Source organism: Glacieibacterium arshaanense (assembly GCF_004681125.1).
Lineage (GTDB): Bacteria > Pseudomonadota > Alphaproteobacteria > Sphingomonadales > Sphingomonadaceae > Polymorphobacter_A > Polymorphobacter_A arshaanense.
Genome location: NZ_SIHO01000004.1, coordinates 1 through 55,329 on the forward strand (window position 1 = coordinate 1; position 55,329 = coordinate 55,329).

60 protein-coding genes, 1 tRNA gene and 2 pseudogenes (1 of these 63 only partly in view) are annotated in these 55,329 nt (G+C 64.8%); 30 read left to right on the forward strand and 33 right to left on the reverse strand.

The window, feature by feature from the left end; translation table 11 throughout:
• Positions 1-116: 116 nt before the first annotated feature.
• From EUV02_RS14585 to EUV02_RS14610, 7 genes and pseudogenes are all read right to left on the reverse strand, one after another.
• Positions 117-1,355, reverse strand: a complete 1,239-nt coding sequence (locus tag EUV02_RS14585) for a tyrosine-type recombinase/integrase (protein ID WP_166430647.1) — start codon at positions 1,353-1,355, stop codon at positions 117-119.
• 24 nt (positions 1,356-1,379) lie between these two features.
• Positions 1,380-1,541, reverse strand: a pseudogene (locus tag EUV02_RS16140) (DUF6538 domain-containing protein); the annotation flags it as partial.
• A gap of 179 nt (positions 1,542-1,720) precedes the next feature.
• A tRNA-Phe gene (locus EUV02_RS14590) sits at positions 1,721-1,795 on the reverse strand.
• A gap of 33 nt (positions 1,796-1,828) precedes the next feature.
• Positions 1,829-2,023, reverse strand: a complete 195-nt coding sequence (locus EUV02_RS14595; RefSeq protein ID WP_135247047.1) for a DNA gyrase inhibitor YacG — start codon at positions 2,021-2,023, stop codon at positions 1,829-1,831.
• The gene (locus EUV02_RS14600) at positions 2,001-3,014 is read right to left on the reverse strand and encodes a ribonuclease E/G (RefSeq protein ID WP_135247048.1); all 1,014 of its coding nucleotides are present in this window, start codon (positions 3,012-3,014) and stop codon (positions 2,001-2,003) included. Before EUV02_RS14600 ends, EUV02_RS14595 begins: the two co-directional genes overlap by 23 nt.
• Entirely contained in the window at positions 3,007-3,585 is a 579-nt protein-coding gene (locus EUV02_RS14605; protein WP_135247049.1) for a Maf family protein, read from the reverse strand. The genes EUV02_RS14600 and EUV02_RS14605 overlap by 8 nt, the downstream gene beginning before the upstream one ends.
• Positions 3,582-4,631: a DUF2332 domain-containing protein gene (locus EUV02_RS14610; RefSeq protein WP_243445929.1), complete on the reverse strand. Its 1,050-nt coding sequence runs from the start codon at positions 4,629-4,631 to the stop codon at positions 3,582-3,584. The genes EUV02_RS14605 and EUV02_RS14610 overlap by 4 nt, the downstream gene beginning before the upstream one ends.
• 83 nt (positions 4,632-4,714) lie before the next feature.
• On the opposite strand from EUV02_RS14610, the gene hisG reads away from it, so the two are divergent.
• From hisG to EUV02_RS14630, 4 genes are all read left to right on the forward strand, one after another.
• On the forward strand, positions 4,715-5,374 hold the full coding sequence (hisG, locus tag EUV02_RS14615; protein WP_135247050.1) for an ATP phosphoribosyltransferase: 660 nt from the start codon (positions 4,715-4,717) through the stop codon (positions 5,372-5,374).
• Positions 5,361-6,644: a histidinol dehydrogenase gene (gene hisD, locus EUV02_RS14620; protein ID WP_135247051.1), complete on the forward strand. Its 1,284-nt coding sequence runs from the start codon at positions 5,361-5,363 to the stop codon at positions 6,642-6,644. The genes hisG and hisD overlap by 14 nt, the downstream gene beginning before the upstream one ends.
• Before the next feature lie 137 nt (positions 6,645-6,781).
• The gene (locus EUV02_RS14625) at positions 6,782-8,434 is read left to right on the forward strand and encodes a thiamine pyrophosphate-binding protein (RefSeq protein WP_135247052.1); all 1,653 of its coding nucleotides are present in this window, start codon (positions 6,782-6,784) and stop codon (positions 8,432-8,434) included.
• Positions 8,435-8,522: 88 nt separating this feature from the next.
• Complete coding sequence (locus EUV02_RS14630; RefSeq protein ID WP_135247053.1) at positions 8,523-9,158, forward strand: TonB family protein; 636 nt, start codon at positions 8,523-8,525, stop codon at positions 9,156-9,158.
• 32 nt (positions 9,159-9,190) lie between these two features.
• On the opposite strand, the gene EUV02_RS14635 is transcribed toward EUV02_RS14630, so the two are convergent.
• On the reverse strand, positions 9,191-11,368 hold the full coding sequence (locus EUV02_RS14635; protein ID WP_135247203.1) for a primosomal protein N': 2,178 nt from the start codon (positions 11,366-11,368) through the stop codon (positions 9,191-9,193).
• A gap of 129 nt (positions 11,369-11,497) precedes the next feature.
• Between EUV02_RS14635 and fsa the strand changes: the two genes are divergently transcribed.
• The 7 genes from fsa to EUV02_RS14670 all read left to right on the forward strand — a co-directional run bounded on the left by fsa (position 11,498) and on the right by EUV02_RS14670 (position 17,803).
• The gene (gene fsa, locus EUV02_RS14640; protein ID WP_135247054.1) at positions 11,498-12,151 is read left to right on the forward strand and encodes a fructose-6-phosphate aldolase; all 654 of its coding nucleotides are present in this window, start codon (positions 11,498-11,500) and stop codon (positions 12,149-12,151) included.
• Complete coding sequence (locus EUV02_RS14645; RefSeq protein ID WP_243445930.1) at positions 12,148-13,059, forward strand: tyrosine recombinase XerC; 912 nt, start codon at positions 12,148-12,150, stop codon at positions 13,057-13,059. Before fsa ends, EUV02_RS14645 begins: the two co-directional genes overlap by 4 nt.
• Before the next feature lie 252 nt (positions 13,060-13,311).
• Positions 13,312-14,196, forward strand: coding sequence for a PEPxxWA-CTERM sorting domain-containing protein (locus tag EUV02_RS15975; protein ID WP_243445931.1), 885 nt, complete (start codon positions 13,312-13,314; stop codon positions 14,194-14,196).
• A 143-nt stretch (positions 14,197-14,339) separates the two neighbouring features.
• Positions 14,340-14,960, forward strand: a complete 621-nt coding sequence (locus EUV02_RS14655) for a LolA family protein (RefSeq protein ID WP_135247056.1) — start codon at positions 14,340-14,342, stop codon at positions 14,958-14,960.
• A gap of 445 nt (positions 14,961-15,405) precedes the next feature.
• Entirely contained in the window at positions 15,406-16,200 is a 795-nt protein-coding gene (locus EUV02_RS14660) for an exodeoxyribonuclease III (RefSeq protein ID WP_207790209.1), read from the forward strand.
• A complete protein-coding gene (gene ribA / locus EUV02_RS14665; RefSeq protein WP_135247057.1) occupies positions 16,197-17,303 on the forward strand; it encodes a GTP cyclohydrolase II in 1,107 nt (368 codons plus the stop codon). The genes EUV02_RS14660 and ribA overlap by 4 nt, the downstream gene beginning before the upstream one ends.
• Positions 17,300-17,803 carry a L,D-transpeptidase family protein gene (locus EUV02_RS14670; protein ID WP_135247058.1) on the forward strand — a complete coding sequence of 168 codons (504 nt, stop codon included), beginning with the start codon at positions 17,300-17,302 and terminating at the stop codon, positions 17,801-17,803. The genes ribA and EUV02_RS14670 overlap by 4 nt, the downstream gene beginning before the upstream one ends.
• 76 nt (positions 17,804-17,879) lie before the next feature.
• Here EUV02_RS14670 and EUV02_RS14675 read toward each other — a convergent pair whose 3' ends face one another.
• The 7 genes from EUV02_RS14675 to argH form a co-directional block, all read right to left on the reverse strand.
• Entirely contained in the window at positions 17,880-18,206 is a 327-nt protein-coding gene (locus EUV02_RS14675; protein ID WP_135247059.1) for a hypothetical protein, read from the reverse strand.
• Positions 18,207-18,270: 64 nt separating this feature from the next.
• Positions 18,271-19,038, reverse strand: a complete 768-nt coding sequence (locus EUV02_RS14680) for a precorrin-2 dehydrogenase/sirohydrochlorin ferrochelatase family protein (protein ID WP_135247060.1) — start codon at positions 19,036-19,038, stop codon at positions 18,271-18,273.
• A gap of 47 nt (positions 19,039-19,085) precedes the next feature.
• Positions 19,086-19,652: a PEPxxWA-CTERM sorting domain-containing protein gene (locus tag EUV02_RS15980; protein WP_243445932.1), complete on the reverse strand. Its 567-nt coding sequence runs from the start codon at positions 19,650-19,652 to the stop codon at positions 19,086-19,088.
• Positions 19,653-19,720: 68 nt separating this feature from the next.
• On the reverse strand, positions 19,721-20,596 hold the full coding sequence (locus tag EUV02_RS14690; RefSeq protein WP_207790210.1) for a UTP--glucose-1-phosphate uridylyltransferase: 876 nt from the start codon (positions 20,594-20,596) through the stop codon (positions 19,721-19,723).
• A gap of 3 nt (positions 20,597-20,599) precedes the next feature.
• Positions 20,600-21,889: a diaminopimelate decarboxylase gene (lysA, locus tag EUV02_RS14695; protein WP_135247061.1), complete on the reverse strand. Its 1,290-nt coding sequence runs from the start codon at positions 21,887-21,889 to the stop codon at positions 20,600-20,602.
• Between the two features lie 2 nt (positions 21,890-21,891).
• Positions 21,892-22,128, reverse strand: a complete 237-nt coding sequence (locus EUV02_RS14700; protein WP_135247062.1) for a lipoprotein — start codon at positions 22,126-22,128, stop codon at positions 21,892-21,894.
• Positions 22,125-23,486, reverse strand: coding sequence for an argininosuccinate lyase (argH, locus tag EUV02_RS14705; RefSeq protein WP_135247063.1), 1,362 nt, complete (start codon positions 23,484-23,486; stop codon positions 22,125-22,127). Before argH ends, EUV02_RS14700 begins: the two co-directional genes overlap by 4 nt.
• A 16-nt stretch (positions 23,487-23,502) precedes the next feature.
• Here argH and EUV02_RS14710 point away from each other — a divergent pair, with 16 nt between their 5' ends.
• Positions 23,503-24,063, forward strand: a complete 561-nt coding sequence (locus tag EUV02_RS14710; RefSeq protein WP_166430648.1) for a TlpA family protein disulfide reductase — start codon at positions 23,503-23,505, stop codon at positions 24,061-24,063.
• 13 nt (positions 24,064-24,076) lie between these two features.
• Here EUV02_RS14710 and EUV02_RS14715 read toward each other — a convergent pair whose 3' ends face one another.
• Genes EUV02_RS14715 through EUV02_RS14725 form a run of 3 tightly spaced genes read right to left on the reverse strand, consistent with a single transcriptional unit; the run spans position 24,077 to position 25,881 of the window.
• A complete protein-coding gene (locus EUV02_RS14715; protein WP_135247065.1) occupies positions 24,077-24,823 on the reverse strand; it encodes a M48 family metallopeptidase in 747 nt (248 codons plus the stop codon).
• A 4-nt stretch (positions 24,824-24,827) separates the two neighbouring features.
• Entirely contained in the window at positions 24,828-25,274 is a 447-nt protein-coding gene (locus EUV02_RS14720; RefSeq protein ID WP_135247066.1) for a YcgN family cysteine cluster protein, read from the reverse strand.
• Positions 25,264-25,881, reverse strand: a complete 618-nt coding sequence (locus EUV02_RS14725) for an SCO family protein (protein ID WP_135247067.1) — start codon at positions 25,879-25,881, stop codon at positions 25,264-25,266. The genes EUV02_RS14720 and EUV02_RS14725 overlap by 11 nt, the downstream gene beginning before the upstream one ends.
• Positions 25,882-25,954: 73 nt before the next feature.
• Here EUV02_RS14725 and EUV02_RS14730 point away from each other — a divergent pair, with 73 nt between their 5' ends.
• The 4 genes from EUV02_RS14730 (at position 25,955) to EUV02_RS14745 (ending at position 29,172) form a co-directional block, all read left to right on the forward strand.
• The gene (locus EUV02_RS14730) at positions 25,955-26,557 is read left to right on the forward strand and encodes an ankyrin repeat domain-containing protein (protein WP_135247068.1); all 603 of its coding nucleotides are present in this window, start codon (positions 25,955-25,957) and stop codon (positions 26,555-26,557) included.
• Between the two features lie 61 nt (positions 26,558-26,618).
• Positions 26,619-27,908 (forward strand): ActS/PrrB/RegB family redox-sensitive histidine kinase, encoded by a 1,290-nt coding sequence (locus EUV02_RS14735; RefSeq protein ID WP_135247069.1) that lies wholly within the window; start codon positions 26,619-26,621, stop codon positions 27,906-27,908.
• Between the two features lie 32 nt (positions 27,909-27,940).
• Entirely contained in the window at positions 27,941-28,516 is a 576-nt protein-coding gene (locus tag EUV02_RS14740; protein ID WP_243445933.1) for an ActR/PrrA/RegA family redox response regulator transcription factor, read from the forward strand.
• A 2-nt stretch (positions 28,517-28,518) separates the two neighbouring features.
• On the forward strand, positions 28,519-29,172 hold the full coding sequence (locus tag EUV02_RS14745; protein WP_166430649.1) for an extensin-like domain-containing protein: 654 nt from the start codon (positions 28,519-28,521) through the stop codon (positions 29,170-29,172).
• A gap of 114 nt (positions 29,173-29,286) precedes the next feature.
• Here EUV02_RS14745 and EUV02_RS14750 read toward each other — a convergent pair whose 3' ends face one another.
• The 11 genes from EUV02_RS14750 to EUV02_RS14800 all read right to left on the reverse strand — a co-directional run bounded on the left by EUV02_RS14750 (position 29,287) and on the right by EUV02_RS14800 (position 36,420).
• On the reverse strand, positions 29,287-29,742 hold the full coding sequence (locus EUV02_RS14750) for an MmcB family DNA repair protein (RefSeq protein WP_135247072.1): 456 nt from the start codon (positions 29,740-29,742) through the stop codon (positions 29,287-29,289).
• A 137-nt stretch (positions 29,743-29,879) separates the two neighbouring features.
• Positions 29,880-30,569: a cell wall hydrolase gene (locus tag EUV02_RS14755; RefSeq protein WP_135247073.1), complete on the reverse strand. Its 690-nt coding sequence runs from the start codon at positions 30,567-30,569 to the stop codon at positions 29,880-29,882.
• 187 nt (positions 30,570-30,756) lie between these two features.
• The gene (locus EUV02_RS14760; protein WP_135247074.1) at positions 30,757-31,080 is read right to left on the reverse strand and encodes a DUF1491 family protein; all 324 of its coding nucleotides are present in this window, start codon (positions 31,078-31,080) and stop codon (positions 30,757-30,759) included.
• A gap of 21 nt (positions 31,081-31,101) precedes the next feature.
• Positions 31,102-31,569: a PTS sugar transporter subunit IIA gene (locus tag EUV02_RS14765; protein WP_135247075.1), complete on the reverse strand. Its 468-nt coding sequence runs from the start codon at positions 31,567-31,569 to the stop codon at positions 31,102-31,104.
• 28 nt (positions 31,570-31,597) lie between these two features.
• Complete coding sequence (gene hpf, locus EUV02_RS14770) at positions 31,598-32,188, reverse strand: ribosome hibernation-promoting factor, HPF/YfiA family (protein ID WP_135247076.1); 591 nt, start codon at positions 32,186-32,188, stop codon at positions 31,598-31,600.
• 113 nt (positions 32,189-32,301) lie between these two features.
• Entirely contained in the window at positions 32,302-32,967 is a 666-nt protein-coding gene (gene dnaQ, locus EUV02_RS14775; protein ID WP_135247077.1) for a DNA polymerase III subunit epsilon, read from the reverse strand.
• Positions 32,968-32,990: 23 nt separating this feature from the next.
• Entirely contained in the window at positions 32,991-33,596 is a 606-nt protein-coding gene (gene coaE / locus EUV02_RS14780; RefSeq protein WP_135247078.1) for a dephospho-CoA kinase, read from the reverse strand.
• On the reverse strand, positions 33,593-34,000 hold the full coding sequence (locus EUV02_RS14785) for a DUF5360 family protein (protein ID WP_135247079.1): 408 nt from the start codon (positions 33,998-34,000) through the stop codon (positions 33,593-33,595). The genes coaE and EUV02_RS14785 overlap by 4 nt, the downstream gene beginning before the upstream one ends.
• On the reverse strand, positions 33,997-34,803 hold the full coding sequence (gene aroE, locus EUV02_RS14790; RefSeq protein WP_135247080.1) for a shikimate dehydrogenase: 807 nt from the start codon (positions 34,801-34,803) through the stop codon (positions 33,997-33,999). Before aroE ends, EUV02_RS14785 begins: the two co-directional genes overlap by 4 nt.
• A 145-nt stretch (positions 34,804-34,948) precedes the next feature.
• Positions 34,949-35,548 carry a Maf family protein gene (locus tag EUV02_RS14795; RefSeq protein WP_135247207.1) on the reverse strand — a complete coding sequence of 200 codons (600 nt, stop codon included), beginning with the start codon at positions 35,546-35,548 and terminating at the stop codon, positions 34,949-34,951.
• 29 nt (positions 35,549-35,577) lie between these two features.
• A complete protein-coding gene (locus tag EUV02_RS14800; protein WP_243445935.1) occupies positions 35,578-36,420 on the reverse strand; it encodes a pyruvate, water dikinase regulatory protein in 843 nt (280 codons plus the stop codon).
• A gap of 356 nt (positions 36,421-36,776) precedes the next feature.
• On the opposite strand from EUV02_RS14800, the gene hemE reads away from it, so the two are divergent.
• The 7 genes and pseudogenes from hemE to EUV02_RS14835 all read left to right on the forward strand — a co-directional run bounded on the left by hemE (position 36,777) and on the right by EUV02_RS14835 (position 45,565).
• On the forward strand, positions 36,777-37,808 hold the full coding sequence (gene hemE / locus EUV02_RS14805; RefSeq protein WP_135247082.1) for a uroporphyrinogen decarboxylase: 1,032 nt from the start codon (positions 36,777-36,779) through the stop codon (positions 37,806-37,808).
• Between the two features lie 51 nt (positions 37,809-37,859).
• Positions 37,860-38,300, forward strand: a complete 441-nt coding sequence (locus tag EUV02_RS14810) for a CopD family protein (protein WP_135247083.1) — start codon at positions 37,860-37,862, stop codon at positions 38,298-38,300.
• Positions 38,301-39,471: 1,171 nt separating this feature from the next.
• Positions 39,472-39,564 (forward strand): annotated as a pseudogene (locus tag EUV02_RS16145) (PEPxxWA-CTERM sorting domain-containing protein); the annotation flags it as partial.
• Between the two features lie 204 nt (positions 39,565-39,768).
• Positions 39,769-41,025, forward strand: coding sequence for a transcription termination factor Rho (gene rho / locus EUV02_RS14820; protein WP_135247084.1), 1,257 nt, complete (start codon positions 39,769-39,771; stop codon positions 41,023-41,025).
• 309 nt (positions 41,026-41,334) lie between these two features.
• Complete coding sequence (locus EUV02_RS14825; RefSeq protein ID WP_135247085.1) at positions 41,335-42,744, forward strand: M20/M25/M40 family metallo-hydrolase; 1,410 nt, start codon at positions 41,335-41,337, stop codon at positions 42,742-42,744.
• A 20-nt stretch (positions 42,745-42,764) separates the two neighbouring features.
• The gene (locus tag EUV02_RS14830; RefSeq protein ID WP_135247086.1) at positions 42,765-44,174 is read left to right on the forward strand and encodes a M20/M25/M40 family metallo-hydrolase; all 1,410 of its coding nucleotides are present in this window, start codon (positions 42,765-42,767) and stop codon (positions 44,172-44,174) included.
• Complete coding sequence (locus EUV02_RS14835; protein ID WP_135247087.1) at positions 44,171-45,565, forward strand: M20/M25/M40 family metallo-hydrolase; 1,395 nt, start codon at positions 44,171-44,173, stop codon at positions 45,563-45,565. Before EUV02_RS14830 ends, EUV02_RS14835 begins: the two co-directional genes overlap by 4 nt.
• A 13-nt stretch (positions 45,566-45,578) precedes the next feature.
• Here EUV02_RS14835 and EUV02_RS14840 read toward each other — a convergent pair whose 3' ends face one another.
• The gene (locus tag EUV02_RS14840) at positions 45,579-47,042 is read right to left on the reverse strand and encodes a phosphotransferase (RefSeq protein ID WP_166430650.1); all 1,464 of its coding nucleotides are present in this window, start codon (positions 47,040-47,042) and stop codon (positions 45,579-45,581) included.
• 175 nt (positions 47,043-47,217) lie between these two features.
• Here EUV02_RS14840 and EUV02_RS14845 point away from each other — a divergent pair, with 175 nt between their 5' ends.
• Positions 47,218-47,877 carry a YjbE family putative metal transport protein gene (locus tag EUV02_RS14845; protein WP_135247089.1) on the forward strand — a complete coding sequence of 220 codons (660 nt, stop codon included), beginning with the start codon at positions 47,218-47,220 and terminating at the stop codon, positions 47,875-47,877.
• Between the two features lie 88 nt (positions 47,878-47,965).
• Here EUV02_RS14845 and EUV02_RS14850 read toward each other — a convergent pair whose 3' ends face one another.
• Genes EUV02_RS14850 through EUV02_RS14860 form a run of 3 tightly spaced genes read right to left on the reverse strand, consistent with a single transcriptional unit; the run spans position 47,966 to position 50,117 of the window.
• Positions 47,966-48,940: a quinone oxidoreductase family protein gene (locus tag EUV02_RS14850; RefSeq protein WP_135247090.1), complete on the reverse strand. Its 975-nt coding sequence runs from the start codon at positions 48,938-48,940 to the stop codon at positions 47,966-47,968.
• Between the two features lie 2 nt (positions 48,941-48,942).
• Complete coding sequence (locus EUV02_RS14855; protein WP_135247091.1) at positions 48,943-49,437, reverse strand: GNAT family N-acetyltransferase; 495 nt, start codon at positions 49,435-49,437, stop codon at positions 48,943-48,945.
• A complete protein-coding gene (locus tag EUV02_RS14860) occupies positions 49,434-50,117 on the reverse strand; it encodes a dienelactone hydrolase family protein (RefSeq protein WP_135247092.1) in 684 nt (227 codons plus the stop codon). The genes EUV02_RS14855 and EUV02_RS14860 overlap by 4 nt, the downstream gene beginning before the upstream one ends.
• Positions 50,118-50,254: 137 nt before the next feature.
• Here EUV02_RS14860 and EUV02_RS14865 point away from each other — a divergent pair, with 137 nt between their 5' ends.
• The 6 genes from EUV02_RS14865 to EUV02_RS14890 form a co-directional block, all read left to right on the forward strand.
• Positions 50,255-50,491: a DUF6489 family protein gene (locus EUV02_RS14865; RefSeq protein ID WP_135247093.1), complete on the forward strand. Its 237-nt coding sequence runs from the start codon at positions 50,255-50,257 to the stop codon at positions 50,489-50,491.
• Positions 50,492-50,506: 15 nt separating this feature from the next.
• On the forward strand, positions 50,507-51,817 hold the full coding sequence (mnmE, locus tag EUV02_RS14870; RefSeq protein ID WP_135247094.1) for a tRNA uridine-5-carboxymethylaminomethyl(34) synthesis GTPase MnmE: 1,311 nt from the start codon (positions 50,507-50,509) through the stop codon (positions 51,815-51,817).
• Positions 51,818-51,972: 155 nt separating this feature from the next.
• A complete protein-coding gene (gene mnmG, locus EUV02_RS14875) occupies positions 51,973-53,817 on the forward strand; it encodes a tRNA uridine-5-carboxymethylaminomethyl(34) synthesis enzyme MnmG (RefSeq protein WP_135247095.1) in 1,845 nt (614 codons plus the stop codon).
• Positions 53,814-54,431: a 16S rRNA (guanine(527)-N(7))-methyltransferase RsmG gene (gene rsmG, locus EUV02_RS14880; RefSeq protein WP_135247096.1), complete on the forward strand. Its 618-nt coding sequence runs from the start codon at positions 53,814-53,816 to the stop codon at positions 54,429-54,431. Before mnmG ends, rsmG begins: the two co-directional genes overlap by 4 nt.
• Entirely contained in the window at positions 54,428-55,222 is a 795-nt protein-coding gene (locus EUV02_RS14885; RefSeq protein WP_135247097.1) for a ParA family protein, read from the forward strand. The genes rsmG and EUV02_RS14885 overlap by 4 nt, the downstream gene beginning before the upstream one ends.
• A 26-nt stretch (positions 55,223-55,248) precedes the next feature.
• On the forward strand, positions 55,249-55,329 hold the 5' end (the start) of the coding sequence (locus EUV02_RS14890) for a ParB/RepB/Spo0J family partition protein (RefSeq protein WP_135247098.1). It continues 813 nt past the right edge of the window; only the first 81 of its 894 coding nucleotides appear in the window; its start codon is at positions 55,249-55,251; the stop codon falls past the right edge of the window.

Genomic DNA, 55,329 nt, shown 5'->3' on the forward strand with positions numbered 1-55,329 from the left:
TTAGGAAAATCGGCCGCCGCGACTGTTACACAAAGGTGTCTTGTCGGCCGACACGCACCGAGCGCGATGGAATTATCCGTCAGTTCGGGAACCCACAATCAAGCGCTGTGCCGTCATCATCGTTTGAGATGGGATAGGTCGATATCTGCGAATTCAAGACCGTCTACAGCGTCGCTCAGCATCCTTATGCGATGACCGTGGCCATAGTTTTCAGAGACCTTGTTCCGTCCCGAAGCGCCGACCGTCCACCCCCCGAGCGCCATAGCCAAATCATGGTCGATTCGGGAGGCCCTCAGCTCGTCACGGAAGTTGTGCCGGAATGAATGAAAACAAGTTCGTTCGCGGCACGCTCCAGCTCGGCGCACGAACTGGGTAAACCATTTGGAAAAAGCGACCGAACGTGCACCCTTGGGCCCCGGTTCGATTTCATCGAAGAGTTTTGTTTGTTGGCCACGACCTTGGTCCGCTACGTACGCGAGGAAGCCGAGCTCGACGAGCGTGCGGTGGATGGGGACGATTCTCCTGCTCGCGGCGGTCTTCAGCCTTTTATCACGGCTGCCGACAAGTGATTCACTGCGAACCGATATACAGGGGATGCCGTCCAAACTCTCAATGTCCGCCACGTCGAGCTGACAGATTTCATTCAACCGCATACCAGTATGAAGTGCGAGTAGCGGCACCCAGTATCTCGCGTTCTGCGGATACTCTGACCCCGGAATCGCATATCCTCGTTCACCGTTGAGGCAGCCCACGTAAAGCGGTGCGTGGAAAATCAGTCTCAATTGGTCGACGGAAAAGGGATGCCGCTTGTCCCGTTTTGCGGTTTGGTCGGGAAGCCTCAAGCCTCGCGCGGGATTTCGGTGCAAAAGCTCCTCGTTAACCGACCAGTTTATGAACGTAGACAACGAGGTCAGGTAGGTATTTGCATTGGCAGTACTGATCAGACTGGGCGCCTTTTCATGCCGCATCAGATCGGCAGCCTGCCGGGGAGAAAGCGTTGGAAATCGCTTCGCGGCGTTTTTCGGCAGCAACCTGAGAACTTCGACAAATTCACGGATATGGGTCCGTGAGATATCCGCCATAGGGGTGCTGGCACCGATGACAGAGGTCGCCACCTTTCGACAGGTCACGTAGCTTTCACGTGTTCGATCCGACCATCCTTTTGTCGGATCGTTGATATACCGGTCATACGCTTCGCCGAACGTTGGCCCCAAAACCAGACGATCTACGCGCGGTGCGTCACCGTCGCCATGAACGCCCGTTTCCATACTGATATTTTGCCAGTTCGGCGGGGCCGGATCATTGCGACCACGATGCTCGATCAAGGGGTCCAACAACATCTGATCGACGCTCATTCCAGCGCCAAATCTGGCGCGAGCAATCAGGGATTCAACCTGCGACGCTACACGCGGAAATCTTCGAAGCGCAGTTTCCAGACTATCGGTGTGGAGCGATCGCCAAATTTCGATCCTGCCAACAGCGAGAATTGCATCGTTGGGAACACGGCGTCGGACATAGAATTTGCCACCGCGCAGGCACATGCCGATCGGCAATTTGTGTAACACCTTTGTGTAACAGTCGCGGCGGCCGATTTTCCTAATTTTCTCGGAGGTTGTGACCAATTCTGGGGCCGAATTGTGTAACAGGGGTGTGTAGCAAAAACGTTGAGACGACCGTCTCTTGGACGATTTCCCAATGTTTTCAATGCGATTTTGCGTAATGGTGCCCGGGGGCGGAATCGAACCACCGACACGGGGATTTTCAATCCCCTGCTCTACCCCTGAGCTACCCGGGCGCAACCGTCCGAAGCGCGGTGCGAGCGGCGGATTTAGTCTTGCCCCTCGCGCTTGTCCAGCCCGATATCATCGGGATCGACAGGATCGCCCGGCAGCGCATAGCCGTCACCCAGCCAATTGAGCAAATCGCGGTCCTGGCAACGCGGCGAACAAAAGGGCGCGAACGCCGCCAGCGTCGGCCGGCGGCAGATCGGGCACTTGGCCTCAGCGGGGGATCGTGGCGACATGTCCGGCCGCGGTAGCGAGTGCAGCGTCCGCCTGCAAGCGCACGCGCGCGCCGCAACGCCGTTCGAGCTCTTCGGTCAGGTCGGCGCGCGCCGTCAGCCAGTCGATGACCGGTGGTGCTGCCGTCACCACGCGGTCACCCGCGCCGACGGCGCGCTCGCCTGCGCGCAGCAGCGCCAGTGCGGCACTGGCGACCGGCGTCGCGCGCAACAGCTCGACCAGCGAGGCGCGCTGCCGAGGCCGGACGATCTGCACGAAACCGAAGCCGTTGACGGCAGTGCGTTCGAACGGCTTGGGCAATGCGGCATCGAGCAGCTCGCCGATGCGCGTGCGTACGCCCTTGTCGGCGACAGTCGGGAAATCGATCCCAATCGAGCCCGTGATGTCGAAGCAGCGAATCGCGGCGGCGGCGGCATCAGCTGCCGAGAGCGCAAGGACTTCGAGCGCCGCCGCCCCGTCGATATCGATCACTGTCATCGCCGGCGTCGGTGAAATTGTCAGCAGTCCATGCGAAAACGCCTTATGGCCCGTGGTGGCGGCTTCGAGCGTTTCGCTCCAGCCCGCTTCTTCGAGCCGGTCGGCGCCATAGCCGCTGGTTTCAGTGACCGGCAGGCGGCGTGCGTGCAGTCGAGCTACAAGGTCGGGGCCATGACTGATTCTTCCCGGGCCGCGTATCGCCCCGGCGCGCGCAGCAACCTTGGCGAGCCGCAGCCGCCCGGCTTCGGGAATCGCCTCGCGCACCACCTCGACGCGCACCAGCGCGCCTTCGGTCAACCCTGGCGGCAGCGGTTCGAGCAGCGCTTCGGCGTCGCCTGCAAGCACGATGCCGCGCACCCCGGGCACAAGGATCTTCGCCAGCCGCGCCGCCCACAGGTCACCGGCACGCAAACCGCCGTCATCGCGTTCGACATGCGCTTCGACTACGATTTCGCCGTCGAGCACCAGCGCGCGCGTCTCGCCGATACCGATTTCGATCAAGGCTGTTTCAGACATCGATGCCCGCTCCCGACAGCAGCGTCCGTGTTTCGAACAGCGGCAGCCCCACGACCCCCGACCATGAGCCTTGCACGCGCCGCACCAGCGCTTCGGCGCGACCCTGGATGGCATAGCCGCCGGCCTTGCCCAACCCCTCGCCGCTGGTGACATAGGCGTCGATTTCGGCAGCCGACAGACGCTTGAAGATCACCGTCGTCGTCGACATCCGGTGGTGTGGGTTGCCCGCCGCATCGACAACGGTAACGGCAGTCAGCACATCATGGCGGCGCCCGGATACCAGTTCGAGGCAGGCGCGCACCTGCGCATCCGATTCAGCCTTGGGCAGGATACGTCGCCCGACTGCAACCACTGTATCGGCGCCGAGCACAACCGCGCCGGGGTGACGCTGCGCGACAATTGATGCCTTGGCCCAAGCCAGCCGCGCAGCGTGATCCGCGGGGCGCTCGTTACCAAACACCGATTCGTCGATATCCGCCGCATCGACGGCATCGGCGGTGATGCCGATCTGCGCCAACAAGGCGACGCGGCGCGGGCTGGCCGAGGCGAGAATCAGGCGGGGTGCGCTCATGCGGGGCTTTCTGCGCCAAGCCAATGCACCACCGCACCATGCGGGTGCGTGCGGGCTAGCAGATATTCACCGCCGGGCCACAGTGTCAGCCGCAGCGTCGGCGGCGCGCCTGCGCTGGCGTCATCGAGTTCGAAGCGCAGCCAAGCCAACGGTGCGGCAGCGGTCGCGGTAGCGCCGGCGCTGGCCATATGTGCAGCGATGCGTGCCTGCGTGGCGGCAGGGAAATATTGATAGGCAATGCTGTGAAACACCACTGTCGCAACACCCTCTCGCGGCGCGACCAACGATTCGACCCAGTCTGCGGCGTCGGCCTTGTCGAGCGCGACGGGGTCGGCAACGAACGCTGCAATCGCGGCCTCGAGGCGATGCACGCGCTCGACCTGTTCCGGCCAGACAAACGCCAGCAGCTTCTCGCGCGTCGCGGGATCGCGCAGATCGAGCGGATTGAGATCGACGCCGCGCCGCGCGACGACCTTGAGCGGCGCTGCAGGCGGCGGTGCGCCGTCCCACCGCGGCGCCAGCGTCAAGGGAGCATCTTCCCGGCCGAATCGCTGCCCGCCGAGCACATAGCCATAGTCATCGAGCCGCAGGTTCAGCCCGGCGCTGGCCCCGAGTTCGAACAGCGCCAACGGCAATCCGGTCTTGTCCGCAATGAACAGCAGCCCCGGCATTAGAACGCCAGAACGCGCTACCTCGTTGGTTTGCGGCGCACCGGCAAGCCAGTCGAGTAGCCGGTCGTCGCGCAGGCCGTCGGCAAGTGCGGCTGAGAGCGCGGCGTCAGACGGTGTCGGATTTGGCGGATAGCAAGCAGCCAGCGCGGGTAGGTTACCGCGCCGCGCCAGCGCGTTGAGCCCGCCGGTCAGGCGCATTGGCAGCGCATCGGCGAAGCCGTCGCCGGACCAGCCCAACACCGCGCGGCCGGTGGGCGTCGAATCGTCGAGGACGCGCGCCAGCGTGTCGCAGACGCGGCCCATAAGCGGCGCGTCGAGGCGCCGGCACCAATCGCCCTGTTTGGCGAACACCGTACGCACATCCGCTTCCGCCACATCGACCTCTTTGCCTTGGAGTGCCCGTAGTGGCACCCTGATGCTGGACGCGCAACCGCCGCGCGGGTAGAGCCTGCGCCATCATGACCGACGAGATCATCATCGCGCTGCCCAAAGGCCGCATCCTCAAGGAAGCGCTGCCGGTGCTGGCGCGCGTCGGCATCACCCCCGAGCCGGCCTTTTCGGACGAGAACAGCCGCGCGCTCAAGTTCAGCACCAACGTCCCCGGCATCGCGGTGATCCGCGTCCGCGCCTTCGATGTCGCGACCTTTGTCGCGCATGGCGCCGCGCAGCTGGGCATTGCCGGTAACGACGTGCTGATGGAGTTCGACTTTTCCGAAATCTACGCACCGGTCGATCTCTGCATCGGACGCTGCCGCCTGTCGGTCGCCGAGCCCGCCGAGCAGGCGGCGAACGACGATCCGCGTAGCTGGAGCCATGTCCGCATCGCCACCAAATATCCCAACATCACCCGCCAGCATTTCGCCAAGCGCGGCGTGCAGGCCGAATGCGTCAAATTGAACGGCGCGATGGAGCTGGCACCGTTGCTCGGGCTCAGTTCGCGGATCGTGGATCTCGTTTCGACCGGCGTGACGTTGCGCGAAAACGGCCTCGCCGAAGTTGAAGTCATCACCGAAATCAGCTCACGGCTGATCGTCAACCGCGCGGCGTTCAAGACCAATCCGGCGGTGGTGCCGCTTGTCGAGAAGTTCCGCCGGGCGGTGGCCGATGCAGCGGCTTGACGCGCGCGACGCCGGATTCGCCGCAGCGTTCACCGCGCTGGTCGAAGCACGACGTGAAAGCGATGCAGGTGTCGCCAACGACGTCGCAGCGATCATTGCCGATGTCCGCGCCCGCGGCGACGCAGCACTGTTTGAACTGACCGCGAAGTTCGACCGCATCGATCTGGCAACCAGCGGTATTGAAGTCAGCGTTACCGAAATTGCCGCAGCGCGCGCGCAAGTGCCCGCCGCGACGACTGCCGCGCTCGAGCTTGCGGCGACACGCATCCGTGCCTTCCACGCCGCACAGCGCCCCGCCGACCATGACGCGACCGACGCTGCGGGCGTCCGCGCCGGCTACCGCTGGTCGGCGGTCGAAGCCGCAGGTCTGTATGTGCCCGGCGGGCTGGCGAGCTATCCGTCATCGGTGCTGATGAATGCCATTCCCGCCAAGGTTGCCGGCGTCGAGCGGCTGGTGATGGTCACGCCGACCCCCGCCGGCCGGCTCAACCCGCTGGTGCTGGTCGCCGCCGAACTCGCCGGCGTCGACAAGGTCTACCGCATCGGTGGCGCACAGGCGGTCGCGGCACTCGCCTATGGCACCGCCAGCATCGCGCCCGTCGACAAGATCGTCGGCCCCGGCAACGCCTGGGTCGCCGAGGCCAAGCGCCAGCTCTACGGCACCGTCGGCATCGACATGGTCGCCGGCCCCAGCGAGATCGTCGTCGTCAGCGACGCCAAGTCGAACCCCGAATGGGTTGCCGCCGACCTGCTCAGCCAGGCCGAGCATGACCGCACAGCCCAGTCGATCCTGATCACGGACTCGGTCCAGTTTTCGGAAGCCGTCGAGGCAGCCGTCGAACACCAGCTCGCCGCGCTTTCCACCGAGGCGACGGCACGCGCCAGCTGGGACGCGTTCGGGGCGATCATCATCGTGTCCGATTTCGACGCGGCGTTGCCGTTGATCGACCGGTTGGCACCCGAGCATATCGAACTGATGGTCGACGCCCCCGATGCACTGTTCGCGCGCATCCGCCATGCCGGCTCGGCGTTCCTCGGGCGCCACACCCCCGAAGCGGCGGGCGACTATGTCGGCGGCCCGAACCATGTGTTGCCGACCGGGCGGCGCGCGCGTTTCTCCTCTGGTCTGTCGGTCACCGACTTCATGAAGCGCACGACTTTCCTCGACTGCGGTGCTGCCGGATTGGCCGTGATCGGGCCTGCGGCGGCGGTGCTGGCGGATGCCGAAGGGCTGCCGGCGCATGCAAATTCAGTGAGAATCAGACTCTAACGGCCTCCGGCGGGCAGGGGCTTGCCCCTGCACCTGTTTGTTTGTCGTCGCGACCTTGGCTAATGTAGCGCCAACCCAGAATTCGGGTGCAGGGTTCACCCCTGCCCGCCGGAGGCCCTTTTATCCATGGACTTAGCATGACCACCGGCAAACACATCCTGCTCGACCTGTTGGCGAGCGAAGGCGTCGACACGATTTTCGGCAATCCCGGCACCACTGAATTGCCGCTGATGGACGCGATGGTCGTCGAAAAGCGCATCCGCTACATCGTCGGCTTGAACGAGGTCATCGTCATGGTGATGGCCGATGGCTATGCGCAGGCATCGGGGCGGCTCGCTGTTTGCAACCTGCATGCAGCGCCCGGTCTCGGTAACGCGATGGGCATGCTCTACAACGCCAAAAAGGCCGGTTCGCCGGTGCTAGTGACGGCGGGGCAGCAGGACACCACGATCGCACTGACCGAGCCATTGCTGTGGGATGACCTGGCCACGATGGCGCGGCCGCTGTGCAAATGGTCGTATGAGGTGACGCGGCTCGAAGACCTGCCGCGCGCCGTTCGCCGCGCCGCCAAAGTTGCACTGACGCACCCGACGGGGCCAGTTTTCCTGTCGATTCCGGGTGATTTGCTGACCAATTCGATCGAAAACCTCGATCTTCTGGCACCAACGCGCGTCGCTACGGGCGTGCGCGGCGACACTGCCGCGATCAACCTCGCCGCCGAAATGATTGCGCACGCGGAAAACCCGGTGATCTTCGCCGGCGACGCCGTGCCGCGCAGTGACGCCTACGCCGAACTCGCCGAACTCGCCGAACTGATCGGCGCGCCGGTGTATTTGGAGGGCATGGCGAACACCGCCGCCTTCCCGGCGTCGCACCGACTCTACGGCGGCAGCATCCCGCGCATGACGCCGGCCTATCGCGCTGCGCTCAAGGATTATGACCTCGTCATTTCGGTCGGCGCCGACCTGCTGACCCAAAGCCAAGCCGCCGGCATCGAGGCGCTGCCACCCGGCATGCCGCTGGTCCACATCGACACCGACGCCTGGGAAATCGGCAAGAACTTCCCCGCTGCCGCCGCGATCCTCGGCGAGCCCAAGGCAACGCTCCCCGACCTGACCAGCGCCGTCGCCAGCCTGATGGCGCCCGCGACCGACCGCTCCGACGCCGTCGCCGCCAAGCTCGCCGCGACCAAGGCAGCACTCGTCGCCAAGGCCGAAGCCGAGGCGCAGCTGCTGCCGCTGCGCCCGATGCCGGTCATCCACGCCATCGGCCAACTGCTCCCCGACGACGCCATCGTCATTGAAGAAGCACTGTCGAGCGGCATGAACTTCATCCGCCACCTCATTCCGTCGAACCACCCCGACAGCTATTTTGGCATGCGCGGCGGCGGCATCGGCATGGGACTGCCACAGGCCATCGGCGCCGCGCTCGCCAAACCCGGCCGGCCGGTGGTGGCGCTTTCGGGCGACGGCAGCGCGATGTATTCGGTCCAGGCGCTATGGACCGCCGCGCACTACCGGCTGCCGCTGGTCTTCGTCATCCTCAACAATCGCAGCTACCGCATCCTCAAACAACGCACCCGCGCCATCGGAGACCACAGCGCGCGCGAAGACGTGTTTGTCGCAATGGACTTCACCGACCCGCCTATCGACTTTGTCGGACTGGCCGAAGCACAGGGTGTCGCCGCGGTGCGCGTCGAAACGCTCGATGGGTTGCGCGAGGCTTTGGCGCGCGGGCTGTCGACCAATGCGCCATTGCTGATCGACGTGGTGATGGATTCCACGGTTTAAGGGCCTCCGGCGGGCAGGCCTGAGGCCTGCACCCGATTGTTTGGTGGGCGCTTGAATTTGCCGGCGGCGAATCGCACCTGCACGGTACATGACCGACGCATCCCCTCGCCGCTTCGGCATCGCCGTGATCGTGATCGCGGTGCATGTGACGTTGCTGACGCTGCTGTTGCGGTCGGTCGTGCCGGCCGCACAGCCACCGACGTCCGCGATCGAACTGGCCAACATCGCTGCGCCGCCCCCCACGCCGCCACCGCCGCCCACCGCAGTGCCCGCGACACCGGCCAAGGCCGCCGTGCCGGCACCGTTACCCGCTGCATTGCCGCCGATCGCCATACCTGTTGCCGACGCCGCACCGAGCGCACCGACCGTTGATGGCGCCACTGGCAGTGCCGCCGTTGGCGGTGGCACCGGCAATGGCAGCGGCGGCGGAATCGTCCGCGCACGCTGGGCAAGCGGCAGCATCAGCAACGGCGACTATCCGAAGGCGGCGCGCGCCGCAGGCGTTGGCGGTGCAGTAACGGTACATTTCGACGTGCGCGCCGACGGCGGCGTCGAACATTGCCACGTGGTATCCTCAAGCGGCTCGGCGATACTCGATGAAACGACCTGCCGGCTCATCGAAGCCCGTTTCCGCTACGTCCCGGCGCGCGACGCCGCGGGAGCCGCCATCACCGACATCGCCGGCTGGCGCCAGGACTGGTGGCTAGGTGCGCCAAAACAATAGGGTGCAGGGGTCACCCCTGCCCGCCGGAGGCCCTACAAAAACGAATGCGGATCGATATCCACCGCCACCCGCACAGCGCTCGGCACCTCGATGCCGCCGAGCCAGCCGCGAATCATACCCTGCACATCGGCGCTGCGGCGGGCGTGGACGAGCAAGCGGAAGCGGTAGCGGCCGCGCAGCATCGACAGCGGTGCGGGGGCGGGGCCCAGCACATTGATGCCGTCGATCTTGGGTGCGGCGCGGCCGATGGCGCGCGCGGTGGCGCTGGCCTGGGCTTCGTTGGGGCCGGAGATTATGATCGCGGCGAGGCGGCCGAACGGCGGCATGCCGAGCTCTTCGCGTTGCGCGGTTTCGGCGGCGTAAAAGCCTTCGGCGTCATAGTGGACCAGCGCCTGCATGACGCGGGCTTCGGGCTGGTGGGTTTGCAGCAGCACACGGCCGGGCTTGGCGCCACGGCCGGCGCGACCCGAGACCTGGGCGATTTGCTGGAAGGTGCGTTCACCGGCGCGCAGATCGCCGCCGGCGAGGCCGAGATCGGCATCGACGACGCCGACCAACGTCAGATTTGGGAAGTGGTAGCCCTTGGTCACCAGCTGTGTGCCGATCAGGATGTCGATGTCGCCGGCGTCGACCGATGCGATGAGCGCGGCGGCGCGCGCCGGCGAGTAGATGGTGTCCGACGTCACCAGCGCGACGCGGGCGTCAGGGAGGACTTGCGCGACTTCCTCGGCGACGCGTTCGACGCCGGGGCCGCACGGCACGAGCATGCCCTCTGCACCGCACGCCGGGCAGGCCGGCGGCGGCGGCGTCTGATAGCCGCAATGGTGGCACATCAGTCGTTGGGTGAGGCGATGTTCGACCATCCAGGCGGTGCATTGCGGGCATTCGATGCGTTCGCCGCACGCCCGGCACAGCGTCATCGGCGCATAGCCGCGGCGGTTGAGGAACAGCAGCGACTGTTCGCCGATCTGCAGGTTGTTACGCAGCGCCGCGAGCAGCGGCGGGCTGATCCAGCGGCCGCGCACCGGCGGGTTGCTGCGCAGGTCGATGGTGTCGATGTCGGGAAGTTGTGCGCCGCCGAAGCGGCTGGGCAGTTTGAGTTCGGTGTAGCGGCCGCGTGCGACCTGAACGCGCGTTTCAATCGCCGGGGTGGCAGTGGCGAGGATGATCGGGATGTTTTCGGCCTGTGCGCGCATCACCGCAACGTCGCGCGCGTGGTAGCTGACGCCGTCTTCCTGCTTAAAGCTCGCTTCATGGGCTTCATCGATAACGATGAGGCGCAGGTTGACGAACGGCAGGAACAGCGCCGAGCGCGCGCCGACGACGACGCGTGCGCCGCCATCCGCCACCGCGCGCCAAGCGCGGCGGCGCTCACTGGCGCGCAAATCGGAATGCCACGCCAGTGGCGCGCAGCCGAAGCGCGCGGCAAAGCGTTCGAGCCACGGCGCGGTCAGTGCGATTTCGGGGACGAGCACCAGAATTTGCCCGCCCAACCCGTCATCGGCGGCGCGCAACGCCGCGGCGACAGCTTCGAAATAGACTTCGGTCTTGCCCGAACCCGTCACGCCGTCGAGCAGGAAAGGCGCGAAGGCGTGCGCATCGACGGCCGCGACGAGATCAGCAGCAGCGACCGCCTGTTCATAGCTAAGCACGGGCTGCGCGAAATCGGCATCGGGCTGCGGCGGTGCGCGTTCGGGGCCAGCGTCAACGGCAACCAGCGTGCCACCGGCGATCAGCCCGCGAATCACCGCCTCGGAGACCTCGGCAGCAGCGGCGAGTTCGCGCGGGCTGCCCTGGCGGCCTTCGAGGCGCTCGATGGCCTGCAGCCGCTGCGGTGTCGCCCGCGTCGGCAGTGCGCCGCCGAGCCGATACTCGATCAGCTTGCGCGCCGGTTCGAGCGCGGTCAGCGACAGCGCCATACGCAGCACCGACGCCGGCGGCGCCATGTAATAGTCCGCGACCCAGTCGATCAGCCGCCGCATCTGCGCGGGTACGGGCGGTACGTCATAGCGTCCGCGCACCGCGCGCAACTTCGCGTCGGGCACTTCGTTCGCCGCCAGCGCCTCGGTTTCCCAGACGACGCCGACGATTTCGCGCGGCCCCAGCGGCACACGCACGATATCGCCCGGCGCCAGCGCCATTTCGGGCGGCGCGGCATAGTCGAGCGCGCCCAGCCCGTGCTGCAGAACGAGGACACGGACGCGGGGAATCGGGGAATTGGTCACCCCGCCTAGGTAGGAAGTGCGCGGGCCCGATGCAAAGAAAAGCTCTGCGGCCGTAGTAGCGCCGCGCGCCGTGGCGCGTTACAAGGGCGGCATTCCAGAAAGGTCGCGCCCGCCATGAAATTCTTCGTCGATACCGCCGATACTGCCGAAATTGCCGATCTGGCGGCCACCGGCCTGCTCGACGGCGTCACCACCAACCCGACGTTGATTGCCAAGTCTGGGCGCAAGTTCCTCGAAGTCATCGCCGAAATCGCCAAGCTGGTCGATGGGCCGGTGAGCGCCGAGGTTGTCGCGACAGACACCGACTCGATGCTGCGCGAAGCGGCGAAGCTGCTGACGCTCGGCGACAATATCTGCATCAAGCTGCCGCTGACCTTCGACGGGCTGAAGGCGTGCAAGCGGCTGACCGATGACGGCGTAAAGGTTAACGTGACGCTGTGCTTTTCGGCGACGCAGGCGCTACTCGCGGCCAAGGCCGGCGCGTCGTTCATTTCGCCGTTCGTCGGCCGTCATGACGATGTCGGGTTCGACGGCATGGATCTGATTGCCGACATCAAGCAGATCTACGACAACTACGATTATCGCACCGAAATCCTTGTCGCCAGCATCCGCCACCCGGTGCATGTGCTGCAGGCCGCGAAGATCGGCGCCGATGTCTCGACGATGCCGCCGAACGTCATCCGCCAGCTTTTCAAGCACCCGCTGACCGATAACGGCCTCAAGGCGTTCCTTGAGGATTGGGCGAAGACGGGTCAGTCCATCCTGTGAGCAAGCCGGCCACCGCACTGGTGGTCGAATGGCTTGATAGCCTGACGCATGCGCGGCGGCTTTCACCGCATACGGTGCGCGCGTACGCTGCCAGTTTGCACAGCTTTGTCGCGTTTCTGGTCGACCATATCGGTGGGCCGGTGAATGACGGGGCGCTCGCCGCGCTGACGCAAAATGACTTCCGCGCCTATCTCGCACACCGCCGCACCGACGGGCTGGCCAATATTTCGGTGGCGCGCGAGGTTTCCGCGCTGCGCAGCTTCTTTGCTTGGGCGGCGCGTCAGCACGGCATCGTCTGCGAGGGGCTGGCCGGGCTGGCATCGCCGAAGATTCCGCGCCGCGTCCCGCGCCCGGTGACACCCGCCGACGCGGTCGCGCTCGCCGACGGTGCGGGCGACACGCACGACGAAGCCTGGATCGCAGCGCGCGACACCGCAGTGCTGCTGCTGCTCTACGGCGCGGGATTGCGCATTGCCGAAGCGCTGGCGCTGACCGGCGCGGCGCTGCCGCTCGGCGAAACGCTGACGGTGTCCGGCAAGCGCAACAAGACCCGCGTTGTGCCGCTGCTCGCACAAGTACGCGCCGCGATCGACGCCTATGTTGCGCTGTGCCCCTATGCGACGGGATCCGCGCTGCCGCTGTTTCGCGGCGCGCGGGGCGGGCCATTGGCGCCTGAGTTGGTGCGCCGCGCGATGGCGGCTGCCCGCACGGCGCTCGGTCTTCCGGCCAGTGCTACACCACACGCGCTGCGCCACAGCTTTGCAACGCATCTGCTGGCGCGCGGCGCTGACCTGCGCGCGATCCAGGAATTGCTGGGTCATGCCAGTCTTTCATCAACGCAGATCTATACCGCCGTCGATGCCGCGCGGCTGCTCGATGTCTACCGCGACGCGCATCCGCGCGCCTGAACGGCGCCGGCAAAGAGGCGGGAAAATCCGACGAACCGAATCGACATTGGTTCCACGCATAATGTGAATCTTTCATCCGATTCGGACCGATTCGCAGTCCAATCCGGCGTGAACTGGTTAACGCAGCAACAAAAATTCCCGTCTTTACAGCGACTTTGAAAGGTTAATTGTCACGATTGTCACTTTAATTGTGCATTCGCTTGTGGATAGTTTGATCATAGCGCGGTTTGTTATGCGCCAGGGAGCATATTGATGTTTGGGAAAAAACTAACGGCAGTTGCTGTGGGGGCGGTGCTGTGCTCGACGGTTCCGGTACATGCCGCAACCTGGCTTTCAGCAATCAGCGACGCCGATTTTGCGGCGCAGAATTCAACGAACACATTTACGACCTATGGTAGCGCCGTGATGCAATGGGGCAGCACCACGACCTACGAACATGCCGTCCTGGACGCTACGGGCAGAGTCCTGCAAAGCGGTGACGTCAAATGGGCATCGACCAACACGCTCAACCCGGCCGGCACGACACCGCTGCTGGCCTATACCAGCCTCGGCAAGCTCACTTCCACCTTCGTCAGCGGCAGCTGCCCCAACGCGACGGGCGTCATCACGTCGTGCAAATATGCCAAATCGGGCACCGTCACCAAGGGCGCCGATACGCTGTGGATCCGCGGCGTTATGCCGACGGGCGCCTATGCGACTTCGGTTGTCCTGGTCGGGCTTGAAATCAAATATGGCACCAGCGCCTGGACCTCGCTCGATTTCCTCGATTCAACCTCGGATGGCGCCTATATCGGCTTCAGCGACCCGCTGCTCGCCAACGGCTTTTCGCTGCGTTACTCGTTCGGCTATTTCAATAACGTCAAATACACGGGCGGCACATATGCCGGTGGCGCCTCGATTCCGGCGTTCGAGTTTATCGTCGGCAAATATGCGACGCCGCTTGATCCGAACCTGCAGCCCGGCACCTATTCGGCTGACCCGGGGCTGTTTGGCGACATCGGTCCGGCGAACATGATGGGCGTCGAAATGGACACCGCCGCGGTTCCCGAACCCGCCAGCTGGGCGATGCTGGTTGCCGGGTTCGGCGTCATGGGTGGCACGCTGCGCCGCCGCCGCGTCGCCGTCGCCGTCGCCTGAACTCACTGCGGCCGAACGGCCAAACAGCGGGGCGTCGCAGTGTGCGGCGCCCCGTTTGCTTTTTGGCGCGACGGTTCAAACCCTGTTCAAGCGCATGCGTTACTTCTAGGCAGCATGCACCACCGCCGGGAGTCGCCGTTACCATGAACCCATTGCGCCTGCGCCTAGCTGCGGCTGCGCTGCTGTTGCTGCCCGTCGCGCTGCACGCCGCGGAGCCCGCATCGCTCGAAACCGTGCGCGGATCGCTGCGTGCCACCACCACGATGACGGCGGATTTCGTGCAGACCGCCGCCAATGGCACCCAACTCGCGGGCACATTGTCGCTGGCGCGGCCCGGCAAGATCCGTTTCCAATACGCCAAGGCGCCGATCCTCATCGTCGCCAATGGCAACTGGCTGAGCTTCATCGACTATGAAGTCAGCCAGGTCTCGCAATGGCCGATTCGCAACACGCCGCTCGGCGTGCTGATCAATGCCGATTCGGACCTGGCGCGCTTCGCCCGCATCGTCGACGGCCCGCCGGGACTGATCGCCGTCGAAGCGCGTGACCCCAAGCACCCCGAATATGGCGCCATCACCCTGGCCTTCCGGCCCGACTCCGCCGCACCCGGCGGACTGCGACTGCTCGGCTGGACCGCGCTCGATGCGCAGAACAACCTCACCGAAGTCCGGTTGGAAAACATTCGCTACAATGTCGAAATTCCCAAGGCGCGCTTCACCTTCCGCGATCCGCGCCCGAAGGTCGTACCGGGCAAGACGCACTGAGCCATTAAGCACTAAGGGCCTCCGGCGGGCAGGGCCTTGCCCCTGCACCCGATAATTGGGCCGGTGCACAGATTCCCAGCGCATCTATTTGTACACCGACGCAATCATATGGGTGCAGGGCCAAGGCCCTGCCCGCCGGAGGCTCTTCTGCCAAATCTGCCGGCTCCGAAAAAATCGCGGCCGCGCAAAGATTTCTAAAAATGTCGTGTTTGTTCATTCAGGGGCAAGGTGGGCGGTCGTATTTAGAAACTACGGCAAGCGAATCGGCCCGGGATTGCCCCCCTGTTGCCCGCGTCGACATTGCTGCCGTTGCGTGACGAGCGCAGACCGGCCCCCGCTCCATGCCCCCGGAGCGGGGGCCATACTGTTTCTGGGGCCTGGCATCATCGGACAGCGCCTTGAACATTCGGGGTGACGCGCGCGCGCTGTGTCCCTAAATCAAGCCATGACCAACGCCATCACCGTCGCGAGCTGGAACATCAATTCGGTGCGCTTCCGGCTCGACATCGTCGAGCGCTTCCTGCGCGAGCATGCGCCCGATGTGTTGTGCCTGCAGGAAACCAAGGTCATCGACAATGACTTCCCGCACGCCGCGTTCGAAGCGTTGGGCTATACTTACCGCCTGCTCAACGGCCAGAAGATGCACCACGGCGTCGCGATGCTATCGAAGCTGCCGCTGATCGAAGACCGCCGCTATGACTGGCAGGACAATGGCGAGGCGCGACATATCGGCGCGCGGCTGCCGAATGGGCTGCTGGTCGAGAACGTCTATGTGCCCGCCGGCGGCGATATCCCCGATACCGCGAAGAATCCCAAATTTGCGCAGAAGCTGGCGTTTCTTGAGCGCATGACGCGCTGGTCGGCAAATTTGCGCGAGCCGACGCTGATTGTCGGTGATTTCAACATCGCACCGCTCGAATCGGACGTTTGGAGCCACAAGGCGCTTCTCGATGTCGTCAGCCACACGCCGATCGAGGTCGAGCATCTGGCGCGGCTCGCCGCTGCGCACGACTGGGTCGATCTCGGCCGGCGCTTCGTACCGGCACCGCAGCGCCTCTACACCTGGTGGAGCTACCGCGCTGCCGACTGGAAGGCCTCCGACCGCGGCCGCCGCCTCGATCACATCTGGGCCAGCCCGGCGATTGCCGACAAGGCGACGCGCTTCGAAATCGTCGAGGACGCGCGCAACTGGGGTAAACCTTCCGACCATATCCCGCAGCTTGTCGAGCTGGCGCTGTGAGCGCGACTGCAAAGACCGGCGCGCAGCAGGTCGCGCGCGCCGTCGATGAATTGCGCCGGGGTCAACCCGTCACGCTGACGGACGCGGGTGCTGCGCTGACGGTGCTCGCCGTCGAACTGGCCGACAGCGCCAGCCTCGCTGCGCTCGACGCCGGGACGCGCGCCGACCTGCTGATCGCGCGCCCGCGCGCCGCGCTGCTCCACATCACCAACCAGCGTGCCGCCGAAGGCACCAGCGTCGTCCGCATCGCGCGCGCGCCGTGGATGGACCTCGCCGCCAGCGTCGCCATTGCCGATCCGGTGCGCGATCTCGATTCGCCGTTCAAGGGCCCGTTCCGCGCCGTCGAACTCGGCGACCAGGCAAATGCCGCCGCCGCGGCGATCCGGCTCGCGAAGGCCGGTGGGCTGCTGCCGGCACTGTTCGCGGTCGATGGCGAGCGTGGCGACGCCCTGACCGTCAATGTGGACGCTGTGCTCGGCTACGTCCGCGCCGAAAGCCTGAAACTGGTAACGCGCGCGCGGCTGCCACTTGACGGCGCCCCCGATACCGAAGTCGTTGCATTCCGGCCATTGGAAGGCGGCCCCGAGCATCTGGCGCTAGTCATCGGCCCGGTGTTCGCCAGCGACCGCGCGGCCGGCGAGCCCGCGCCACCGGTGTTGACCCGGCTCCATTCAGCGTGCCTGACCGGTGACGTGCTCGGCTCGCTCAAATGCGACTGCGGGCCGCAGCTACGCGCCGCGATTGCCGCAATCGCCGACGCCGGTGGCGGCATATTGCTGTATTTGCAGCAGGAAGGCCGCGGCATTGGCCTGATCAACAAGCTGCGCGCCTATGCGCTGCAAGACCAGGGCTTCGACACTGTCGACGCCAACCTGCGCCTCGGCTTCGAATCGGACGAGCGCGATTTCGAACTCGCCGCACGCATGCTGGCGCTGCTCGGCGTCGATCGCATCCGGCTGCTCACCAACAACCCCGACAAGGTCGCGGCGCTGACCGAGCGCGGCATCTCCGTCACCGAACGCGTCGAGCACAAAATGCCGCCCAACCCGCACAACGTCGCCTATCTCGCCACCAAACGCGACCGCAGCGGGCATCTGCTGTGACCCTGCGCGTCGATACGTCGGCGCGCACGCTGTCGGCCTTCGGTGAGACCTGGCCGTGCACCATCGGCCGCAGCGGTGCCATTCCGGCAGACGCCAAACGCGAAGGTGACGGCGCTACACCGCTCGGGCACTGGCCGCTGCGCACGCTGCTGCTGCGGCCCGACCGGGTCGCGCTGCCCGCGACGTCATTGCCGTGGCGCTGGCTGCGCCCCGATGACGGCTGGTCCGATGACAACGTCGACCCCGCCTACAACCGCCCGGTGCGCCATCCGCATGGTCATTCCGCCGAACGCCTGTGGCGCGACGATGGGCTTTACAACGTCATCGTAACGCTCGGCCACAACGACACACCGCCCGTCGCTGGTGCAGGCAGCGCGATTTTCCTGCATTGCGCCGCGCCCGACGGTAAACCGACCGAAGGCTGCGTGGCCTTGCCGCGCGCGGTGTTGTTGGGGCTGGTCGAGCGGCTGGCGCCGGGAGATTCCATCGAGATTTTTTAAGGGCCTCAGGCGGGCAGGCCTGAGGCCTGTACCCAATTGTCGGGTGCAGGGACGAGTCCCTGCCCGCCGGAGGCCCTTATCCTAGCCCCTGTGCACTCGCCATGATCGTCCGGATGCCGATGACGCGGTCGAGCGCGATGCTCTGGTCATGGCCGCCACGACGCGACGCGGTCAGCGCGATGGGGACGTCGACCCGGATGAAGCGCACGCCGGACACATGGCCGCCGTCGCGCAATTCGATATCGACGCACGCGACATCGGCGCGTTGCAGCAGCCGGCTGGCGCTGAGCAGCAGCCGCTCGCCAGCAACATAGGCGAGTTCGTCGCTGGTCAGTCGTTCGGGTGTCGCACGGCGGTCACTGGCACCGCCGATAACGAAATGTTCCTGACCCGATAGATCCATGCGACGCCTCCTCCTGCTCCACCATTGACGGCGGCGGCGGCGCGCAGTTGCGGCGTTTACGACGTTAACGCAGCCAGATGCTCCGCCCGGGCGGCAAGTCGGCTGGCGGTTCGCCGCAGACGCGGATGGCATCGCGGCGCGCGCGGTCGAGAATCGCCGGGGTGACGCCCGGGCCGTGGAACAGTGTGTCGGCCTGGTTGAGGTGGCGCAACTGGCGCAAGGTCAGGTCATCGGGGTCGGCGGAGGCGAGCTCAATGATGACGAGCGTCGCACCACCGTCAGCCGCTGTGCCGGCAACTGCCGCCGCGACCGCCGCATCGGCGTCGCCCGCTGCCGCGAACGGATCGAGCCGGCCACCTGGCGCGAGCGCGGCGTCCCAGAACCGGCGCCGGTCGGCGGGCGTGGGGTGGCGTGTCGTGACGGCGCCGCGGGCGCCGCGAATTGCCCGCGCCAGATCGCCGAGTGTTGCTGGCAGCAGCGCCTCAAAGCGTTCACGCAACGCCTTGGCGAGCGTTGCCGATGCGCCACCGGTGCCGATGGCGACGAGCACCGGCGAACGATCGACGATGGCGGGCACGGTAAAATCGCAAAGCGCGGGCCGGTCGACGACATTGACCAGCAGGCCTGCGGCTTTGAGTTCGCCCGCAGCGGCGGCTGCGGCGGCTTCGTCATCGAGCGCGACAAACGCCAGCCGCACGCCGGACGCGACATCGCGCACGATGCTGCCGCCCGCAGCTTCGATCAGCCGCGCCTTGGCCTCCGCGGCCTCGCCGTCGCCGACCAACAGTACCGGCTGTCCGGCAAGGCGCACGAAGATCGGCAGGGCTTCCATGGCCCCATGCTTAGCAGCAGTTCGGTGTCGCGCCAAAGCGCGCGCGTTCAGGCCGTGCGATAATGTCGGCGGCGCAGCGCAGCACCGGTCATGCCGAAGCCGGCAATCATCAGTGCCCAGCTTGCCGGTTCAGGCACCGCGCCTTCACGCAGCACTTGCAGCGTCGCGGTGCTGCCATCGCTCGAAGTGATATAGGCTTGGCCGTACAGCAAATCAGAATAGCTCGCGCAAAGGTCGCCGTAATCGGCGTAGGCCGCCTTGGCGATGTCGCAGCGGTCGAAGCTGGCGGGCACATAGACCGAGAAGAAAAATTGCGTCGGCGTCGTCACCATCCGGCGGAAATCATAGCTGCAATGGCCGCCGAGCGAATCGCAGTCGACGTCGTTCTCGATGCTGTAGAAGAAAATATCGGGTACGCTCGGGTCGTATTCGTAGCGGACGTTGACATCGAGCCCGCTGACTGTGGCAAACTCCAGCGTGCCGCCGACGGCGCTAATAACATAGTCGCGGAAATGGCCCGAAGCCGGTGTCGGCAAGAGTTCGAAAGTCTCGATCTGCGCCATGGCGGGCGCTGCGGCCGCAACAACGGCGGCAACGAGGTAACGGGCAATCATGGCAATTCCCCTGTTATGCTGGCTCCATGCCGGAGCTTGGGGATCATACCATAATTACGCGGGCATGATTAGCCGTTGGCCAGCCCATCGATATAGGCGCGCACCGCCGGCCCGACATCGTCGCGTTCGAGTGCCAGCGCGATGTTGGCGATGATATGCCCGGCCTTGTCGCCGCAGTCGTGGCGGACGCCGTCGAAGGTGTAGCCATGAAACGGCTGCTTGCCGATCAACTGCGCCATCGCGTCGGTGAGCTGGATTTCGCCGCCGGCGCCTTTGCGATGCTCGCCGAGGATGGTCATGACTTCAGGCTGCAGGATGTAGCGGCCGATGACGGCAAGATTCGACGGCGCGACATCGGGTTTCGGCTTTTCGACGAGGCCCAGCACCTCGGTCATCCGGCCGTCGCGCTTGCCCGGCGTGACGATGCCGTAGCTGCCGGTGCGTTCGTGCGGGACTTCCTCGACGGCGATGACGTTACCGCCGACCTTGGCATAGGCATCGACCATTTGCTTCAAACAGCTGACCTTGCTGTGCATCAGGTCATCGGCAAGCAGCACCGCGAACGGTTCATTGCCGACGATGTTGCGCGCGCACCAGACGGCATGGCCGAGCCCGAGCGGCGCCTGCTGACGGATGTAGGCGATGGCGCCGGGGACCAGCTGCGTGCCGTCGAGCGTCGCCAGCATTGCGGTCTTGCCGCTGGCGGTCAGGCTGTTGACCAGCTCGCCGGCGATGTCGAAATAGTCTTCCAACGCGCCCTTGCCGCGTGCGGTGATGAAGACGAAATGTTCGATACCCGCTTCGAGCGCTTCATCGACGGCGTACTGCAGCAGCGGCCGATCGACGACGGGGAGCATTTCCTTGGGCACCACCTTGGTCGCGGGCAGGAAGCGCGTGCCCATCCCACCGACCGGGAAAACAGCGGTTCGAACAGGCTTGATCATTGGTCAGCTCTCGTTGGCTTGTGGTTTCAACCAGGGGGCAATCACATCTAACGCAAGCAATGCGTCAATATCGAGACGCGGCCGCACGACGGCATAGCTGTCGCCGTCGACCAGCACTTCGGGGACCAGCGGCCGCGAGTTGTAGGTCGAGGCCATCGTCGCGCCATAGGCACCGGCGGTCATGAACGCCACCAGATCGCCGGCTTGCAGCGGGGTCAGCACGCGGTCTTCGGCAAAGGTATCGCCGGTTTCGCAGATCGGCCCGACGACCGTCGCCGTCATTTCGCCGGCACGCGGCGCGATCGCAAGGATGTCGTGCCATGCGCTGTAGAACGCGGGGCGCAGCAAATCGTTCATCGCCGCATCAACGACAACGAAGCGCTTTGCAGCGCCGGTCTTGGTCAGGATGACGCGGGTCACCATGATGCCGGCGTTGCCGACGATCATCCGGCCGGGCTCGAACATCAGCCGGACGTTCCAGCCGCGCGTCGCTTTGGCGACCATCGCACCATAATCGGCGGGGCTGGGCGGCGCGGGTTCATCACGCTTGTAGGGGATACCGAGTCCGCCACCGAGATCGACGCGTTCGACGCTTTGCCCAGCGGCGCGCAGCCGCGTCACCAGGTCGCCCAACCGCGCAAAGGTTGCTTCGAGCGGTGCAAGCTGTGTCAACTGGCTGCCGATGTGAGCGCTGATGCCCATGGCGCGGATGCCGGGGGTCGTCGCAGCCAACGCATAGGCGGCTTCGGCACGCGCCAGCGGGATGCCGAACTTGTTCTCGTCCTTGCCGGTCGAGATCTTGGCATGCGTCAATGCATCGACGCCGGGGTTGATTCGCAGCGCCACCGGCGCGACATGGCCGAGTGCGCTCGCCACCGCGCCGAGCGTCGCCAGTTCCTCTTCGGATTCGACATTGAACTGGTAGATGCCCGCCGCCAGCGCCGCCGCCATTTCGTCGCGGGTCTTGCCGACGCCCGAAAACACGATGCGGTTCGCGGGCACGCCGGCCGCAAGCGCGCGGCGCATTTCACCGCCCGACACGACATCGGCGCCCGCACCGGCGCGCGCCAGCGTGGCGATGACGCTGAGGTTGGGGTTGGCCTTGACCGCATAGGCGACCAGCGGCGGCTCGGTTGAATCGACCTGCGCCAGCGCTTCGACAAAAACGCGGTAGTGGCGTTCAAGCGTCGCGGTAGAATAACAATAGAAGGGCGTACCGACGGCTGCCGCGAGCTTGTCGAGCGCAACGCCCTCGGCGTGCAACACGCCGCCTCTGGGTTCGAAATGGTCCATGGCTATTGCGGTGGCAGGTTGAAGCGGTCATCAGGCCGCTCTTCGGATTTCTTGACCGGATCATCGACGCGCTGCGGCGCCGCCTGCACCGGCACGACGAGCATCTGCGCCGGCGTCGGTGCCACTGTCTGGCCGCGCTGCGCCACCGGCATCGCCGCCGGCGGTACTGGTTCGAGCGGGCCCTTGAGGCCGCACGCGCCAAGCAGCAGCAGCGCGAGAAGCGGCGCGTAACGCATCATGCGCCGCGCAGTGCAGCGATGCGCGCACGGACATTGGCCGGCGCGGTACCGCCCAGGCTGGTGCGGCTGGCGACCGAAGCCTCGACGCTGAGCACTTCGTAGACGCGCTTGTCGATGCGCGCATCGATAGCCACCAGCGTTTCGAGCGGGAGGTCGGCAAGCAAGCAGCCGGCGGTTTCAGCGGCCTTTACGGCGCGGCCGGTGATGTGGTGCGCCTCGCGGAACGGCACGTCGGCGACGCGGACCAGCCAGTCGGCGAGGTCGGTCGCCGTCGAATATCCCTGTGCGGCGGCCGCGCGCATCCGCGCCGTGTCGAAGCTCAAAGTTTCGACCATGCCGGTCATCGCGGCGATGCTGAGTGCCAGCAAATCATAGGCTTCGAACACCGGCGGCTTGTCGTCCTGCATGTCCTTTGAGTACGCCAGTGGCAGGCCCTTCATCGTCACGTTGAGCGCAGTCAGGCAGCCGAGCAGCCGCCCCGAATGGCCGCGCACCAGTTCGGCGGCGTCGGGATTGCGCTTCTGCGGCATAATCGACGAGCCCGTCGAAAACGCATCGGGCAATTTGACGAAGCCGAACATCTGGCTCGCCCAGATGATGATTTCCTCGGCCAACCGCGACAGATGCAGCCCGGTCATCACCACGCAACTGAGGAATTCGAGCGCGAAGTCGCGGTCCGAAACGCTATCGAGCGAGTTCGCCGTCGGCCGGTCGAATCCCAGTGCCGACGCCACCGACGCACGGTCGAGCGGGAAGCTGGTCCCGGCGAGCGCTGCCGACCCCAGCGGACATTCGTTCATCCGCGCACGGGCATCGGCAAAGCGGCTGCGGTCGCGCCGCGTCATTTCGACATAGGCGAGCAGGTGATGGCCCAGTGTCACCGGCTGCGCGACCTGCAGATGTGTGAAGCCAGGCATGACACTGTCGGCATGTTCCTCGGCGCGCGCCAGAAGCGCCGCTTCAAACGCGCCGAGCCCGGCGTCGATGGCATCGACCGCGTCACGCACCCACAGCCGGAAGTCGGTCGCGACCTGGTCGTTGCGCGAGCGCGCGGTGTGCAGTCGGCCGGCGGCAGGACCGATCAGCTCGGCCAGCCGCGTTTCGACGTGCATGTGGATGTCTTCGAGTGCCGCATCCTCGACCAGCCCACCGGCGGCATATTCGGCTTCGATCTGCTCGAGCCCGGCCAGAATCGCCTCGATATCCGCGGTCGCGACAATGCCCTGGCGACCAAGCATCGCGGCATGTGCCTTGGAGCCCGCAAGGTCTTGTTGCCACAGCCGCTTGTCGAAGCCGATGGATGCGTTAATGTCGCGCATCACGGCAGACGGGCCCGCCCCGAAGCGGCCGCCCCACAATTGATTGGACTTTGATGTGCGCGTCGTAATCGCAACGCTCCTGCTGACAGTTTCGCTTCAGGCCTGCGGGGCTAGCACCCCGGCAACGGATGGCAACGCCGATACGGCAAAGGCCGGCACCCCGCAAGCCAGCGCCGCCTCCACCGTCGCAGTCGATCGCAGCCACGCAGGCACGCCGGCGCCGACATTTGCGTTCGAAGGCCGCGGCGGCGCCATCAAGCATATGTCCGATTTCGGCGGTACGCCGGTGCTGGTCAATCTGTGGGCAAGCTGGTGCGCACCCTGCGTCGCCGAACTGCCGGCGCTCAACGCGCTCGCCATCGCCAAGACCGACCAGCTGACCGTGCTGCCGATTTCGCAGGACATGGAAGGCTGGAAAGCCGTCGACAAGCGCTTCAAGCCCGACGCGTTTTCCAAGCTGACACCCTATCTCGACCAGCCCAACAACTTTGCGATCGCCGTCGGCGCCAAGGGACTGCCAGTGTCGATCCTGTACGACGCCGCAGGCAAGGAAGTCTGGCGCGTGGCGCGGCCGCTCGAATGGAACAGCCCCGAAGTGCGGGCGCTGCTGCCCTGAAGATTTAAGAGCCTCAGGCCTGCCCGCCGGAGGTCCTTCCGACCCAGTGCAATGCCGCCCCATGCGCCGTCAGCCAGCGCCGCGACGTGCCGGGATCGACATCGGCGAGCGACCGCGCCAGTGCCCAGAAGTCGGGGCCGTGGTTGTGGTGGACGAGGTGTGCGACTTCGTGCGCGACGACGCTCTGGCGGATCCACGCCGGCGCCAAGATCAACCGCCAGCTGTAAGTTATGACGCCGGTCGACGAGCAACTGCCCCAGCGCGACGCCGGATCGCGCACGCTGACTGCGCTGACGGACTTGCCAGCAGCGGCGGCGAGTGCGCGGGTTTCGGGTTCGAGCCGGTCGAGCGCCTGCGCACGCAGCCAGCGCGTCGTGCGGCCGGAGAGCGTTGATAATGGGCCGCCCACGCGCAAGACTGTGTCCATGCGTCGCACACCGCGCGGATGATCTTCGTGCCAGTCGAGCAGCATTTCGCCGCCTTCGAACGGAATTCGGGCACCCGGCACGAACGGCTGCGGCCGCGGCCAGCTGGTGACGCGCGCCGCGATCCAGCCGCGTTGCGCATCGAGTAACGCCAGTCCTTCGCGAATCGGCGCGCGCGGCGGCAACGTCAGCCGGACGACGCCGTGGACCGCATCGGCACGCAGCGATATACGCCGCGCACGGGCGTTGCGGACGACCGCGACGGCGACCTGGCGGCCGCCAATGTCGATATCGGGGACCGCGTCGGGAGTCTTGCGGCGGAACAACCCGAACATGGGGTTAGCGCCCCGGCTCGATGATGTGATCTTCGAGCGGACCGGCGTCGTCTTCGCTAATCGTCCAGCCGCGCACCGAGATGCCGGCGCGGTGCACCGATTCGGGGTCGCCACTGACCAACGGGTGCCAGTCAGCGAGGCCCTGGCCACGCTGCAGTCGCAGATAGGCACAGCTGTCGGGCAGCCAGTCGAGCGTTTCGACCTTTTCAGGCGTCAGCCGCACGCATTCGGGGACGTGAGCGCGACGATTGCGGTAGTCGCTGCATTGCCCCGTCCGCCGGTTGAGCAAGCGGCAGGCGACGTTGGTAGCGTGGAGTTCGCCGGTTTCCTCGTCCTCGAGCTTGTGGACGCAGCATTTGCCGCAGCCGTCGCACAGGCTTTCCCATTCGCGGCGGTCCATTTCGCGCAGCGTCTTGGTTTCCCAGAACGGCTTTGGCGTATCAGCGGACATATTTATCGAGGTCGGCAGAGATCTGGTCAGCGGTGCCGGTATGGTCGGTAAAGCTGATCGGCGCGCCGTCGGGGCCCATCAGATAGATCATCGCGGTGTGATCAACCAGATAGTCCTTGCTACCTTCAGGGCCGGCCTTTTTGGCATAGACGCGGAAGGCCTTTTTGGCGGCGTCGACCTGCGCGACGCTGCCGCCAAGCCCGACGAGCCGCGGGTGGAACGCCGTGACGAATTCCTTGAGCACCGGCGTCTTATCGCGCTCGGGATCGACGGTGATGAACACCGGCACGACCTGTGCAGCGCGGGTGGGGTCTTGCTTCTCGAACGTCCGCATCGCTGTCGCCAGCTTCTGGACATCGAGCGGGCAGACATCGGGGCAGAAAGTGTAGCCGAAATAGACCAGCATGTAGCGGCCGGCGAAGTCCTTTTCGGTGACGGTGCGGCCGTTCTGGTCGACCAGCGTGAACGGTCCGCCGATCTGCGCGCCGGCCAGCGGGCCCGCCGGCGCGCGCGGCGACTGCACCGCCCACAGCACCAGACCGCCAAGCGCGCAGAGTAGCAGCAGCACGATAGCCGCTGTCTTGAACGACAGGCGTTGCTTGCTCATGTGCGGCTGTTCATCGGCGGTTGCTCTGGCTAGTATAGGTGCGTGCAAGGTTTCATAGGTTGGACAGGCTCGAATGTCGATTATCTGGAGGCGGCTTACAGTCGCGCTGATGCTGGTGGTGGCCGCAGCGCCGGCTTCCGCACAGTTTTCGGACTCTTACACGTTCCTCAAGGCGGTGACCGACAAGGACGTCGCCAAGGCGCGTGAAATCATCGACAAGCCGGGGACTACCGTCGTCAATGCCCGCGACCGCGACACCGGGGAAACGCCGCTGATCATCGTCGTCAAGCGCAGCGACCTGCCATGGATGGGCTTCCTGCTGCAGGCCGGTGCTGACCCCAATCTGCGCGATAACGACGGCAATGCACCAATTCTGCTCGCGGCAATTTCGGGCTTTTCCGAAGGCGTGCGCGTGCTGCTGATCGTCAAGGCGCGCGTCGATACGCAGAACAACCTTGGTGAAACCGCGCTGATCAAGGCCGTGCAGCGGCGCGATGTGGTCACCGCGCAGATGCTGCTCGATGCCGGTGCCAACCCCGACATCGCCGATCACGCCAGCGGCTATTCGGCGCGCCAGTATGCCGCGCAGGATCCGCGCGGCGGTGCGATTGCCAAGCTGCTCAAGGACGCGCCGGCGCGCAAACTCAGCCCGCAGCAGCAGGGCCCGTCGCTCTAGGCCGCGCCACGCGCGCCTTGTCGCATGGCCGCGGCGAAAGCGGCGCGCTATAACCCCGGCGATGGACAAATCGCGCTCTCTCGTTGCCGACGCGCTCGAACGTTCGGGCGTGCGCGTCCAGACGCTGGTGTTGTTGCGCTGGATCGCGATTACCGGCCAGCTCGCGACGATCGCCTTTGTCGGGCTTTACCTGCAGTTCCCGCTGCCCTGGGCGGCGCTGATTTCGGCGATTGCCGCCGCGGCCGTGCTCAATGTCGGGCTGGCGACACTGTATCCGCGCAACGCCCGGCTCGAAGGCCGCGAGGCGTTGCTCCACCTGATGTTCGACATGGCGCAGGCCGGCATCATGCTGTTCCTGACCGGCGGCCTGACCAATCCGTTCGCGGTGCTACTGCTGGTGCCGATCACCATTTCGGCGACGCTGCTGTCGGCGCGCGCCATGCTGCTGATGATGGCGCTGGGGTTGACCGTGCTGGTCATCGAATCGCGGATGCCGCTGCCGTTGCCGTGGCGCGGCGCTCCGATCGAGATGCCCGAAATCTACCATTTCGGCATCTTCATCGCGATCGCCAACGGCATGATCTTCATCGCCGGCTATGTCTGGCTGGTATCGGCTGAATCGCGGCGGCGAGCCCAAGCGCTGATCGCCACGCAGGCGGCATTGGAGCGCGAATCGCGGCTGTCGGCACTCGGCGCACTTGCGGCGGCGGCAGCGCATGAACTCGGCGGCCCGCTCGGCACGATCACGCTGATCGCGCACGAACTCGTCGAACAGCTCGGCAATGATCCCGATTTCGGCGACGACGTGCGGCTGCTCGAGGCCGAAGCCGCACGCAGCCGTGCCATATTGGTCGGCATCGCACGCCGCGCCGAGGCCGAGGACCCGTTCCCGCTGCTGACCATAGATGCGCTGCTGCACGAAGTCGTCCATGGCGTCACGCCGTCGCGTGTCCCCATCGTCATCGACACCGCGCAAGCCCCCGAGCTGCGGCTGCGCCGCACACCTGAGCTGCTACATGGCCTCAACAATCTGGTGTCGAACGCCGTGCGCCATGCCGGATCGAAGGTCGAAATCCGGCTCGAAGCCAATTCGAGCGAAATCCGGCTGCGCGTCAGCGACGATGGCGCCGGCTTCGACCGCGAACTTTTGCCGCACCTAGGTGAACCGTATCTCGGCCCGTCGCGGTCACGGTCGGGGAGCACCGGGCTGGGCATTTTCATCGCCACCACGCTCCTTGAACGCACCGGGGCGCACCTTGAATTCGGCAATCGCCCGCACGGCGGCGCGCGGGTCGACATTCGCTGGCAGCGCTCCCATATCGAAGCCACGACACCGCTCAACGTCCCCTGACCTGAACGACCAACAGGACCAAGAAGATGACCATGACCGACACCGCCCAACCGACTGCCACCGCCGATGCCGCTGTGCGCATGCCGCTGCTGCTCGTCGACGATGACGCGCCGTTCCGCCAGCGCCTGGCGATGATGCTCGAACGGCGCGGCTTCGCCGTCACCGCCGTTGCCAGCGTCGCCGAGGCGCGCAGCGCGATCGCCGGCTTTACCGCCGAAAACTACCCCAGCCATGCCGTTGTCGATATGCGGCTGGGTGATGGCAACGGTCTCGACCTCGTCGCCGAACTGCGGGCCCGCTGGCCCGAAACGCGCGTTGTCATCCTGACCGGCTATGGCAACCTCGCCACTGCAGTTTCTGCGGTGAAGGCCGGCGCAGTCGACTATCTCGCCAAACCCGCCGACCCCGAAGACATTATCGGCGCACTGCTCGCCACCGGCACCACCGCCGAAGCCCCCGCCGAGCCGATGTCGGCCGACCGCGTACGCTGGGAACACATCACCCGCGTCTATGAACTTTGCGACCGCAACGTTTCCGAAACCGCGCGGCGGCTGAAGATGCACCGGCGCACGCTGCAGCGGATTCTCGCCAAGCGCAGTCCGAAGTAGCTTTGGCGTTGCTTTCGCTTGTGGCAGCGGCGGCGGTGGCAACAACGCCGGTGCCGCCGCCGCCAAGCGTGTCAGGCAATTGGTCGGCCGAGGCCATTTTGGCTGCGCGGGTCGACTGCACGCGTTTGCTGGCCGGGCTTGATGTCACCGCCAAGCCAGTGCCGCCGATCGGTTCAGCCGACAGCTGCGGCGCCCCCGCGCCGGTCGAAGTCACCGCGATTGCCCGCGTCAAACTGGCACCCGCCGCGACGCTTACCTGCTCGATGGTGGCGGCGTTGCATCATTGGGTGACGGGCACGCTGCAACCGCTTGCGCAGTCGGTGTTGGCAACGCGCGTCACCAGCATCGCCAACGCCTCTTCCTACGTCTGTCGCAGCCGCAACCACATCGCCGGCGCCAAGATCAGCGAGCACGCCCGCGCCAATGCGCTCGACATGGCGTCCTTCACCTATGCCCGCGCCGATCTGCCGGCGGGCTGGGCGCAGTGGCTCGGTGCCGATGGCAAGCCGGTGGCCGGTAGCTTTATCGAGCGCGTGCGGTTAGGCGCTTGCAGCGACTTCACGACGGTGCTCGGGCCAGGGGCGGACGTGTATCACGGCGACCATTTCCACCTCGATATGCTGGTGCGCAAGAACGGCTACAGAATTTGCCAGTAGGCGAAGAAAGGGCCTCCGACGGGCAGGCCTGAGGCCTGCACCCGATTGAAGAGCGCCAAACAAATGGGTGCAGGCCTCAATCTTGAACAAGAGCTGGCCTGCCCGCCGGAGGCCCTAAAGAAGCTCTCCCATACCCAAAAGCCGGCTCGCCGCCCGCCGCGCAAACCGCAGCGTTTCCGATTTGCGGCGCGCGGCGTTCATCGGCACCCAGGCGGCATCGCGCAGCGCGGCGGCTTCCCAGCGATCGGCCACGAGCAGCCCGGCACGGTTGGGCTGGAACCAGGGTTCATCAAAGGGTGCTTGCGGGAAACCGAACGGCACCGCCCAGAAGTAGCGGTCGCAGTGGTCGAGATATTCGGGCCATTTGAGGTCGCCGCGCAGGTCGGCCATCGATACCTTGATTTCGACGAGCGTTATGCGGCCGTCGGCGCCGAGGCCGAGCACGTCGGCGCGGCGGTTGTTGTTCAGCGGGACTTCGGTGAGCGTCGCGATATTGTGGTCGTAGAACCAGCGCGCGACGCCGCGCGCGACGTCTTGCGCGGTGAGAATGTCGGGGGGAGTGCTCGCCATGCGCGCGAGAATAGTAGAACAAGTGGGGAACGGGAAGGGGCTTCACCCGCTCGACGGGTTACGTCATAGCAAAGCCACAAGCCTGTGCCCCGGCGCAGGCCGGGGCGGGTTCGGCGGGAGGTTCCCGCCGGCTGCGCCTACTTATAAAATACGTGGTTCCCGATGCGGCTGACCAGACGGCGGTCATTCCAGTTGGGGGCAACGCGCGTTGCGTGGAATGCCATCGCCTTGGGTGCAACGTCACGGTAGCCATCGGTCAGCGCGATCAGCGCGATAGCCTGGGCGACTTTCCAGTCGTTCGAGCCGTACGCCGGCGACCGGTTATGGGCGAAAGTGAACTGGCCGGGCTGGTAGACCACGCCGCAGATGCTGTTGGCGTAGCGGCCCGATTCGACGCGGTTCTTGATGACCTGCGCAACGGCGAGCTGGCCTTCGAGCGGTTCACCGCGCGACTCGAAATAGACTGCAGTGGCGAGGCACTTGAAGTCTTCGGTCATTTCGATCGGCACTTCGTCGGCACCGGTGGTGGCGACGAGCTTCGACAAATGTGCCGGCTGCGGCTCATCGTCGATACGAAAGTGCGGTTCGTTGTTGGCGGAAACGATTGAATCGGATTCGAGCGGCACGGCGGCGGCGCGGAGCTGCGCGGTGCGGGCGTCGATGGCGGCGAGATCCTCGGCAGTGAGGTCGGTGCCAGCTACATCGGCATAAACGGTATCATTGGTATCACCGACCGCATTGATCTGCGGTTCGGACGGCATCTGGCCTGCGGCGAGAAGCGCAAAGCTGGCAAGAGCCAAGGCGAGTACACGGCGTTTAATGGTCATTCACTCAACTGCTACCCACGTCCGGTTTTCTGTCCGCGTTGGTTTCGGCATCAATCCCGATGTTGTGGGAGCCGAAACGCGCTGGGCTGAACAAAGTCCGGGCCGCTTGGGTTAAACTTGCTGGTCCCGCCCAAGGGGCCAGCATGCGTTAATGTGCAGGTGAGCGACCGCGCCGTTAAGGTCAAGTTCAGGCGATCGGTTCGTCGATGAACCGTGCAGGATCGGGGGTGTCCAGTTCAATTACCCATAGATCGGGGTCGAATCCACGCTGGCGTTTGACCCAGTCGGCGACGGCTTCACCCTGTGCCGCGATGCGCCAGCGGTAGTCGCCGTCGGCCGCGATGGCGCGCTGGAACGCGGTCTCGGCACCGTCGCGGGCGCGGTGAATCAGGATGACCGCCCCGCTGATATCGTCGCCGCGGTGGAGCACGGTGGCAAAATCGCCGGCCGCTGACACCCGTCGCAGCAACGCGCTGGTCCAGGTCTTGGCGGTAAGGCGCGGCCCGGTCATCGTCTGCGGCCGCGTGTCGCGTCAGGCCGCGCGGTCTTGGACCGCGACACCGACGCCGAGCAGCTTCGCCAGTGCCTCGGCCGACGGCGCTGCGCGCAGCTTTTCGACCAGTGCCGCATCGCGCAACAGCCGGCTGATGCGCGCCAGCGCCTTGAGCGGCTCGGCCCCGGCTTCAATCGGCGCGAGCAGTAGCACGACAAGGTCGACAGGCGCACCGTCGAGCGCGCCATAGTCGACGGGTGTGGCAAGCGTCGCCAGCACCGCGACCATGTGATCGAGCCCGGCAAGGCGCGCGTGCGGAATCGCGATGCCGCCGCCAAAGCCTGTAGTGCCGAGCAGTTCGCGCGCATCCACCGCTTCGGCAATGCGCGCCGCATCGATGGCGCAAAACTGCGCGGCGTGGCTGGCCAATGTCGCCAGCAGTGCCGGCTTGTCCGCCGCCGACACGCCGTGGAGAACCGCCCCGGGGGGCAGCAAATCGGTAATCATGTTAAATCCGCTTCGGGTATTCTTGGTGTCAGGCGCGTGGTTCGACCCAGCCGATCGTGCCGTCTTCACGGCGATAGACCATGTTGTGCGCGCCGGTACGGCTGTTCTTGAACATCAGCGCGCCGGTGTTGCGCAGATCGAGCATCATCACCGCATCCGAAACGCTGGCATCGGGAATATCGACGCGGGTTTCGGCAATGACAACAGGGTTGTCCGCCACATCGACTTCGGCCTCTTCGGGCGCAGCCTGGAGGATGTGATAATCGGCATTGTCGAGCGCTGCGGCCGCGGCGCGCTCACCATTGCGGTCAGCGCCGGGACCGTGGCGATCCTTGAGCCGACGCATGTAGCGGCGCAGCTGCTTTTCGATGCGGTCGGCGGCGGCATCGAACGCGATATGCGCGTCGGGCGCGCGCGCCGAACCCTTCAGAATCAGGTCGGACATGACGTGCATGACGATATCGACGTTGAACGCGCTCTGCGGGGCATTCGACAGCGTCACATGCGCCCCGACGGCGCGCGAAAAATACTTGTCGGCAATCGCGTTCAATCGGGTCGAGACATGCGTGCGGAACGCTGCCCCGGTATCGACCTGATGGCCTGAGACCCGGATTTCCATTGCGTTCTCCTTCACGGTTGCGGCGGAGACTCGCGGGTCACCGCCAAGGCTGAAAACATCATGCGCCCATCAAAGGGCAAATCCTAGTTATACTACGGCATGAGCACTTAAATTCATGCTAGCCACACCGGGTCTTTCAACTTGGTGACGAAAGCCGCGTGTCGCTCGAGCTCTTCGGGCGAAGCGTGGTGTGCCCGCGCCGGAACGAGCGTCCGCTCGACAGCCGCCGCTTCGGGCTCGGCGGTTGCGGCCAGATCGAAGCCAATCTGCCGGCCACCGGTCAGTTCGACATAGACCCGCGCCAGCAATTCGGCATCGAGCAGCGCGCCATGCTTGGTGCGCGCCGACAGGTCGATCCCGTAGCGGTTGCACAGCGCATCGAGCGTGTGCTTGGCGCCCGGATGCTTCTTGCGGCTGATCTCAAGCGTGTCGATGGCGCGCGTCGGCGGTAGTTCCTTCATGCCGGCGCGGCGCAGCTCGAAATTGAGGAATGCCATGTCGAACTGGGCATTGTGCGCGACCAGCGGCGAATCCTCGATGAACGCCAGGAAGTCGTCGATCACCGCCTCGAAAATCGGCTGGCCGGTCAGGAATGCCGTCGACAGGCCGTGGACGTTTTCGGCGTCCTTGGGCATCGAACGGCATGGATCGATATAGGTGTGATAGGTGCGGCCGGTGGGCACGCGGTCGATCAGTTCGAGCGCGCCGATTTCGACAATGCGGTGGCCGTCGCCGGGCATGATGCCAGTGGTTTCGGTGTCAAAAACAATCTCACGCAAGGCGCATCTTCTACTGGAGGCAACTATAGACCCCGATATCGGCGCTTGGGGTCCTGTAGGCAAGAGACCAGGCGCTTCACAGCGCGCCATGTGGCAATTTTTCCATCGCCGGTCGGGATTACGACATCGGCACGCGCGCGCTTTTCGGCATCGGGCAGCTGGGTCTTGATAATCGCGTCGAACTTTTCGGGCGTCATCCCCGGCCGTGCCAGCACGCGTTCGCGCTGCACCTCATACGGCGCCGAGACCACCACCGTCAGATCGCAGCCCTTCCAGCCGCTGCCTTCGAACAGCAGCGGAATGTCGAGCACCACCATCGGCTTGCGGCGATTCCGGCGCCGGAACGCCAGCTGCGCCTGCCCGACCAGCGGGTGAATGATGCGCTCGAGCGTCTTCAACGCTTCCTTGTTGCCGAACACCGCCGCACCAAGCTTGGCGCGGTCGAGCCCCTGGTCCGACGTCGTGCCCGGAAACGCCGCCTCAATCAGCGGCAGTGCCGCACCCCCGCGCGCCTGCAGCTTGTGCACCTGCGCATCGGCATCGAACACCGGCACGCCTAGCCGCCGGAACATTGCCGCCACGGTGGATTTGCCCATGCCGATCGAGCCGGTGAGACCGATGATAATCATGCAAGCTCCCTGATGAGACGCGGCAACCAGTACAGCGGCAGCGCCATGAGCAACAGATTTGGAATCCACCATGAAACGTCGAAGTCGCCGGTCAAGGCCCAAAAGCTGACCGCCATAAGTCCGGCGCAGCCGGTGAGTGCCAGCGACACGATCGCCAGCCCACGCCAGCGAGCGTCACCGCGCGCCGCCAGTCGCACGCTCGCCAGTCCGGTCAGCGCGAACAACATATCCAGCGGCGCGAACGACCAGTTCCATGCATCGACAAGTGGCGTGCCATAGCCACGATACATGCTCGACGCCGGCAAGGTGATGAAACCGGTCAGCGCTAGGGCCGCTACGGACCAATACGCCAACATCGTGATATCAACCACGGCAAGCGACAGGCGCAGGCCAGACGGCATCATTTGGTCAGCAGCGCCCGAAGTTCGGCGTCATGCATGCGCGGCGCTTCAGCCCCATAGAACAGCGCAAATGCCGCCGCTGCCTGGCCAATCAGCATAGACAGCCCGTCAATCGTCGCAAGTCCGCGGGCGCGCGCCGCCTTTAGCAATGGCGTATCGAGCGGCGCATAGACACAATCGAAGACGCAGGCATCGGGCGAGAGTGGCGCGAGATCGATATCGAGCGGCGGTTGGCCGGTCATGCCGAGGCTGGTGGCGTTGATCAGCAGCGCCGCCGCCGGCAGAGTGGTGCCGGGCACCTGCACCGTGCCGACGGTCTGCATTTCGGCCAGCAACGCCGTCGCGCGGTCAGCGCTGCGGTTGACGAGTGTTACCGGTCCGCCGAGTTCCCGTGCCACCGCCAAAGCGGCGCGCGCTGCACCGCCGGCACCCAGTATCACCACCGGCCGGCCCGCAAGCGCCAGATGCGCAATCGGCCCGGCAATGCCAGCAACATCGGTGTTGTAGCCGACCAGTCCGTCGGCCGTGGCGTGCACGGTGTTGACCGCACCCACCGCCGCCGCGCCGGCATCGATCCGGTCGAGATGCGCCATCACCGCGACCTTGTGCGGAATCGTGACATTGACGCCGCGAAGGCCGAGCGCGGGCAGCGCGCGGATTGCGGTGCCGAGATTGTCGGGGTGGACGGGGAAGCGGCTATAGTCGCCGTCGAGTCCGAGTTTGGCCAGCCAGAAGCGGTGGATCCTCGGCGATTTCGAGTGCGCGACGGGCCAGCCGATAACGCCGGCTGAGGGGGGAAGAATCATTCAGGGCCTCCGGCGGGCAGGGCCTTGGGCCCTGCACCCGAATATTGGGTTGGTGCCGCATAGGCCAGTGCCGGGTCATGATGCACGGGCAAAATCCGGGTGCAGGGCCCAAGGCCCTGCCCGCCGGAGGCCCTTTGAACACTTCTCATATCGCCAACACGCCGCGCGTGCGGAGGAAATCGAGCACCGCGAGTAGCGGCAGGCCCTGGATGGTGAAATGGTCACCGGCAACGCGCGTGAACAGTTGCGCGCCGAGGGCTTCGATGCGGTAGGCGCCGACGCAGTGGATGACGTGGTCGGCTTCGGCGTCGAGGTAGCCTTCTACAAACGCGTCGGACAGCGGGCGCATGGTCAGACGGGCGGTGTCGATCTTGCGCCAGACAGCTTCGCCGTTCTGGGCGATAACGGCGGCGGAGACGAGCTGGTGTTGTTTTCCCATTAAGCTGCGCAGTTGCGCGGCAGCACGGTCGCGGGTCCCGGGTTTGTCGAGGATTTGCCCGTCGGCGGTGACGAGGATCTGGTCGGCGCCGAGGACGAGCGCAGTTGGGAATCGCCGTGACAGTTTGACCGCCTTGGTTTCGGCAAGCGCATCAGCAATGTCGCGTGGCGGTGCGCCGCGCGCGAGCAGCGCATCACGGATACCCTCCTCATCAACGTTGGGCGACACGGCCTCGAACGCCACTCCGGCAGCGCTCAACATCGCGCGCCGCGCCGAAGACTGAGAAGCCAGAATCAATGTGTCCAGCTTCAAGCTGGCCGCCGGAGGCTCTTGAATCACTTCGCGCCTTCTTGGTCTTCCCGCGCCTGAACCAGATTAATGATCGCAGCGGCGGTTTCCTCGATCGAGCGGCGGGTGACATCGATGACGGGAATATCGTGGTCGGCGAACAGCCGGCGCGCGAAGGCGACTTCGGCGGCGACGACATCATTGTCGACATAGTCGGTATCAGGGGTTTGGCCCATCGTCAGCAGGCGGTTGCGGCGGACGGCGACGAGGCGGTCGGTCGAGGTGGTGAGGCCGACGAGCAGCGGCTTAGTCAGCCGGAACAGTTCGGGCGACGGCGGTGACTGTGTAACGATCGGCATGTTGGCGGTCTTGTAGCCGCGGTTGGCGAGGTAGATTGAGGTGGGGGTTTTGGACGATCGCGACACGCCGATGAGCACGATATCGGCTTCATTCCAGTCGTCCTGTCCGGCGCCATCATCGTGCGCCATCGTGTAGTTGATGGCATCGACACGGCGGAAATAGGCGGCGTCCATGATGTGCTGACGGCCTGGGCGGGTGGTGGCGGTCTGGCCGAGCAGCAGCGACAGTGCGTTGATCGTCGGGTCGAGCGCCGAGACGAACGGCAGTCCCAACGCGATGCAGCGCGATTCGAGCAGGTTGCGAACGCCGCCGTTGACCAAGGTGTAGAGCACCAGCCCGGGGCGCTTGGCGACTTCGTCGAGGACGCGTTCGAGATGGCCTTCGGAGCGCACCATCGGCCAGAAATGCTTGATCGCCTCGACCCCCTCGAAGCGCGCCAGCCCGGCCTTGGCGACCGACTCGAGCGTTTCGCCGGTCGAGTCGGAGACCAGGTGCAGGTGCAGCCGCGTCGTCAAATCGGGAGTCTCCAAAAATGGCCGCCGCACAAGGCTGTGGATAAGCACTGCGTGACGACACTGGCGCCGGTTGTGCAACGCCGGGCTTGCCAACGTCAACGCAGCGACGGCGATTTATCCACAGCGCTTCAACAGGTGAAAGAATCCACAGAAGCGCCTGTGGACAACGGGGACAGTTTTCGCGACTCGCCGAGTCTGCGCGATTTGAACGACGCTTTCACTGTGGGTTGAATCGGGCATGGGACAAGACAGGGCTTTGTCCACAGCACTACAACCTTCACTAGAATCTATTTCTAGAATCAGATTGAAGTGGTGCGGTGGTGACTCGGCTCGGGGCTTGACGGCGGGCAGCGTGTGCGGTGAGGAAAGCTATGAACCAGAATCCGTCTCCCCTGCTTGCCGTGCTATCTGGCGAACGCATCGATCCACCGCCGGTGTGGCTGATGCGCCAGGCGGGTCGCTATCTGCCCGAATACCGGGCGTTGCGCGCCGAAAAGGGCGGATTCCTCAATCTCGTTTATGACAGCGAGGCGGCCGCCGAAATTACCCTGCAGCCGGTCAGGCGCTTCGGTGTCGATGCGGCAATCCTGTTTTCGGACATTCTGATCGTCCCGCATGCGATGGGTCAGGCACTGAGCTTCGGCGTCGGTGAAGGGCCCAAGCTCGAACCGGCGCTGCTCGATGGCGGCTTCGAAGCACTGACGCCGGCACCGCGCCATTTCGCGCCGATCTATGAGACCGTGCGCCGCGTACGTGCCGCGCTGTCGCCCGAAACCGCGCTGATCGGTTTTGCCGGCAGCCCGTGGACGGTCGCAACCTATATGGTCGCCGGCCACGGCAGCAAGGATCAGGAAGCCGCGCGGCGGCTGGCCTATCGCGACCCGATGGCGTTCCGGTTGCTGATCGACCGCATCGTCGCGGTCACTGTCGATTATCTGTCGGGGCAGATTGAAGCTGGCGCGCAGGTCGTTCAGTTGTTCGACAGCTGGTCGGGCAGCCTCGCACCCGCCGAATTCGAACGCTGGGTCATCGCCCCGACTGCCGATATCGTCGGCCGGCTGATGGTCCGCCACCCGCAAATCCCGGTCATCGGCTTCCCCAAGGGCGCCGGCGCCAAGCTCGGCGCCTATGCCGCGCAAACAGGCGTTGATGCCGTCGGGCTCGACGAATCCGTCGATCCGGCATGGGCGGACGCGATCCTGCCGCCAGGGCTGCCGGTGCAGGGCAATATTGATCCACTGGCACTGATCGCCGGCGGTCGTGCGCTTGCTGAAAATATCGCACGGATCCGCGCGGCGTTCGACAAGCGTCCGCATATCCTCAATCTCGGTCATGGGATTTTGCAGGATACGCCGATTGCGCATGTCGAGCAGCTGCTCGCGCAGGTGCGCGCGAATGCTTGAAGGGCCTCCGGCGGGCAGGCCAGTCACTGACAAAGACCGGGCCTGCACCCGATGATTGGCTGGTTGGGCGGCGCGTACCTATGGGTTAAGGCGTTTCACGTTATCTTCGTGATTTTCTGGATGGCGGGGCTGTTCATCCTGCCGCGCTATCTGGTGCATCATACCGCGACTGTGCCGGGATCGCCTGAAGACGCCGAATGGATCAAGCGCGAAATGCTGTTGCGCCGGATGATCCTCAACCCCGCCAGCATCCTGACCTGGGCACTGGGGCTCTGCCTCGCCGGCAGTCTGGGGTTCGACTATCCGTGGCTGTGGGCGAAGTTTGGGTTCGTCGTGCTGCTCACCGGCTATGACCATTGGGCCGTCGCAACGTCAAAAAAACTGGCGCGCGGACTACGACCCTATGCCGAACGCCGGCTGCGCATGCTCAACGAAGTGCCGGCGCTGTTGATCATCGCCATCGTTATCATGGTGGTGGTCAAGCCAAGCTAATTTAATTTGTCACAAGTTTCCGATTGACGGCGCGCATGCTGGCACTACGAATCAAGCAGTTGTTAAAATGGGGGAAAATATGAAGATTCAGTTTACAATAGCTGCTGTTGCGGTTGCCTTGCTTGCGTCCGCAGCGCCGGCGCTTGCCGTGAAGCATTACAAGATCGTCGACCTCGGAATTCCCGCTGGAAGCCAGAGCTCGGTGGCACGCGCCATCAGCAGCAGTGGCGTCATTGCGGGCGAAGCCGGCGCGGGACAGGGCGCCAATACCGGTTACCGGATGGATGGTGGCTTGACGGTGTTGCCGACACTAAGCGGCGGCACCAATTTTGTGACGCGCGGCGTCAATGACGCCGGTGTCGTCGCGGCGACGGTTCAGGGTGTCGGTCTTGACGATCGCGCCGTGCTGGCGACCACCGGCGGGGTCACCCAGCTCGGCAACGTTGCCGGCTTTGCAGCCGCGGGCGCGCTCGATGTCAACAACAGCGGCATCGCTGTCGGCTATGTGCTGGACAGTGGTTCCAATGGCGGCATCGAAGGCAATTTGCCGCTAATGTCAAATTTCGTCGGAAGTCAGAAGGCTACGGTTTGGACGGGTGGTACCGGAACCACGCTGTCGGGCGTGGCTGGATCAGTCAACAGCATTGCAGTTGCGCTCAATGATGCCGGTCAGGTTGCCGGCATGTACAGGACCAGCACCAATCGCACTCAAGGCGTGATCTGGAACGGTGGAGTCGCTTCGGCACTGGCCAATCCTGTCGGCCAGTCGCAGGCGCGCATTCGTGCGATCAGCGAAGCGGGTTGGGTCGCCGGCCAAACAAGTGGTACGCTGGGCTTTCACGGTACGGTCTGGTCGCCGACGGCGTCTTATCTGCTGCCGATGTTCACCAACCCCAACAACGAAGTCGATAACGCTCGCGGGATCAACAGTGCGGGTACGGTTGTCGGTTTTGCGCAGCAGTTTGATGATAATGGCGATCAGATTGCGCAGATCCACACGCTGTGGGATTTCGATGGTACCAGCTACACCGCCTATGATTTGACGTCGTTGATCGTCAATTTCACTGGTTGGAGCTTTGCTGCCGGCGCGCCGCAGGCCATCAACGATAGCGGTGATATCGTCGGCTTCGGGCTGGCGCCCGATGGATTCGAGCACGGTTATCTGCTGACCGCGGTTCCCGAACCAGCAAGCTGGGCGATGATGATTGGCGGCTTCGGCATGATCGGTGGTGCGCTCCGCCGCCGCCGCGTTGCTGTTGCCTGATTGAATGGGTGCGGGGCCCCTGTGCCCCGCACCCACCCAAACAAATGGGTGCAGGGGCAAGCCCCTGCCCGTCGGAGGCCCTTGACGCCTCCCATCTTCGCGCCTATCGCGACCGTAGCGCCGCCATCCTGGCGGCTCGCTCCCCCGGCCATCGCTATTCCCCATAGACGAAAGCGCCCGGGCATCTGACGAGACCAGACCCACATGCATCTTAGCGATTTGAAGCGCAAAACTCCCGCCGAACTGGTGGCCATGGCCGAAGAACTCGGCGTCGAAAACGCTTCCACCCTGCGCAAGCAGGACATTTTATTCTCGATTCTCAAGGCGTTGGCCGATAACGGCACGCTTATCATGGGCAGCGGCACGATCGAGGTCATGCCCGACGGCTTCGGCTTCCTGCGTTCGGCGGAATCGAACTATCTCGCCGGCCCCGACGACATTTACGTGGCGCCCGTGCAGGTCCGCAAATTCGGCATGCGCACCGGCGACACCATCGAAGGCGAGATCCGCGCGCCCAAGGACGGCGAGCGTTATTTCGCGCTGACCAAGCTGATTGCGATCAACTTCGACGACCCTGATGTTGTCCGCCACCGCGTCAATTTCGACAACCTGACGCCGCTGTACCCGGATGAAAAGCTGCGCCTCGACACGCTTGATCCGACGATCAAGGACAAGAGCGCGCGCGTCATCGACATCGTCAGCCCGCAGGGCAAGGGCCAGCGCGCGCTGATCGTGGCGCCGCCGCGCGTCGGCAAGACCGTGCTGCTGCAGAACATCGCCAAGGCGATCAGCCACAATCACCCCGAAGTTTACCTGATAGTGCTGCTGATCGACGAGCGCCCCGAAGAAGTCACCGACATGCAGCGTTCGGTGGTCGGCGAAGTCATCAGTTCGACGTTCGACGAACCCGCGCAGCGCCACGTCCAGGTCGCCGAAATGGTCATCGAAAAGGCCAAGCGGCTCGTCGAGCACAAGCGCGACGTGGTGATCCTGCTCGACTCAATCACCCGCCTGGCACGCGCCTACAACACCGTGGTGCCGAGTTCGGGCAAGGTGCTGACCGGCGGTGTCGACGCCAACGCACTTCAGCGCCCGAAGCGCTTCTTCGGCGCGGCGCGCAACATCGAAGAAGGCGGTTCGCTTTCGATTATCGCCACCGCGCTGATCGACACCGGCAGCCGCATGGATGAAGTCATCTTCGAAGAGTTCAAGGGCACCGGTAACAGCGAAATCGTCCTCGACCGCAAGATCGCCGACAAGCGCGTCTTCCCGGCGATCGATATCGGCAAGTCGGGCACCCGCAAGGAAGAATTGCTCGTCGACAAGAACGTGCTGTCGAAGATGTGGGTGCTGCGCCGCATACTGATGCAGATGGGCACGATCGATGCGATGGAGTTCCTGCTCGACAAGATGAAGGACTCGAAGAGCAACGAAGACTTTTATGATGCGATGAATCACTGACGAGGCGCGGCGCGCACCAAGGTGAAATTTGCGCTTCGCTAATTTCGACTTGGGGCGTGACTCGCGCCCGTCCGGCCGGCGAGGCGGGCGGCGCACTTGCCGCCCGAACTCGGCCGACGGCGTGGCTTGGCCACGCTCTTCCTTACTTCCTACCTGCCTTCTCACCCCATTCCGGCAAACACCCCGCGTACCCGCGGCGCGGCTTTGCCGCGCCCCAAACCCACCCCGCCAAATCAACATTGCATCGCCGCACATAACCCCTAGGATACCCCCATAAACCCGCACAAAGCGGCCACTAAGGGGTACCCAATGTCACCAGTCGCGCGCGCCTTCGGCGCCGTCATCGCCACGTTGCTCGCCGCCCAAACCCAGGCGCAAACGTTGCGCCCCGACCAGACCCAGTTCCGCGCGCTCTACAAGGAACTCGTCGAAACCAACACGACGCTGTCGGCCGGCAGCTGCACGCTCGCGGCGCAGCGCATGGCGGCGCATCTCAAGACCGCCGGCTTCAAGGACAGCGAACTCAACGTCTTCAGCGTGCCGACCAACCCCAAGGAAGGCGGCCTCGTCGCGGTGCTGCCGGGCAGCGACCCCAAGGCCGGCGCGATCCTGCTGCTCGCCCACCTTGATGTCGTCGAGGCCAACCGCGCCGACTGGACGCGCGACCCGTTCGTGCTGGTCGAGGAGAATGGCTGGTTCTATGCGCGCGGCGCGTCCGACGACAAGGCGCAGGCGGCGATCTTTACCGACACGATGGCGCGCCTCAAGGCCGGCAAGCCGCCGCACCGCACGCTCAAGTTGGCGCTGACCTGCGGCGAGGAAACCGGCGGCGCGTTCAACGGCGCCGAGTGGCTGGTCAAGAACCACAAGGACTGGATCGCCGCCGATTTCGCGTTGAACGAAGGCAGCGTCGGCATCCGCAACAAGGAAGGCAAGCATGTCTCGCTCGGCATGCAGGCTGGCGAAAAAGTCTATCAGGACTTCCGCATCGAGGCGACCAATCCCGGTGGACACAGCAGCCGGCCGCGCCCCGACAACGCCATTTACGAACTCGCCGCGGCGCTGGTGCGGATCGGCCAATATGAATTTCCGGTGCAGTTCAACGACACGACGCGCGCCTATTTCACCGAGACCGCCAAGCTGACCGGCGGCGAAACCGGCGCTGCGATGACGGCGCTGCTCGCCAACCCCAACGACGCGGCGGCCAATGCCATCGTGTCGAAGGACCCGACTTTCCATTCGATGCTGCGCACCACCTGCGTTGCGACTGAGCTCGATGGCGGTCACGCCAAGAACGCGCTGCCGCAGCGCGCCGGCGCCAACATCAATTGCCGGATGTTCCCCGGCGACCCGATCGAGAACGTCCGCGCACAGCTGGTCAAGGCTGCTGCCGATGCGTCGATGACGGTCAAGCCGACCGGCGAAATCAGCCCGACGCCGCCGCCACCGCCGCTGACGCCGTTGGTCTATGGCACCGCCAAGACGATCGCTGCCAAGCACTTCCCCGGCGTGCCATTGCTGCCTGCGATGTCGACCGGCGCCACCGATGGACGCTTCCTCAACGCCGATGGCATCCCGACCTACGGCGTGCCGGGGCGGTTTTCCGACCCCGACGGCAACGGCGTCCACGGCCTTAACGAACGCAAGTCGGTCGCTGGCCTCTATGCCGAGCGCGACTATTTGTATGACCTGATCGTCGCTTATGCGGCGGCGCCGTGATTGGGTTCGAGGGGAACACAATGTTGAAGCTTCTAGGTACCGCGCTGTTCGCAGCGGCACTGGCGCTGCCCGTAGCGGCGCAAACGCCGCGCCCCGATCAGGCGCAGTTCCGCGCGCTCTACAAGGAGCTGGTCGAGACCAACACGACGCACAGCACCGGCAGCTGCACGCTGGCGGCGCAGCGCATGGCGGCGCACCTGAAGACTGCAGGGTTTGCCGATGCCGACCTCAATGTCTTCGTGCCGCCGGGATTTCCGCTCGACGGTGGGCTGATCGCGACGCTACCCGGCAGTGACCCCAAAGCGGCGGCAATCATCCTTCTCGCGCATCTCGATGTCGTCGAGGCCAAGCGCGAGGACTGGACGCGCGACCCGTTCGTGCTGATCGAGGAGAACGGCTATTTCTATGGCCGCGGCAGCATCGATGACAAAAGCCAGGCGGCGATCTTCACCGACTCGATGGCGCGCTTGAAGGCCAAGAAACCACCGTTGCGCACGATCAAGCTGGTGCTGACCTGCGGCGAGGAAAGCGGCGCGCGCATCAACAATATCCGCTGGCTGATCGACAACCACCGCGACTGGCTGAACGCCGCGTTCGCGCTCAACGAAGGTGGCAGCGGCACGCTCGACGCGCAGGGCAAGCCGCAGACGCTGGGCTTCCAGGCCGGCGAAAAGGTCTCGCAGAACTTCCGGCTCGAAGCGACCAACCCCGGCGGCCACAGCAGCATGCCGCGCCCCGATAACGCCATTTATGACCTGTCGCGCGGGCTGGTCGGGCTCGCGGATTACCAGTTCCCGGTGATGTTCAACGACACCACGCGCGGCTATTTCGGCGCAATGGCGGGGATCGTCGGCGGCGACACCGGCAAGGCGATGACCGCGCTGCTCGCCAACCCGCAGGATGTGGCCGCAGACGCCATCGTCTCGAAGAACGCCGCCTGGCATTCGATGCTGCGCACGACCTGCGTCGCGACGCTGACCGAGGGCGGCCATGCCATCAACGCACTGCCGCAGCGCGCCAGCGCCAACGTCAATTGCCGGATGTTCCCCGGCGATCCGGCGGCGAATGTGCAGGCACAGTTGGTCAAGGCAATGGGCAGCACCGGCGTGACGGTCACCGCGGTGCCGCCGGTCAACCCGACACCGCCGCCACCGCCGTTGACGCCGCTGGTGTTTGGCACCGCCAAACATATCGCGGCCAAGCATTTCCCCGGCGTGCCGGTGCTGCCGATGATGCTGACCGGCGCCACCGACGGCCGCTTCCTGACCGGTGCCGGCGTGCCGACCTACGGCGTGCCCGGTGCCTTCCTCGCCGAAGACAGCGGCATGCACGGGCTCAACGAGCACGTCAGCGTCGCCGGGCTGTATGCGCAGCGCGACTATCTGTTCGACCTTATCCAGGCCTATGCCGCAACCAAGGATACGCAATGACCTTCAAAGCCCTGCTGCTTGCCGCGTTGATCGCCGCACCGGCGACCGCGCAGCCGATCCGCCCCGATCAGGCAGCATTCCGCGAGCTCTACAAGGAGCTGGTCGAAACCAACACGACGCTGTCATCGGGCAGCTGCACCGATGCGGCGGCGAAGATGGGCGCGCGACTTAAGGCGGCCGGATTCAGCGACGCCGACATCACTTACTATTCGACCTCCGAAAAACCCAAAGAGGGTGGGCTGGTAGCGGTGCTGCGCGGCAGCGATCCGCACGCCAAGCCAATGCTGCTGCTCGCGCATATCGATGTCGTCGAAGCCAAGCGTGCAGACTGGACGCGCGACCCGTTCACGCTGGTTGAGGAAGGTGGCTATTTCTATGCGCGCGGCGCCACCGACGATAAAGCCCAGGCAGCGATCTGGACCGACTCGCTGATCCGCTACAAGCAGAGTGGCTACAAGCCGGCGCGCAGCATCAAATTGGCGCTCACCTGCGGCGAGGAAACCACCAGCGCCTTCAACGGCGCGCAGTGGCTGGCGACCAACCGCCCCGACCTGATCGCGGCCGAATTCGCCCTAAATGAGGGCGGCGGCGGCATGCTCGATGCGAGCGGTCGTCCGGTGCTGCTGGCGATGCAGGTCGGTGAAAAGGACGTGCAGAATTACTGGCTCGAAGTCACTAACCCGGGCGGCCACAGCTCGCGCCCCGTGCCCGAAAACGCCATCTACCGTTTGGCGGCAGCGGTGACCAAGGTCGGCGAGCATGAATTCCCGGTGACCTTCACGCCGACCACGCGCGGCTTCTTCGGCGGTATGAGCAAGATTCTTGGCGGTGAAACCGGTGCCGCGATGACGGCATTGCTCGCCAACCCGAATGATGCGGCGGCGAATGCCATCGTGTCGAAGGACCCGAGTTTCCATTCGATGCTGCGCACGACGTGTGTCGCAACTTTGCTCGATGCCGGTCACGCCAACAACGCGCTGCCGCAGCGCGCCCGTGCCAACATCAACTGCCGCATCATCCCCGGTGAAACCAAGGCTAGCGTTCAGGCGGAACTGGCGCGGGTCATCAATGATCCGAAGGTCAGCATCACTCCCGAAGCTACAACGCGGCCGGTCGCGACCGAACCCAAGCTGGACCCGAAGATCGTCGACCCGGCGAAGACGCTTGCGGCCAAATATTTCCCCGGCGTGCCGATGCTGCCGGTAATGTCGACGGGCGCCACCGATGCCATCTTTCTGACCGGCATCCCGACCTATGGCGTCCCCGGCGTGTTCGGCGACCTGGACGGCAACGGCGCGCACGGCCTGAACGAGCGCATCCGTGTCAAATCGGTCTACGAAGGCCGCGACTATCTGTACGACCTGGTAAAGGCCTACGCCGGCGGCAAGTGACGCGGTAGCGCGATCACGGCCTGAAGCACTGCCAGTCGGTCAGTGCGGCGACGTTGCGTTCGACCAGCGTCATCAGCAGGCGATCCTCGGCGTCGCCGGCGGGTACGGCCAGCACCGCGCCGGCTGAAAAGTGCAGCGCGATGGGCAGGCACGCCTTGAATTCGGCGCGAGCCCGGTCGAGCGAATAGCCGGGATCGACACGCGCGATGATCGCCTGGTGCGCGGCGATGAGATCGTCCTCGATCGCGCGGCGGTCTTCGGGTGAGACCGAGCCGGCAAGGAAATAGGCGAGGTCGAACATCGGGCTGCCATAGTCGGCAAACTGCCAGTCGATCAGCCAGGCGCGGTGCCCGTCGGTCAGGTCCTCGAACAGTACGTTATCGACGCGGGGTTCACCATGGATCAGCGTCGCCCCGTCGGGAAGCTCGCGCACGATGCTTTCGGCGTGCACCGCAAAATGATCGATCGCATCGAGGCACGCCGGCGCAATCCGTCCCGCGAAGCGTTCGCGGAACACCGGTGCCGCGGCAAGCTGCGTCTCGGCTGCCTGTGCAGCACTGTTCTTGCGGTCGAACAACCAGCTCGCCGCGGCCAGGTCGGAATGCTGCCAATAGGCCGCGTGCAGCTTGGCGAGCTCTGCACCCACCGCGCGCGCCTCGGCGCGGGTGCAGCCACTGACCTGATCGACGGCGCGGGTCTGGCCGGTGAGGTCCTGCAGCACCAGATTGAGCGTGCGGCCATCGGCGCCGGCGTTGCTCCAATAGCAGCGCGGTGTCGCCAGTGGCGGCTCGGCGCCCAAGAAGGCGTAAACCGCCGCCTCACGTTGATAGACGCTCTGCGCCGCTGCGATATCCGCCACGCCGGCAGTGGTCGAGGTCAGTTTGCATACCACCGATCGTACCGCCTTTTCGGCATTGGCGTTGTAGGTGATGGCGGTGCGGCCGGTGATCGACAGAAAGCCATGGCCGATAGGCACCGATCCGGTGATCGAAATCCGAGGTACCGTGACGCCGGCGTGGTGGAACACCGCCTGCAGCCATTCGGGTGTGACCTGATCAAGGCGCGAAATCATCGGCGGCTCGGCGTAGTGGCTCGCCACCGATGCGTCGCCTTTGCGGCCCCAGCGGCCGGCGACATAGCTCGAGTTCCAGCAATCGGTGAACTTGCCGTCGACAGCCTTGAAGACTTCGATACCGCAAAGCTCGATGCGGTCGCCCTTGCGCGTGTGCATGTTCCAGACCGAAGTGACATATTCGTCGTCGGCCAGCAGCACTTCATGTTCGAAATAGGGTTCGGAAGACGCGCTCTGCTGGCGCACGCGCGCGATCTGGTCTTCCAGTGACAATTCGGTGGTGCTGCCGGGGTCGTGACGGATGATCGGATCGGCGCAAAGCTCGCGGATCATGTCGGCGTTGCGATTGTTCCAGACCTCCGCCCAATACAGTTCGATAAGCTCGCGCGGACTGCGATGGGCCACGATCATTTCCCCGATTGATTGTTGTTGGGCGAACTATCAACAGCATGCGGCAACCCCGTCAAGCATGCCGCTCGCTTGCACCACACGGCGCACACCGCGCTGCGACAGGCTCTAAATCGGCTAGCGACACTGCCGGGGCTTGCGCGACCGCGCGGCTTGGGCGACAGCAGCAGCCATGGATTTCGCTTCACTGTTCACGCCTGCCGCGCTGGCTGCTTTCGGGCAGGTGGTGCTGATCGACGTGGTGCTAGCCGGCGACAATGCGATTGTCGTCGGCGCATTGGCCGCCGGGCTGCCGCCGGCGCAGCGCAAGAAGGTCATCATGATCGGCATCGCCGCCGCGCTGGTGCTCCGCATCATCTTTGCGCTGGCGGTGAGCTGGTTGCTGCAGGTCGTCGGGCTGATCCTCGCCGGCGGTTTGCTGCTCATGTGGGTGGCGTGGCGCATGTGGCGCGAACTGCGCCATGAGGGAATCATCGCCGGCGACAGTCCGGTCGAGGATTTCGACATGGGTGTCGGCGATGCCGCACCGTTGAAGTCACCCAAGAGCTTTGCCGCAGCTGCCTGGTCGGTCGCACTCGCCGACGTCTCGATGAGTCTCGACAATGTGCTCGCGGTCGCAGGCGCGGCGCGCGACCATCCCGGCATCATGGTCGCCGGGCTGCTGTTGTCGGTGGCGCTGATGGGCCTCGCCGCCAACATCATCGCGCAATACATCGAACGCTACCGCTGGATCGCCTATGTCGGGCTGGCGGTGATCGTCTGGGTGGCGATCAAGATGATCTGGGAAGGCTGGCACGAGGTCGCACCGCACGTCGCGCCGTTGTTCGGTTAAGTAAAGCCTCCGGCGGGCAGGGCCTCAGGCCCTGCACCCGAATTCAAAAAGGGTGCAGGCCTCTGGCCTGCCCGCCGGAGGCCCTTTTCTAACACATCAAAAGCGTCGACCCCGTGGTCGCCCGCGCCTCAAGGTCACGGTGCGCCTGCGCGGCGTCGCCGAGCGCGTAACGCTGGTCGATCCGTACATCGAGCACTCCGCGCGCCACCAGGTCGAGCACGCGCCCGGCGTAGCGTTCGATCTCGTCGCGGTTGGTGTAGTAATCGAACAGCGTCGGGCGTGTCGCAAACAGCGAGCCCTTGCGCGCCAGGATGGCGAAGTCGACTGCGCCGACAGGCCCGCTGGCGTTACCGAAGCTGGCGAGCAGCCCACGGCGTTTGAGCGAGTCGAGCGAGCCTTCGAACGTCGATTTGCCGACGCCGTCGAACACGACGTCGACGCCGCGGCCGTCGGTAAGTTCGCGGACGCGTGACGCCACCGCGTCGCGGCTGTAGACGATCATCGCATCGGCGCCGGCGGCGGTGGCCAGTGCGGCCTTGGCGTCGCTGCTCGCGGTGCCGATGACGCGGGCGCCGATGTGCTTGAGCCATTGCACCAGCAGCAACCCGACGCCGCCGGCGGCCGCTTGCACCAGCACCGTCTGCCCTGCTTCGACCTTGCCGCAGCGTTCGACGAGGAACTCGGTGGTGCAGCCCTTGAGCAGGACGGCGGCGGCAACTTCATCCAATACACCGTCGGGCAGTTTGACGACGCGGTCGGCAGCGATCAGTCGGTGCGTGGCATAGCCGCCAATCGGGCCCCAGCAATAGCCGACGCGGTCGCCGACGCGCAGGGTATCGACGCCTGCGCCGACGGCTTCGACAACCCCCGCACCTTCCAGTCCGATGCCGCTCGGCAACGGCATCGGATACAGGCCGGTGCGGTGATAGGTGTCGATATAGTTGAGCCCCGCGACGGTCTGGCGCAGGCGGATTTCACCGGGGCCCGGATCGCCGACTTCTACATCCACTAGCCGCAGCACTTCGGGGCCACCAATCGCGTCAAATCGTATCGCCTGTGCCATGTTCAGTCCTTCAGAGTCAGTTGCATGAATACCAGATCGAGCCAGCGTTCGAACTTCCAGCCGACTTCCGGCATGCGGCCGGTTTCGACAAAGCCCAGCGCTGCATGAAAGGCAATGCTGGCGTCATTCGAGCCGTCGATACCGCCGACCATGACATGCCGGCCATCGGCTTTGGCTGCAGCAATCAGCGCCAGCATCAGCGCGCGACCGACACCTTTGCTGCGGTCATGCTGCGCAACATAAACCGAATGCTCGACCGTTGCGGCATACGCCGGGCGGGCGCGAAACGGCCCGTAGCTGGCGAAGCCGATTGTATCGCCATCGACATCGGCAACCAGCACCGGCCAGCCGCCGGCGTTGCGTTCAGCCAGCCAGCCAGCCTGCTCGTCGAGCGTGCGCGGTTCATATTCGAACAGCGCGGTGCTGTTCAGTATTGCGTCGTTGACGATGTCGAGGATCGCCGGCACGTCCCGTGCCTGCGCGGCGCGAACGATCACCGCAGATGTGCTGCGAAAAAGTCGCGCGACCGCGCATCGGCGATTTCGGCGAGTGCCGGCACACGTGAACTGCCACTGTGGCGCGCGAAGGCGTGATCGGCGTCATAGTCGTGGATGGTTACGTGGCGGTTGCCATCCAGTGCTGCATGAATCGCCGCTTGTGATGCTGCCGGCACGAAGCCGTCTGCCGTGGCGATGTGAAGCATCAACGGCTTGCCGATGGCGTGTTGCTCATCGAGCCGGGTATCGATGCTGACGCCGTAATAGCCGATGCTGGCATCGCTGTCGGTCCGCGTCGCGCACAGATAGGCGAGGAAGCCGCCGAGGCAATAGCCGATGACGCCGACTTTGCTGCAGCCTTTGCTGCGCAGCAATTCGATCGCCGCCTCAATGTCGGCGACCGCTTTGGTGCCGTCGAAACGCTCCATATGGCCGAGTGCGCGTTGGAACTCCGCGGGCACATCGGCGTCGAGTTCGATGCCATGTTCCTGGCGCCAGAACAGGTCGGGTGCAATCGCGTGATAACCCAGTGCCGCCCAGTTTTCGACCATCGCGCGGATGCCGGCGTTGATGCCGAAAATATCCTGGATGACCACGATGCCGGCGGTGCCGCTGCCGGCCTCATAGGCCTTGAAACTGCCACTGCCATCAAGTGCGTCGAGTTGGGTAAATGCGCCCATTATGCGTCTCCACTGCGTGCGGTCGGGATAGCCGCTTTATGGCACATTTCGCGCGCCTGCTGCCACCGGTGTGTCGTCACTTGGCGATCCGCGGCGCGACCGTTAGACTGAGCGCCGCATCCAGGAGCACGGCCGCCATGAAGATCACCTTCGATATTGATTGCACACCGCAGGAGGCGCGCACCCTGATGGGCCTGCCCGACCTCGAGCCACTGCACGAGCTTTATCTCGAACGCATGCGCGGCTTCATCACCGAGGGGCTGACGCCCGCCGATTTCGAGCGGCTGGCGCGCAACTGGTTGCCCGGCATGGCCGACGGTTTCGAAAAGTGGCGCAGTGTCTTCCTCGGCGGTGCCGGCAAGACAAAGAGCTGAGCTGCGGCGACGGCATTGGCGCCCCGGCATGAAGACACGATCTACGCACTTTCGTCGGGCAGACCGCCCGCCGGCGTAGCTTTGGTGCGCATTTCTGGTGCGCAGGCGACGGCGGCGCTGGCCGCACTGACCACGACGCTGCCGCCGCCACGCCAGGCGGCGCTGCGGACACTGCGCGATCCCAGCGACAGCAGCATCCTCGACCGCGCTATGGTGCTGCGCTTTGTCGGTCCCGCCAGCGCCACCGGGGAGGACGTCGTCGAGCTTCATCTGCATGGTGGTCCTGCCGTCGTCGCGGCGATGTTGCGGGTGCTGGGCGCACTCCCGGGTTTGCGTCTTGCCGAGCCGGGTGAGTTCACCCGGCGCGGCTTCGACAATGGCCGCTTCGACCTCAGCCAGTCGGAAGGCCTTGCCGACCTCATCAATGCCGAGACCGAGGCGCAGCGGCTGCTGGCACTCGACCAGGCTGGCGGGCGGCTGCGCGACAAGGTCGAGGGCTGGCGCGAGGCGATCATTGCGTTGCGCGCCGAGGCCGAGGCCTGGCTCGACTTCGCCGAGGCTGAAGATGATGTCGAGGCCGGGCTGGCGAGCACTGCCAAGGCGGTCGCAGCGATTGCCCGGCTGCGCGCTGACATCGCCGCCACGCTGGACGATGCCGGGCGCGGGATGCGGCTGCGGGACGGGCTGGCCATTGCTGTGGTCGGCGAGCCTAACGTCGGAAAATCGAGTTTAATCAATACGTTGTCAAGACGTGATGCCGCCATTGTGTCCGAGCACGCCGGCACGACCCGCGATTTGATCGAGCTGCCTCTGGTCATCGCAGGGGTTGGCGTGACGCTGATCGACACCGCTGGCCTGCGCGACACAAATGACCCGGTCGAGGTTGAGGGCATACGCCGCGCGCGTGCTCGCGCAGCGCAGGCCGATTTGGTCCTGCATATCGCGATAGCGCCACCAGAGACACCGCTCGGGCAGGTGGTCATCAACAAGATCGACCGCAGCGGCCTGACAGCGGGCGTCTACGACGGCGTCATTCAAGTCTCGGCGACTACGGGTGCTGGTATTGCCGCATTTGAAGTCTGGCTCGAAGACTGGGTCCGGACGGCGGTACGGCCGGGTGAAGCGGTACTGGTAACGCAGCTGAGGCACCGTCAGGCGCTGGCGGCTGCGCTTGATGATATTGATGCGGCAATGGCCACCGACGATTTGGTACTCCGCGCCGAATCGCTGCGATTGGCATCACGGGCACTCGGCCGGATCACCGGCACCGTCGGGGTCGAGGATGTACTCGACGCTATATTCGGGCGCTTCTGCATCGGAAAATGACCGCGAAAGCCGCGCGTCTACAAGCCAGAAGGCAATTATTGCCTATAATATCAATATCTTAGATAAGACTCCGCGCTCTTGTCGATTGTCTTCGCCCGGATGTTCCACGTGGAACATTTTGACTCATGCAAGGCCGCGGCTGTATCGTCTAGGCCATGCTCAACTATGACGTCATTGTCGTCGGCGGAGGCCACGCCGGTTGCGAAGCTGCGGCTGCTGCTGCGCGCCTTGGCGCGCGGACCGCGCTCGTGACATTGCGTATCGAGGACCTTGGCACCCTTTCCTGCAACCCGGCGATTGGGGGGCTCGGGAAGGGGCATCTGGTACGCGAGATTGACGCACTCGACGGCCTGATGGGACGCGTTGCCGACGCTGCCGGGGTTCAGTTTCGTTTGCTCAATCGCCGCAAGGGTCCGGCGGTACAAGGGCCGCGCGCGCAAGTCGACCGCAAGCTTTATCGCCAGGCCATGGTCGCAGCGATTGCAGCGCAGCCAAATCTCGATGTCATTTGCGCCAGTGTCGAATCTTTGCTGGGTGATGCGGCCAACGTGACAGGGGTTATGACCTCGGCCGGCGAAATTCATGCGCCGGCGGTTGTGCTGACAACCGGCACATTCCTCGCAGGCAAGATGCATATTGGCGACCAGCAGTCTGACGGCGGTCGTGTTGGCGCGCCTGCGTCGCGGTCGCTCGCAGCGGATTTGCGCGCGCGCGGCTTGCCCATGGGGCGTCTGAAGACCGGCACACCGGCGCGACTCGACGGCCGAACGATTGATTGGGCCGCGCTGGAGTGGCAATTCGGCGACGACGATCCGGTGCCGTTTTCAGCGCTGACAACACAGATCCAGCAGCCGCAGTTGCCCTGCGCTGTTACGCGGACAACGCAAGCGACGCATGACGTGGTTCGCGCCAATCTGGCATCTTCGGCGATTCACGCGGGCAACATCACGGGATCCGGACCGCGCTACTGTCCGTCAATCGAGGACAAGGTGTCACGTTTTGGCGACCGGGACGGGCACCAGATATTTCTCGAGCCGGAAGGTGTCGATGATTTTTCGATTTATCCCAATGGGATATCGACATCACTGCCGTTCGATGTGCAGCGCGCCATGCTGGTCACAATTCCCGGCCTGGAGCGCGTCGAGATCCTGCGTCCGGGCTATGCGATAGAATATGATCATATTGACCCGCGTTGCCTCACCCCCGGCCTCGCATTGTCGAGTGTAAGGGGCTTGTGGCTAGCGGGGCAGATCAACGGGACAACCGGCTATGAAGAGGCCGGCGCGCAAGGTTTGGTCGCGGGCATCAATGCGGCGCGTTTCGCCGGCGGTAGTGCCGAAATGCATTTCGATCGCTCGACGTCGTATCTCGGTGTGATGATTGATGATCTGACGACGCAGGGCGTCAGCGAGCCGTATCGCATGTTTACCTCGCGGGCCGAGTATCGGCTCAGTCTCCGTGCGGATAATGCCGATCTGCGGCTGACTCCACTTGGATTGGGATTGGGGCTGGTCGGTACCGAGCGGCGCGAGGTTTTCGAGGCGCGCCAGCAGGCAATGGATTTTGCTCGCACGATGGCGACGACCCTCGGCGCGACGCCGGCCCACCTGGCGCGCCATGGCGTTACAGTCAGTCAGGATGGAGTACGACGCAGCGCCTTCGAGTGGATGCGTTTTCCAGTTGTTGATTGGGCCAAGGCGATCAACATCTGGCCAGAACTGGCTGAAATTGACCCGGCAATTGGCGCAAGTGTTGAAACCGATGCGCGCTACGCGGTCTATTTGGAACGTCAAAACGATGATGTTGCGGCATTCCGCCGTGATGAATCGCTGATCTTGCCAACCGATTTGCGCTACGGCGAGATTGCAGGACTATCTGCTGAAATGGTTGAACGGCTGTCGCGCGCCCAGCCGGCTACCATCGGCGCGGCCAGTCGCGTGGCCGGCGTTACAGCCGGTGCATTGACGGCATTGCTCGCTTATGCACGTCGCGCCGCGTGACGACCCGCGACGCGTTTGCAGCAGAATTCAATGTTCCACGTGGAACATTGGCGAAGTTTGATCTCTACGCGGACATGCTGATTGACTGGCAGTCCCGGATGAATCTTGTCGGGCCGTCGACGCTGCACGATATCTGGGGGCGCCATTTCGCCGATTCAGCGCAGCTTTATACGCTGGGTGCGGGCCGTTCCGGGCCGTGGATCGACCTTGGCAGCGGGGCCGGCTTTCCGGCGCTGGTGGTTTCGTTGCTTGGCGCACCCAACGTTCACCTCGTTGAATCGACAGCGAAAAAGTGCCGCTTCCTTGAAGCGGTGCGCGACGCACTGGGTTTGGAAGGCGTGACGATTCACAACAAGCGCGTCGAAGCACTGGCGCCGATGGCCGCTGATGTCATCAGTGCGCGCGCGTTGGCGAACCTAAGCCAGCTTTTTGAATGGGGGCTGCGCTTTGCGACGCCGAGAACCCTATGGGTGCTGCCAAAGGGCGAAGCAGCCAGCGACGAAATTGCCGCGGCGCGTCTAAAGTACAACTTCGACGTTGATCTGGTGCCGAGTCGTTCCGACCCGCGCGGCAAGATCGTGATCGCCGGTAGAGTGAGAAGGAAGGCCGTATGACGCACAAGCCGACATGCATTGCCATCGCCAACCAGAAGGGCGGGGTGGGCAAGACGACCACGGCGATCAACCTGGCGACGGCGCTCGCTGCGGTCGGGCACAGTGTTGTGCTGATCGATCTCGATCCGCAGGGTAACGCCTCTACAGGGCTGGGCATCGACCGGCGCACGCGCGAGACCTCGGTCTATGACGTGTTGCTGGGTGATGCGACGCTGGCCGAGGCGATGGTGGCGACGCGCGTGCCGGGACTGTCGGTAGTGCCGTCGACGGTGGATCTGTCGGGCGCTGAAGTCGAGCTTGTGGGTGTCGAGCAGCGTTTGCACCGCCTCAAGACCGCGATTGACGCCATGCCGGCGCCCGATTTTACGCTGATTGATTGTCCGCCGTCTCTCGGTATGCTGACGCTCAACGCGTTGGTTGCGGCAAACTCGCTGCTGGTGCCGCTACAGTGCGAATTCTTTGCGCTCGAGGGGCTTAGCCAACTGCTCGGTACCGTTGAACTGGTGCGGTCAGGCCCGAACCCGAAACTGACGGTTCTCGGGGTCGTATTGACGATGGTCGATCGCCGTAACCGGCTGTCAGATGCCGTGTCGAAAGACGTGCGCGCCGTGATGGGGACGCAGGTTTTCGAAACGACAATCCCGCGCAATGTGCGGCTGTCCGAAGCGCCGAGCCACGGCCTGCCGGCGCTGCTCTACGACATGAAATGCTCAGGATCAGTCGCCTATATGGCGCTGGCCCGCGAACTTTTGGCACGGCAAACACCGCCGGCAACACGCCGCGCGGCCTGACGACTTGGACTTGGGGTGGAATTGAAATGATTGAAAAGAAAAGACAATCTGGCCTCGGCCGCGGGCTTTCGGCGCTGCTCGATGAAGTCAGCAGCAGCACCGCCGAC

Bases quoted from the DNA above. Each gene is read 5' to 3' on its own strand.
- EUV02_RS14860 (WP_135247092.1), bottom strand. From the start codon at position 50,117: ATGGGCGCATTTACCCAACTCGACGCACTTGATGGCAGTGGCAGTTTC.
- EUV02_RS15980 (WP_243445932.1), bottom strand. From the start codon at position 19,652: ATGATTGCCCGTTACCTCGTTGCCGCCGTTGTTGCGGCCGCAGCGCCC.
- EUV02_RS14750 (WP_135247072.1), bottom strand. From the start codon at position 29,742: ATGGCGAGCACTCCCCCCGACATTCTCACCGCGCAAGACGTCGCGCGC.
- EUV02_RS14865 (WP_135247093.1), top strand. From the start codon at position 50,255: ATGAAGATCACCTTCGATATTGATTGCACACCGCAGGAGGCGCGCACC.
- fsa (WP_135247054.1), top strand. From the start codon at position 11,498: ATGAAATTCTTCGTCGATACCGCCGATACTGCCGAAATTGCCGATCTG.
- EUV02_RS14845 (WP_135247089.1), top strand. From the start codon at position 47,218: ATGGATTTCGCTTCACTGTTCACGCCTGCCGCGCTGGCTGCTTTCGGG.
- EUV02_RS14725 (WP_135247067.1), bottom strand. From the start codon at position 25,881: ATGAGCAAGCAACGCCTGTCGTTCAAGACAGCGGCTATCGTGCTGCTG.
- EUV02_RS14585 (WP_166430647.1), bottom strand. From the start codon at position 1,355: ATGAGCGTCGATCAGATGTTGTTGGACCCCTTGATCGAGCATCGTGGT.
- EUV02_RS14850 (WP_135247090.1), bottom strand. From the start codon at position 48,940: ATGGCACAGGCGATACGATTTGACGCGATTGGTGGCCCCGAAGTGCTG.
- EUV02_RS14715 (WP_135247065.1), bottom strand. From the start codon at position 24,823: ATGTTCGGGTTGTTCCGCCGCAAGACTCCCGACGCGGTCCCCGATATC.
- rho (WP_135247084.1), top strand. From the start codon at position 39,769: ATGCATCTTAGCGATTTGAAGCGCAAAACTCCCGCCGAACTGGTGGCC.
- EUV02_RS14625 (WP_135247052.1), top strand. From the start codon at position 6,782: ATGACCACCGGCAAACACATCCTGCTCGACCTGTTGGCGAGCGAAGGC.
- EUV02_RS14735 (WP_135247069.1), top strand. From the start codon at position 26,619: ATGGACAAATCGCGCTCTCTCGTTGCCGACGCGCTCGAACGTTCGGGC.
- EUV02_RS14825 (WP_135247085.1), top strand. From the start codon at position 41,335: ATGTCACCAGTCGCGCGCGCCTTCGGCGCCGTCATCGCCACGTTGCTC.
- EUV02_RS14700 (WP_135247062.1), bottom strand. From the start codon at position 22,128: ATGATGCGTTACGCGCCGCTTCTCGCGCTGCTGCTGCTTGGCGCGTGC.
- EUV02_RS14885 (WP_135247097.1), top strand. From the start codon at position 54,428: ATGACGCACAAGCCGACATGCATTGCCATCGCCAACCAGAAGGGCGGG.
- EUV02_RS14720 (WP_135247066.1), bottom strand. From the start codon at position 25,274: ATGTCCGCTGATACGCCAAAGCCGTTCTGGGAAACCAAGACGCTGCGC.
- EUV02_RS14675 (WP_135247059.1), bottom strand. From the start codon at position 18,206: ATGGATCTATCGGGTCAGGAACATTTCGTTATCGGCGGTGCCAGTGAC.
- hemE (WP_135247082.1), top strand. From the start codon at position 36,777: ATGAACCAGAATCCGTCTCCCCTGCTTGCCGTGCTATCTGGCGAACGC.
- aroE (WP_135247080.1), bottom strand. From the start codon at position 34,803: ATGATTCTTCCCCCCTCAGCCGGCGTTATCGGCTGGCCCGTCGCGCAC.
- hisD (WP_135247051.1), top strand. From the start codon at position 5,361: ATGCAGCGGCTTGACGCGCGCGACGCCGGATTCGCCGCAGCGTTCACC.
- EUV02_RS14760 (WP_135247074.1), bottom strand. From the start codon at position 31,080: ATGACCGGGCCGCGCCTTACCGCCAAGACCTGGACCAGCGCGTTGCTG.
- EUV02_RS14655 (WP_135247056.1), top strand. From the start codon at position 14,340: ATGAACCCATTGCGCCTGCGCCTAGCTGCGGCTGCGCTGCTGTTGCTG.
- EUV02_RS14690 (WP_207790210.1), bottom strand. From the start codon at position 20,596: ATGATCAAGCCTGTTCGAACCGCTGTTTTCCCGGTCGGTGGGATGGGC.
- EUV02_RS14660 (WP_207790209.1), top strand. From the start codon at position 15,406: ATGACCAACGCCATCACCGTCGCGAGCTGGAACATCAATTCGGTGCGC.
- EUV02_RS14680 (WP_135247060.1), bottom strand. From the start codon at position 19,038: ATGGAAGCCCTGCCGATCTTCGTGCGCCTTGCCGGACAGCCGGTACTG.
- EUV02_RS14835 (WP_135247087.1), top strand. From the start codon at position 44,171: ATGACCTTCAAAGCCCTGCTGCTTGCCGCGTTGATCGCCGCACCGGCG.
- mnmG (WP_135247095.1), top strand. From the start codon at position 51,973: ATGCTCAACTATGACGTCATTGTCGTCGGCGGAGGCCACGCCGGTTGC.
- lysA (WP_135247061.1), bottom strand. From the start codon at position 21,889: ATGGACCATTTCGAACCCAGAGGCGGCGTGTTGCACGCCGAGGGCGTT.
- EUV02_RS14630 (WP_135247053.1), top strand. From the start codon at position 8,523: ATGACCGACGCATCCCCTCGCCGCTTCGGCATCGCCGTGATCGTGATC.
- EUV02_RS14605 (WP_135247049.1), bottom strand. From the start codon at position 3,585: ATGAGCGCACCCCGCCTGATTCTCGCCTCGGCCAGCCCGCGCCGCGTC.
- EUV02_RS14595 (WP_135247047.1), bottom strand. From the start codon at position 2,023: ATGTCGCCACGATCCCCCGCTGAGGCCAAGTGCCCGATCTGCCGCCGG.
- EUV02_RS14830 (WP_135247086.1), top strand. From the start codon at position 42,765: ATGTTGAAGCTTCTAGGTACCGCGCTGTTCGCAGCGGCACTGGCGCTG.
- EUV02_RS14810 (WP_135247083.1), top strand. From the start codon at position 37,860: ATGATTGGCTGGTTGGGCGGCGCGTACCTATGGGTTAAGGCGTTTCAC.
- EUV02_RS14740 (WP_243445933.1), top strand. From the start codon at position 27,941: ATGACCGACACCGCCCAACCGACTGCCACCGCCGATGCCGCTGTGCGC.
- hisG (WP_135247050.1), top strand. From the start codon at position 4,715: ATGACCGACGAGATCATCATCGCGCTGCCCAAAGGCCGCATCCTCAAG.
- hpf (WP_135247076.1), bottom strand. From the start codon at position 32,188: ATGGAAATCCGGGTCTCAGGCCATCAGGTCGATACCGGGGCAGCGTTC.
- EUV02_RS14785 (WP_135247079.1), bottom strand. From the start codon at position 34,000: ATGATGCCGTCTGGCCTGCGCCTGTCGCTTGCCGTGGTTGATATCACG.
- coaE (WP_135247078.1), bottom strand. From the start codon at position 33,596: ATGATTATCATCGGTCTCACCGGCTCGATCGGCATGGGCAAATCCACC.
- EUV02_RS14765 (WP_135247075.1), bottom strand. From the start codon at position 31,569: ATGATTACCGATTTGCTGCCCCCCGGGGCGGTTCTCCACGGCGTGTCG.
- EUV02_RS14730 (WP_135247068.1), top strand. From the start codon at position 25,955: ATGTCGATTATCTGGAGGCGGCTTACAGTCGCGCTGATGCTGGTGGTG.
- EUV02_RS15975 (WP_243445931.1), top strand. From the start codon at position 13,312: ATGTTTGGGAAAAAACTAACGGCAGTTGCTGTGGGGGCGGTGCTGTGC.
- EUV02_RS14600 (WP_135247048.1), bottom strand. From the start codon at position 3,014: ATGTCTGAAACAGCCTTGATCGAAATCGGTATCGGCGAGACGCGCGCG.
- EUV02_RS14755 (WP_135247073.1), bottom strand. From the start codon at position 30,569: ATGACCATTAAACGCCGTGTACTCGCCTTGGCTCTTGCCAGCTTTGCG.